The sequence below is a fragment of the Halorubrum sp. Atlit-26R genome (assembly GCF_003666015.1).
Taxonomy (GTDB): Archaea; Halobacteriota; Halobacteria; order Halobacteriales; family Haloferacaceae; genus Halorubrum.
In genome coordinates this window covers 394903-448448 of record NZ_QPLT01000001.1, presented here as the reverse complement: position 1 = coordinate 448448, position 53546 = coordinate 394903, and the positions used below count along the sequence as shown (strand labels likewise).

The following is a 53546-nucleotide window of genomic DNA, read 5'->3' as shown; positions in this document are numbered from 1 at the left end:
ATCTTCTCCGACCCGGGCGCGGGCGTCGTCGAGGAGTACGGCCTCGCACACGATATCGACGGCATGACGGGGATCACGGAGAGCCGCCCCGCCGTCTTCCTCCTCGATTCCGACCGCACCGTGGAGTACGCGTGGGTCGCGAGCGAGCACCCCGAGTTCCCCGACGCCGAGGCGATCGGCGACGCGGTCGCCGACCTCGTCGACTGACCGGAGTCGAGCCCGCCGACCGACGCGACCGCGGGTTCGCCGACCGACGCGCGGACCGCACACACTCGTCACGCTTTTTCAACTCGCCGCCGAACGGACGCGCGTGACCGCCGACACGAGCGACGACCGACCGGACCGATCCGAGGCGCTGCGCGCGGCGGCCGCCGCCGTCGACCGCGGCGACCTCGTCGTCTACCCGACCGAGACGGTGTACGGGCTGGGCGCCGACGCGCTCGACCCCGACGCCGTCGAGCGCGTCTTCGAGCTGAAGGGCCGCGACCGGTCGAACCCGCTCTCGCTCGGCGTCGCGAGCGTCGACGACGCGCTCCGCTACACCCGGCCGACGGAGTTAGCCGTCGCCTTCGCGCGGGCGTTCCTCCCGGGCCCGGTGACCGTCGTCGTCGAGCGCGACGACCGGGTGCCCGACGCGCTCACCGCCGGGCGCGACCGCGTCGGGATCCGCGTGCCGGACCACGACCTCGCGCGGGCGCTGCTGGACGAGACCGGACCGCTCACCGCGACGAGCGCTAACGTCTCCGGAGCGGGCAGCGTCACGGACCCCGCCGACCTCGACGACCGGATCCGCGAGGGAGTCGCCGCCGTGATCGACGGCGGGGAGACCCCCGGCACGGAGAGCACGGTCGTCGACCCCGAGGCGGGGACGATCCACCGGCGCGGGGCGATGGCCGGCGCCATCGAGGCGTGGCTGGCGGACCCGCCGGTAGAGGAGTGAGGAGAGCCGGCGAAAAGCGTTCGTTCGCGCGGGTCAGACGGAGAGTTCGCCCTTCGCTTTGACCACGGTCAGGTCCTCGGCGTCGACCGTCTCGACGTCGAGCCAGTGGGGGACGTACTCGCGTTTGTCGTACGCCTCGCGCTCGTCTTCGGTGCCGACGGTACACCAGAGCTGCGGCTCGTCCGGGCCGTGCCAGCCGCCCTGAACGTTGATGCCGAAACAGACCAGCTCCTCGCCGTCGTGCTCGATCACCGCGTCCTTCCGGATGTCAGGGTCGCCGCGGATGATGAGGTGGTACATGTGCCGGGGTTCGCGTGTTCCGGGCTTAATCGCTTCGATACCGCGGATCGGATCGCGGCGACGGCCGCGTAGAACGCGGGGCCGTCGCCCTCACCACCCCCGATCGAGGTCCTCGACGAGCGCGCCGAGGATCTCGCGGGTCGTCGCGGCGACGATCGGTTCGAGCGCGTCCGGGTCGCTGTTCGTCGGGTCGCCGAGCCCGCCCAGTTCGGTCACCTCGTCGAAGTACTCGTAGCTCCGCGTTCGGGGCATCTCGTCGGCCTCCTGCGGCTCCTTCTTCTCCGTCCGGACGAGGTCCGGGCGGTACAGCTCCACGAAGCTCGTCTCGTGGTCGCCGGCGTGGCCCCACCCCTCGCCGTACGCCTCCGCTAAGTCCTCCTCCGCGAAGTCGGTCCAGTGAACGAAATGGACCGTGAGGTCGGTGTCGCGGCCGAGCCGGTCAGCGGCGATCGACAGCGGCTCGCGGTTCCCGCCGTGGCAGTTCAGGAGCAGCAGGCGGTCGACGCCGTGTTCGGCGACCGACTCGCCGATCTCACGGACCACGTCGACGTACGTCTCCGTCGAGAGGGTGATCGTGCCGGGGAACCGCATGTGGTGTTCCGACTGGCCGTACGGGAGGAGCGGGAGCCGCAGCATATCGAGGTCGAACTCGTCGGCCGCGTCGACGAGCTCGGCGGTGAGGTGGTCCGCGCGGAGCGTGTCGGTTGACACCGGGAGGTGCGGGCCGTGCTGCTCGATGCTGCCGGCCGGGAGGACCGCGAAGTCGGCCTCGTCGATCGCGTCCCCCGCCTCTTCCCACGTCATGCCGAACAGGTCGGCGTCCGTCTCTGGCATACCGTCGGATGCGGCGTCGGGCGAGGAAAAGTTCGGGGTCGCGGCGACCGCCTCAGCCGGAGTAGTAGTACTCGCCGTCGCGCTTCTGCTGGCTGTCGAGCTGCGACCCCGGCTTGTTGATCCGGGGGCGCCCGGTGCGCTCGTCGCGCCGGAAGGTGATCTCGAGGTCCGCGAGGAACTCGTTCATCCCGTCGCGCATGTCCTGTGGCGGCGCCGCGCGCCCCCGCTCGGCCGGCTCCCCGTCGAACACCATCAGGCGGTCCGCGAGGAGGTCGATCATGTAGATGTCGTGGTCGATCACCATCACGGTCGCGTCGTGGTTCTCGGCGTACCGGCGGATCGCGGTCGTCGCCCGCACGCGCTGCTCGACGTCGAGGTGCGCGGAGGGCTCGTCGAGCAGGTAGAGGTCGGCGTCGTCGGAGAGGCAGGCCGCGATGGCGACGCGCTGGCGCTCCCCGCCGGAGAGGTCCGAGAGGTTCTGCTCCATGATCCGCTCTAACTGGAGGGGCTGCGCGATCTCGGTGTTCCAGTACGAGGAGCCGAACTCGTCGGTGATCGAGGAGAGGAACGCGTCGACCCGCATGTGCTGGTCGATGTCGATGTACTGCGGCTTGTAGGAGATGTCGAGCGCGAAGTCGAGCTCGCCCTCGTCGGGCTCGAGATCGCCCGTGAACAGCTGCGCGAGCGTGGACTTCCCGATCCCGTTCGGGCCGACGACGCCGAGCACCTCGGAGCGGTTGATCTCGCCGCCCTCGACGCGGAGCTCGAACTCCCCGTCGCCGTACGACTTCCGCAGGTCGGGGTACTCGATCAGCGTCTCGCTCCGGGAGGCGACCCGCGGCGCGTGCTCCTCGAAGGTGATCGCCGACGGGCGGATCCGCATGTTCTCGTTGTCGAGGTACCCCTTCAGGTACTCGTTGATCCCCTTCCGGACCGATTTCGGGTCGGTGATGACCCCGTACGCGCCCGGCTCCCCGTACGCGACGTGGAGGGTGTCGGCGAGCAGGTCGAGGATCGCGAGGTCGTGCTCGACGACGAGCATCGAGCGGTCAGCGGCGTCGTCGTCCGCCAGCTCGCGGATGAGCCGCGCGACGATCATCCGCTGGCCGATGTCGAGGTACGGCGTGATCTCGTCGAGGAAGTAGAAGTCGGCGTCGCGGGCGAGACACGCCGCGATGGCGACGCGCTGGAGCTCGCCGCCGGAGATGGAGTCGATGTCCTGGTCCATCACCGGCCGGATGTTGAGCCGGTCGACGAGGTCGTCGAGCGCGCCGCGCTCGTCGGTCCGCTCCAACAGCTCGCGGGTGTTGCCGTCGAACTGGTTGGGGATCTGGTCGACGTACTGCGGCTTGCGCGCGACGGTCACGTCGCCCGCCTTCAGCGACTCGAGGTAGTTCTGGAGCCCGGTGCCGCGGAAGCGGTCGAGGACGCGCTCCCAGTCGCCGTCGGCGGCGTGGTCGCCGAGGTTCGGGACCATCTCGCCGGCGAGCGCGTGGACGGCGGTCGACTTCCCGATCCCGTTCGGTCCGAGGATGCCCGTGACGCTGCCCGGCTCCGGCGTCGGGAGGCCGTACAGCGAGAAGGCGTTGTCGCCGTAGCGGTGGACCGGGTCGTCGTCGAGCTCGGAGGGGAGGTTGATGATCTCGATGGCGTCGAACGGGCACGACTGGACGCAGATACCGCAGCTCTCGCCCAGGCAGATCTCCTCGGAGATGTGGATCTGGTCGGGGTCGCCCTCCTCGGCGTCGGGCCCGCGCTCCGTGATGCACTCCTTGCCCGTCCGGTTGGGCGGGCAGTCCTTCATACACTCGTAGTTGCAGCGGTCGGGCTGACACCGATCGAGGTCCACGACCGCGATGCTGTCGTCGGCCATCTCAGACCCCCAGGTCGACGGCCGAGGTCAGCAGGACGGTGTAGCTGATGAACCAGAGGGTGAACGTGAGAAACGCCACGTAGAGGTTGTCCTTGATCCCGAGGTCGCCGACGCCGACTGCCTTGAATATCGGGTACTGGGCGATGACGAACGCGCCGAGCACGAAGACCGCGGTGGTGCTCGCGGCGGACGCCGGGTCGGTGCCGACGTAGACCGCCGAGACGACGCCGGCGGCGATGCCGGCGAGACAGCAGATGGTCGTGACGACCACGCCGCGCGCGTGGTCGGACAGGCCCGAGTCGTCGCTCATGCCTTCGGATCCGCGAGCGCCCGTGAAAAGCCGTTCGTTCCGGCCGTCCCCCGCGACCGCGACGGGGCGACCGCGGGTTCGCTCCGCTCGTCGGCCCGCCGCGCGACGGCACGGCCGAGGCGCGCGCGAGCTAAATCGCTGACTGACTGGTCAGTCCAGCGGCCGGTTACCGGTGTTTTTTGCTGGGTTATGGCGCGAAATGCGGCCGTTTTTACTGGTAAACGGCGCTCAGACGGCCATGCTCCATCAACATTTATGAGCGTGTGCGGTTTCGAATCGTAACGATGGAAGGAACTCAAACGGAGGGGCTCGACGACCTCCCACCGAGCGCCAAACTCGTCTTCAAGGTGCTCGAGTACAACGGACCGCTGACCCAGAAGGGGATCGTCCAAGAGTCGATGCTGTCGGCCCGCACCGTCCGATACGCGCTCGAACGGCTCGAGGGGATCGGCGTCGTCGACGAGGACGTCTACTTCGCGGACGCCAGACAGAACCTCTACAAGCTCACGGAACCGGCTCAGGAGTTCACCGCCGACGAGAGCGAGGCCTCCTGCACCGCCGACTGACGCTCCGTTTCCCGTCGCCCGCACGGCCTCCGTTTTTACGCATCCGCGCCGACGACCCCGAGCGGCGCGTCTCCGTCACGCCTGCCGCTCCGCGGAGCCCGACTACTCCGAGCGCTCCGACCCGCCCTCTCGCGCGCCGCGGACCGCCGCCGCTATCGTGAGGACGACCGCCACCGACAGCGCCGACGTCGCCGCCAGCACGAACGCGAGCAGGAGGAACCAGACGTCCGGGCCGAACAGCGGGTAGTCGCGCGTGTCGATCACCGGCCCGAGCAGCTCGAAGGTCCTGACGAGGTACAAAAGCGCCGCGAGCAGCGCGCCGGCCGCCGCGCCGACGCGGACGTTGCGGTAGAACGACAGCGACTCCAACAGGACCAACATCGGCGGCTTCGAACTGTCGTCGCTCACGGGTGTTCGTACGGCCGGCGACCGCAAAGAGCCATCGGAACGCGCCGCGCGGTGCGGGCAGTCCGGCGCGATCGACGGCGGACCCTCACGATCGAAACGGACGTACGAGGGCCTGACAGCGTCAGTGACAGCCGTCAAGTGGGTCGGGGGCGAACCGCGGCGCATGCCCAGAGTCGTGCTGTCGGCGTTCCCGATGATAGACCCCGAGACGTACCGCGAGGTCCTCGCCGACGCCGTCGACGAGCCGGTCGAGGTCGAGGTCGCGGAGATGGGGTCGACGGAGCGGCTGATCGAGGCGGCGGCCGGCGCCGACGCGGTCGTCACCGACATCGACACCCCCGTCACCGAGGCGGCGCTCGACGCCGTAGACCCCCGAGTCGTCGTTCGCTCGGCCGTCGGCGTGGACAACATCGACGTCGCGGCGGCCGCGGAGCGCGGCGTCACCGTCACCCGGGTGCCCGAATACTGCACCGAGGAGGTGGCGACCCACTCCGTCTCGCTGCTCCTCGGCTGTCTGCGCTCGCTGAAGCCGTACGACGACGCGGTCGAGGACGGCGGGTGGAGCTGGGAGGTCGGCGCCCCGACCCGGCGAGTGAGCGCGTCGACGATCGGCCTGCTCTCGTTCGGGCCGATCGCGCAGCGGGCGGCCGAACAGCTCTCCGGGTTCGACGCCGACCTCGTCGCGTACGACCCGTTCGTCGAGGCGGAGGAGATGGCCGACTACGGCGTCGAGAAGGTTGATTTCGAGGCGCTGTTCGACCGCGCCGACCACGTCGGCGTCTACGCGCCGCTGACGGACGCGACGCGGGGGATCGTCGACGCCGACGCGCTGGCGCGGCTGAGCGAGGACTCGGTCGTCGTCAACGTGAGCCGCGGCCCGGTCGTCGACGCCGACGCGCTGCTGGACGCGCTGGCGGCGGACGAGATCAAGGCCGCCGCCCTCGACGTCCTCGCCGAGGAGCCGCCCGAGGACGACCCGCTCGTCGGCCGCGACGACACGGTCGTCACGCCGCACGCCGCGTGGTACAGCGAGGAGGCGAAAGACGACCTGAACCGGAGCGGCGCCGCCGACGTGGCCGCCGTGCTCAACGGCGAGACGCCCGACGGTCGGGTCGACCCCGCCGCGGACTGGCTGTAGTGGGTCGGTAGTTGCGGAGGGGGCAACGAGACGGGCTACAGACGGTCGAGCGCGTCGAAGTCGTCGCCGTCGTCGAGGTCGTCGTCCCCCGAGTCGTTCGAGGTGTCGGAAACCACGGAGTCGCCGCCGTCGCCGCTCGGGTAGTCGGCGTCGAGCCCCGCGGCGAGGCCGGCCCCGAGGTCGTAGGTGTCCCGCACCGTCTGCGCGAGGACGCCGTCGCGGTCGAAGACGACGTAGACGGCGACGAACTCGTGGGCCGCGGGGCGCAACACGAACACCTCCCGCGGGTCGTCGTCGTCCCGCGACTCGTTCACGCGGGCGACGAGCGGCTCTATCGGGAGCCGCCCCGTCCGCACCTCCTCGAAGGTGTCGCTGCCGGGCGCGTCGGCGAAGAGGTATAACGCGCCGTTGGGGTCGCCGTCGTTCGACCGCGTCGTGATCGAGCCGACCGGCTCGCCCTCGGCGCGGATCTGTCGCCACGTCTCGACGGCCGCCTCGAACATCCCCTCGACGCCGTCGGCGAAGCGGAACCGCGTCTCGCGGACGACGTCGACCTCGCGGAAGCGCGCGGCGCCGTCGGTCCACGCCAGCGTCGCGTCGACGACGAAACCGGGGCGGAGCGCGTCGACGGCGTCGGCGAGGTCGCCCTCGTACCCCTCGGCGGTGGCGTAGAGGGGGTCGAAGCGGTCCTCGGCGTCCGGGTCCGTCGGGTCCACCGGCTCGTCGGCCAGCTCGACGAGGACGAACTCCTCGGTGTCGTCGGGGGCGGCGGCCGACGAGTCGGCCGGAGGGGAGTCGGCTGCCGCGTCGGCGTCGGGCGCGTCGTCGATGTCCGGCCGCTGGCGGCGGTCGTGGACGCGGAACCGGCCGCTCGTCGTCGGGTCCATACCCGTCGCTGGGGCGGCGGGCGGAAAAGCCGGTCGGAAGCGGACGCAGAAACGGTCCGGAACCGACCGCGGATCCGTGTCGTTATGGGGCGGGCGGCCCAAAGAACCGGTAAATGGGGATCCTCGAGGACAAGTCGAACGCCCGGCTCTTCTACAAGTACCTCTCGAAGGTGTACGACCGGATTAACAGCTTCAACTGGAACGAGGAGATGCGCGCGGAGGCGCTCTCGTGGCTGGAGTTCGGCGACGACCCGAAGGTGCTCGACGTGGGCTGCGGCACCGGGTTCGGCACCGAGGGACTGCTCGAACACGCCGACGACGTCCACGGGCTCGACCAGAGCGTCCACCAGATGGAGAAGGCGTTCGAGAAGTTCGGGAAACACGACAGGGTGAACTTCTACCGCGGCGACGCCGAGCGGCTCCCGTTCCGCGACGACGCGTTCGACGTCGTCTGGTCGTCCGGCTCCATCGAGTACTGGCCGAACCCCGTCGAGGGGTTACGCGAACTCCGACGCGTCGCGAAGCCCGGCGGACAGGTGCTCGTCGTCGGTCCCGACTACCCCCACAACCCGATCCTCCAGCGGGTGGCCGACGCGATAATGCTGTTCTACGACGCCGACGAGGCCGACCGGATGTTCGAGGCGGCCGGGTACGAGGAGTTCGAACACCACATTCAGCAGGCGACGCCGCAGAGCCCCCGCGCCATCACGACCGTCGCCCGCGTTCCGGGCGGCGACGAGGCGGGCGGCAGTTCCGCGTCGGGTACCGAGGAGTCCGGATCGGGCGCCGAGGAGTCCCCGTCGACGGCGCCCGACGCCGAGTAGCGGCGTCGGCACCGATCCGTCCGAGACGCGCGTTCTCACCCCGACTCGACGAACGCCTCCAGCGTCGCGACCGGCTGCCCGTCGGCCGTGATCTCGACCGTGACCCGCCGGCCCGGTTCGAGCGTCGGGTCGTTGCTGTCCGCGACGCGGAACGTCGCCGTCTCCCCGACGCGCAGCGTGTCGCCGCCGGCGGAGTTGAACGCCCCCGTCGGTCCGGGGTGGAAGCCGGCGGCCGAGAAGAACGGGACCGGCGGCTGTTCGTCGAGCGGTTCGCCGTCGACGCTAACGCGGACCGTCACCGCGGAGACGTCGATCGGGTCGCCGCCGCGGTGGTCGATCGCGATCCGGTCGTCGGTCGCCGACAGCGACAGGGCCGCCGACGGCGGCACCGTCGCGCTCGGGGCGTCGAGCGCGGCGGCCGCGACGCCGCCGGCCAGCACGACCGTGATCGCGATGAGCAGCACGCCCGCGACGGGCGCCATCCCTCGGGCGCGACGGACGACTGGTGGCACGGCGGCCCTGCGGCGGTTTCGGGTAAAAGGGTCGGCCCGGGAGGCGACGCCCCCGGGTCGGGCCGTCACTCGTCGTCGACCGGCCGCGGCGTCGGGAGGGGCTCGATGTCGCCGAGGACGACGACGCGGGGCTCGTCGACGACCGTGATGCGGTACGTCTCGGCCGGCGAGAGCGTCCGGACGACCCCCTCCTCGTCGGTCGTCCCGATCGTCCGGCTGTCGCCGTTGCCCACCGACTTGGTGACGGTGACGTCGGGGACCGGTTCGCCCGTCTCGTCGTCGAGGACGGTCACGGTCACCGGGCCCCCGGGGTACGTCCGTTCGACGGTGACGTTGAACCCGTCGCCCGCCGCCGTGACGGGCTCGCTGTCGGGGAACGCGGACAGGTCGATGCGCTGGTGTTCGACGAACACCTGCTCGGTGCCGCCGCTGACGAACGTCCGGAGGGTCCCGACCTCGTGCGGGATGGTGATCCGCTGGACGGAGCCGGCGCCGAACGCGTCCGGTTCGCGGAGCGCGGCCGTCTCGGGGTAGGCCGCCTCGGTCATCTCGATCGCCGCGTCGTTCGAGATGTCGCTGCCGCCGCGGTCCCAGCGGTCAGTTCGGAACACCTCGCGGACGTACTCGCCGTCGACGACCGTGGCGAGCACGACGGCGCCCTGACTCGACGCGACGTACAGCTCGCTCGGCGAGGACTGGCCGCGAGCGGTCGCGAGCGCGCGGTCGCGGACCGGCCCCTCGTACACCTGGAGCGCCACCTGAAGCTCGTCGAGCCGGCCGGGCGAGCTGAACCCGTCCGTCGACTCGGCGAGCGCGTCGATCTCGTCGAGCCGCTCGTCGTACTCGCGGGCGGTCGCGGCCACGCGGACGAGCTCGTCGACCAATTCGCGGTCGCTGATCTCGCCGGCCGCGTGCGCGCTGAAGGCGGCGGTCTGGCGGCTGTTCAGCGCCACCTCCGCGCGCTCGACCCGGTTGAGCTCCGCGAGGATCTGCTGTTGGCGCTCGACGCCCGCCTCGGCGCGTTCGATCCGGTCGACGACGGCCGCCGTCTCGAAGGCGGCGTCGGCGTCGGCGGTCGCGAAGCCGAGCGACGACCCGAGGTCCGGGCCGCGGGTGTACGCGCTGACGCGCGTCTCCGCCCCGGGCGGCGTCGAGAGCGTCCGAAACGTGAGGTTGGCCGTGTCGATCTGCGGCGTCGTCTGTCCGGTGACGGTCGCTGCCGAATCGGCGGACAGCGGGGAGTCGGCGGGACCGACCGAATCGGCGGACGGTGCCGAATCGGCGGACGGAGAGACGGCGCCGGGCGCGGTGACGCCGGCGACCGGGGCCACGAGCAGCAGGACCGCGACCGCGGCGATCGGGAGGGCTCTCATCGTCTCCGGGTTCGACCCGCGACACAAAAAGTCCACCCACTGCGGTCGGCCGGCGGGTCGTGCGGCCGGGGGTCGCGGGCGAACGCGGCCGGTGGAGCCGCGCGGGTCGGCGTCGCGGGCGAACCGCAGGCGATGGAGCCGCGCGGGTCGGCGTCGCGGGCAGACGGCGGCCCGGGAGCGCAAGCTCGGTCCGGCATCCTGTCAAAAAACAGTGTATGGAAAGCGTTTTGCCCGGCGCGCGAGTGACCCGAGACGTATGCGGAACCCCGCCTTTCGCGCGCTCTTGGTCGCCGTCGTCGCGCTCGCGCTGGTCGCGAGCGCCGGCGGCGCGGCCGACGGTGCGACCACGACCCCCTCCTCCCTCGGCGCGGACGACCCCCCGGCCCACGTGCCGGCAGTCGGTGACGAACCGCGCGTCCGCGAGTCGGTCGACGACCGCTCGCCGGCGGTCCGCCAGCAGACCGGCGACGGCATCACGTCGCCGTCGACGACGCGGATCCGACTCGCGTTGAACTCCGACCGCAGCGCAGACTGGACCGTCGCGGTCCGGTACTCGCTGGCGGACGAGAACGAGACGAGGGTGTTCAGGGCCGCCGGCGACCGCTTCCTCGACGGCGAGGTCGGCCCGAGCGCCGAGCTGTTCGAGGGGTTCCGCCGCGAGGCGAACCGGAACGTCGACCGGTCGATGGCGATCGAGGACGTCGAACGCGAGGTCGTCGTCCACGAGGACCCGGGCGAGTTCGACGTCGCCACGGAGGACGCGGTCGCCGTCGGCGAGCTCCGGCTGCGCTTCACCTGGACGTCGTTCCTCGCGCAGGACGGCGAGAGCCTCGTCCTCGGGGACGCGCTGACGACGCCCGGCAACGAGACGTGGCTCCGCAGCCTCGAAGCGGGCCAGACCCTGGAGGTGGCGACGCCGGAGGGGTACACGGTCACCGGAACGCCGAGCAGCGCCGTGACGCAGCTCTCGGACGGCGACGTGATCATCGAGGGTCCCCAGACGTTCGAGGGGGGCGAGCCCGTGGTGATCGTGTACGGGCCCGCGGGGGCGGGCGCCCCGTGGACGATGCTGATGGCCGCGATCGTGCTCGCCGCGGCCCTCGTGGCCGGGAGCGTCGTCGGGTACCGCCGGATCAACGACGGGGAGAGGGACCCGAACGAGTCGGCCGCGAACGGGGGCGAGCGCGCGGCGAGCGGCGGCGGCCCGGGTCCGGTCGGCGTCGGCGACGCCGGTCCGGGGACCGGAGGCGACGCCGGCGCCGACGCGACCGACGAGGCGGACGACGGCGACGGGGAGGACCTCTCGCTGCTCTCGGACGAGGAGCGCGTCGAGCGCCTCCTCGACGCGAACGGCGGCCGGATGCGACAGGCCGACATCGTCGCCGAGACCGGGTGGTCGGACGCGAAGGTGTCGCAGCTGCTCTCGGCGATGGCCGACGAGGGGCGCGTCGAGAAGCTCCGGCTCGGCCGCGAGAACCTCATCTCGCTGCCCGACGGCGAGGACGCCGACGGAGGAGGCACCGACGGCGACGGAAGGGCCGACGACGGCGACGACGACCGCTGACGACCCGGCACGCGACCGGACCGGGCGGAAACCGCTGGTCCGCCGTCGGCCGTTCCGAAAACCATTACAGGGCGAGCGACCGAGTATCGATCATGAAGGTTCTGGTGACCGTCAAGGAGGTCGCGGAGGCGGACGACGACTTCGCGATCGAGGGGACCGACATCGCCGAGTCCGACCTCGAGTACGACCTGAACGAGTGGGACGACTACGCCGTCGAGGCCGCCGTCCAGCTCGCGGAGGCCGGGATCGCGGACGAGGTCGTGACCGTCACCGTCGGCCCGGAGCGCGCCGAGGAGACGATCCGGATGGCGCTCGCGAAGGGCGCGGACCGCGCGGTCCGCGTCTGGGACGACGCGCTGGACGGCGGGTTCGCCGACGTCGCCTCGAAGGTCGCCCTGTTCGAGGCGGTCGTCGACGAGGAGGAGCCGGACCTGGTCCTCGGCGGCGTCCAGGCCGCGGACACCGGCTTCGGCGCGACGGGCGTCGCGCTCGCGGAGCGGATCGGCTTCGAGCACGCGGCGGTCGTCAACCACCTCGACGTGGACGCGGACGCGGGCGTCGCGCACGTCCACCGCGAGCTGGAGGGCGGCGTCGAGGAGCTGACCGACGTCGACCTCCCGGCCGTGTTGACGGTCCAGACCGGGCTCAACGAGCCCCGATACGCGAGCCTCCGCGGGATCCGGCAGGCCCAGCGAAAGGAGATCGCGGCGAAGGACCTGTCCGACCTCGGGCTGACCGCGGACGACGTCGAGAGCGCGCTGACGATCACCGAGATGTACGAGCCGGAGAGCGAGTCCGACGCGGAGATCATCGAGGGCGACGCCGGCGAGTCCGCGGGGCGCCTTGCCGAGGTCCTCCGCGAGAAGGGGGTGAGCGCGTGATGAGCGTGCTCGTCGCCGCCGAACACCGCCGCGGCGCGCTCCGGGACGTCACCTACGAGGCGATCACGGCCGGACGGGAGCTCGCCGACGCGCGCGGCGGCGACCTCCACGTGGCCGTCATCGGCGGCGACGTCGACGGCTTCGCGGAGGAGCTCAACCGCGAGGGCGTCGACGCGGTCCACGCGGTCGAGGACGGCGAGGAGTTCGACCACAACGCCTACCAGGCGGCGGTCTCGACGCTCGCCGACCGGGTCGACGCCGGCGCGGTAGTCCTGCCGAACTCCGTCAACGGGCTCGACTACGCGCCCGCACTCGCCGAGGACCTCGGCGCCCCGATCGTCACCGACGCGGTCGGAATCGCCTACGACGACGGGCTCACCGTCACCCGCGAGATGTACGGCTCGAAGGTCGAGACGACCGTCGACGTCGCGGGCGACCGGTTCGTCCTCACGGTCCGCGGCGGCGAGTGGCCGCCCGCGGAGGGGGTCGGCGACGCGACCGTCGAGGCGGCCGAGGTCGACATCCCCGAGTCGGGCGCCCGCGTCACGGGCTTCGAGGAGGTCGGCGGCGGCGACGTCGACATCGCGGACGCCGACGTGCTCGTCTCGGTCGGCCGCGGCATCGAGGAGGAGGAGAACCTCGAGCTCGTCGAGGAGCTCGCGGACGCGCTCGGCGCGACGCTGTCCGCCTCGCGGCCGATCGTCGACAACGGCTGGCTGCCGAAGAACCGGCAGGTCGGCCAGTCGGGGAAGGTCGTCACGCCGGACGTGTACATCGCGGTCGGCATCTCCGGCGCGGTCCAGCACGTCGCCGGCATGAAGGGGTCGGACACGATCATCGCGATCAACACCGACCCGAACGCGCCCATCTTCGACATCGCCGACTACGGGATCGTCGGCGACCTCTTCGACGTGGTGCCCGAACTCATCGACGAGTTCGCGTAGGCCGGCGGCGCCGTTCCGGCAGTAACGTTCTTTGACTCCGGTCGAGAACCGGACGGGCAGACGGCTCGGCCGTCCGTTCGCCATGATCCCGATCCGCGCCGCCGTCCCGACGCTCGCGGAGGCGAGAGCGCTGCTCGCCGGCCGCCGCCGGGCGGTCGACGGCGAGCGGGACGCGGTCGCCGCGGAGCATGCGGGCGAGGAGCCGGACGCGGCGCTGCTCGATCTGGTGTCGGAGCCGTTCGCGTCGGTCGCCGACGTCGACGAGCGGCTGGCGCGGACCGAGTCGTACCTCCGCGAGCGGGGCGACCGGCGCGCGGTGTTCCTCACGGTGTACAGTCGGATGACCGCGACCGTGCGGACCGCCATCGACGACGGCGCGTTCGTCGACTCCGAGTGGGCAGCCGCGTACCTCGTCGCCTTCGCGGAGCGCTACCGGCGGGCGCTGGTCGCGTTCGAGCGCCGGGCGTTCGACTCGCTTCCCCGGCCGTGGCTGCTCGCCTTCGGCGCCGCGGCCCGCGGCGAGACGCTCGTCGCGCAGGACGCCCTGCTGGGCATCAACGCGCACATCACGTACGACCTCACGTACACGCTCGGCGACGTGGGGATCGACCCCGACCGCGGCGCCAAACTCGAGGACCACGACCGGATAAACGCGGTCCTCGCGCGGCTCGTCCAGACCGCGCAGGACGCGCTCGTCGAGGCGTACGACGCGGTCGGCGTCGCCGGGATCGATCGGCTGTTCGATCCCCTCGACGACCGGTTAGCGCTGCTGGGGCTGCGCGGCGTTCGGGAGTTCGCCTGGCGGAACGCCGTGTTACGGGCGGACCTCCCGAGGTGGGTCGGCGGGCCGTACGTCGACTGGCGGACGGAGACAGTCGCGACCGGCGCCGCCGCGGTCCTGCTTGCGCCCGAGTTCGACGCCGAGGCGGGCGAGCGACTGCGGGATGCGGAGGCCGAGGGCGACGCCGCGGGCGCGTTCCGCAAGGCGTTCGGACGCCTGACGTAGGGAGCGGACGAGCGAGCGTCGGACGGGGGCAGGGAAGCGAGCGTCGGACCGGTCGCGTCGCGTTCTCGGTTCGTTTATGACCCCGCCCACCCTCCGATCCGGCATGAGCGAGGCCGACGAGCAGACGGTCGCGACCGCGACCGGCCGGGAGATCTGGATCGAGAAGTACCGGCCACAGACGCTCGACGACATCCACGGCCAAGAGGAGATCGTCGAGCGCCTCCAGAGCTACATCGCGCAGGACGACGTGCCCCACCTTCTCTTTTCAGGCCCTGCGGGCGTGGGGAAAACAACCGCGGCCACCGCGATCGCCCGCGAGATATACGGCGAGGACAACTGGCGCGGGAACTTCCTGGAGCTGAACGCCTCCGACCAGCGCGGGATCGACGTCGTTCGCGACCGGATCAAGGGGTTCGCGCGCTCCTCGTTCGGCGGCGACTTCCGGATCGTGTTCCTCGACGAGTCCGACAGCCTCACGGATGATGCGCAGTCGGCGCTCCGCCGCACGATGGAGCAGTTCTCCGACAACACCCGCTTCATCCTCTCGTGCAACTACTCGTCGAAGATCATCGACCCGATCCAGTCGCGGTGCGCCGTCTTCCGCTTCTCGCCGCTGTCTGACGAGGCGGTCGGCGGGATGGTCCGCGAGATCGCGGCGGCCGAGGGGATCGAGGTGACCGACGCGGGCGTCGACGCCCTCGTGTACGCGGCCGACGGCGACATGCGCCGCGCGATCAACTCGCTTCAGGCGGCGGCGACGACCGGCGACGTCGTCGACGAGGAGGCGGTGTACGCGATCACGGCGACCGCGCGGCCGGAGGAGATCGAGTCGATGGTGACGGACGCGCTGGACGGCGACTTCGCGCGGGCGCGCTCGACGCTCGACACGCTGCTCACGGAGACGGGGATGGCCGGCGGCGACGTGATCGACCAGCTCCACCGCTCAGTCTGGGAGTTCGACCTGAGCGAGCGCGAGGCGGTGCGGCTCATGGAGCGCATCGGCGAGGCCGACTACCGGATCGCCGAGGGGGCCAACGAGCAGGTCCAGCTGGAGTCGCTGCTTGCGGCGCTTTCGTTAGACGAATAAGCTGGCGCCGGATCTCCGCTCGTTCTTTTATAAACAGTCGGCCGCGGACGGATGACGAACACCGCCAAAGCCCCGGCCGCTCGCTTATAAATGGCTGAGAACAGATCGGCGGCGAACACCGCCAAAGCCCCAGCCGCTCGCTTATAAATGGCTGAGAGCAAATCGACGACGGACGCCTCCAAAGACCCAGACGCTCACTTATAAATGGCTGAGAACAGATCGGCGGCAAACACCTCCAAAGCCCCAGCCGCGAGGACTCGATGGGCTCGCTGCGGTCCTCGTCGCTCACTCCGTTCGCTCCTGCGGTCCTTGCTTCGCCCGTCTTCGTCCTCGCGGCTGCCCCTTTGAGTCCCGCCCCGCACCGCTCCGCACAGCACCTCACGCCTCCCCAGCCTCGTCGGCCGGCCTCCGCTTCGCTCCGGCCGGCCGACTCCCTCGCGCGTGCGATTCGCGCCCTTCGGGCGCTCATCGGCACGCGCCATTCCGGCAGGCGCGCTTTTTAAATCACGGCGGCGCCGACGGTCGGTATGCTCGTCGTCGTCTCCGACACGCACGCACGCGAGGAGTCGAAGCTTCAGGGGCGGACCGCGGAGGCGGTCCGCGAGGCGGAGTTGGTGATCCACGCGGGCGACTTCTACCGCGAGCCGGTTCTGGACGCGTTTGGGTCGGCCGCCGCGAGCCTCCGGGCCGTCTACGGCAACAACGACGACGCGGCGATCCGCGACCGGGTTCCCGAGGTGCGGACCGTCGAGTACGCCGGAGTCCGGTTCGCGGTCACGCACCGCCACCGGAGCGGCGACACGGGGCTCGTCATGCTCGGTCGGGGCCGCGACGCGGACGCCGTGATTTGCGGCCACAGCCACCGGCCGCGGTTCGACGACTCGGGCGGACTCCCGATACTGAACCCGGGCAGCCACGCGCAGCCGCGCGGGAACCGGCCGGCCCACGCGGAGCTGACGGCGGCCAAGGACGGGAGCGAGCCCGCGCTGGACGGGAAGCTGGTGACGCCCGGCGGCGAGGTCTTCGAGACGTTCCGGATCGAGGGCGGGAGCGGCGCGGAGTAACGGAGCGGGGAGCGGAGCGGAAGGGGGAGAAGCGAGCGGAGCGCGTCGCCGCTGCGTCGGCGGGGACGGATCGCGACGCCCCGCGTACGGCCGGACCGGTCGACGGTCGTGTGCACGGTGGCGGACCCGGAGCGGCGCGGGCGCGGGCGCCGGCGGTCGGACGGGGCGGCCGGGGAGGGGTTCCGGGCAGGGGAGGGAGCGGCCGCGAGTCCGACCGGCCGGCGGGTCGACCGGCGTGTTGGGGCGTGTGAGGGCCGAAGCGGGGGTCGCGGTTACACGTAGTGCGGGTACCGACATATACGTGGCTGAGAGACAAAAGCGCGTTTTAGTCACTGCTCCGATCGCCGGCGGGCGGCGGGACGGCGTGGTCGCGCGACCGGTCGGCTCGAAACTTATAACCGCGTGCCGACGGATTCGAGCGTATGCTCCCGGTCCAACCGCTGTTCGTGCTCTTATTGGTGGGTCTCCTCGGGCTGTTCTTCTTCGGGTTCCTCCTCGTCCGGCGCACGGTGGCCGGGCTGAACGAGGGGTACAACGACGGTCGGAACTGATGGTCGTCGTCACCGCCGCGACGCTGCTCGTCGCGGCCGCCGCTAGCCTCTTCATGGCGTGGTCGATCGGCGCCGGCTCCTCCGGGTCGACCCCGTTCGCGCCCGCGGTCGGCGCGAACGCCATCTCCGTGATGCGCGCCGGCCTGATCGTCGGCGTCCTCGGGCTGCTCGGCGCGATCCTCCAGGGCGCGAACGTGACGGAGGCGGTCGGTACCGAGCTGATCGGCGGCGTGACGCTCACGGCCGCGGCGGCCATCGTCGCGCTCGTCACGGCTGCCGCGCTGGTCGCGGTCGGCGTCTTCGCCGGGTACCCGATCGCGACGGCGTTCACCGTCACCGGCGCGGTCGTCGGCGTCGGCCTCGCGCTGGGCGGCGACCCGGCGTGGCCGAAGTACGCCGAGATCGCGACGCTGTGGGTGCTCACCCCGTTCGTCGGCGGCGGCGTCGCCTACGGCGTCGCCCGAATGCTCATCGGCGAGTCGCTGCCCGAGCGGCCGCTCACGGCCGCGCTCGCCGGCGTCGTCGGCGGGATCCTCGCGAACGTCGGCTTCGCGCTGCTCGGACCGGCCGGCGAGCAGGCCTCGGTCGCCAGCGTCCTCGGATCGGGGCTCGGGATCGGCGGCGCGGGGCCGCCCGCGGTGAGCCTCGCGATCGCCGCCGTGGTCGCGGTCGCCGTGTACGCCGACCTCGGGCGCGACCGCGCGGGCGCCCAGCGCCGGTTCCTGCTCGCGATGGGCGGGCTCGTCGCCTTCTCGGCGGGCGGCTCACAGGTGGGGCTCGCGATCGGCCCGCTCGTCCCGATCTTCAGCGAGGTCGGCGTCCCGCTGTGGGCGCTGCTCGTCGGCGGCGGCGTCGGGCTACTGGCCGGGTCGTGGACGGGCGCGCCGCGGATGATCAAGGCGATCTCGCAGGACTACGCCTCGATGGGGCCGCGGCGGTCGATCTCCGCGCTCATCCCGTCGTTCGCGATCGCGCAGACCGCCGTCGCCTTCGGGATCCCCGTCTCCTTCAACGAGATCATCGTCTCCGCGATCGTCGGCGCGGGCTACGCCGCGGGCGACGCGGGCGTCAGCCGGAGGAAGATGGGGTACACGGTGCTCGCGTGGATCGGGTCGCTCGTCGGCGCGTTCACGCTCGGGTTCGTTCTCTACTCCGCGGTCGACTTCGTCGTGTGAGTGGCTTCGGGAGCTCGCCCGGCCTTCCTCGACCGTCTCAGGCGCGCAGCTCGGGGTACGTCGGCAGCCGCGCGGACGCCGCGCTCCCGTCGACGAACGGGAGGTCGACGGCTGTCGCCGGCACCTCCTCGCCGTCGACCCGGACCGTGACCGCGCCGCGGTCGGCGTCGAACCCGACGAGCGCCAGGGCGATCGGGACGTCGGTCGCGGGGCCGACCGCCGCCCGGGTGACCTCGCCGATCGCCTCGTCGCCGTCGAAGACGGCCGCACCGGGCTCGGGGAGGCCGGCGTCGATCCCGTCGGGGTCGGCGTTCGCGTCGAGGGCGGCGACCGCCTCGGCGACGCCGTCGAGTTCGAGGCCGACGAGTCGGCGGCTCGGTCGCCCCTGGTTCTCCACGCGCGAGACGACCTCCTGGCCGACGTAACACCCCTTCTCGAAGTCGAGCGCGTTCCGGAGGCCGAGGACGTTGGGGACGGTCCCCGCTAACTCGTACTCGAAGAGGGGCGTCCCGGCCTCGGTCGCGAGCGCGTCCCACGTCCGGTAGCCGAACGGCGCGGCGTTGAGCCCGCGGTTGATCAGGGTGTCGAACACGTCGCCCGCGTCGGCGGCGGCGCAGACGATCTCGTACCCCTCCTCGCCCAGCGGCGCGTCCGTCGCGATCACGGTGACGCCGGCGTCGACCATCGACCCGCGGACGAAGGAGAGCGGCCCCTCGGGCGCGCCCGGGCCGCCGAGGACGGACGCCACCTTCTCGGTCGACTTCGGCCCGTGGACGCCGAACACCCCGAACTCGTCGGAGACGTCGTCGATCTCGACGTCTTGGATGAACACGTTCTCCGCCCAGTCGGCGGCGACCGACTCGGCGCGCTCCGGGGGGAGGAAGACGAGCAGCCGCTCGTCGGCGTTGTACACGTACATGTCCGTCTCGATCCCGCCCTGCGGGTCGAGCAGGAGTGCGTACGTCCCCTCGCCGTCCTCGGTTGGGACGCGGTTCGAGACGGCGTTGTCCACGAACTCGACGCGGTCGGCGCCCCTGACGGCGAGGACGCCGTACCCCATCTCGATCACGCCGGCGACGTTGCGGACCGCCTTGCCGACGCGGACGGGCTTCCCGTAGTGGTCGACCACCTCGCGGCCGCCGCGGTCGCGGTACACGGCGCCGTGCGCGTCGTGGGTACCGGAGACGAGCGTCATGGTCGGAGGGACGCGATCGAGGGGCAAAAGGCCGCCGTCTCCGGCGGCTACAGTCCGAGGCGGTCGCGGATCGCGTCGACGAGGCTCTGCGAGGGGTCGTCGTCCGGCGCCTCGGGGTCCGGAACGACCCGGTCGTGGGCGTACACCCGGACGCGCTCCTCGGACTCCACGGTGATGAGCGAGTCTTCCTTCAGCGCCGAGAGGGCCTTCTCGACGGCGTCGATGTCTGCGTCGACGGCCGCGCGCAGTTCGAGGACGGTCATCCCCTCGTCGCCGCGGTCGACGAGCGCGTCGAGCAGCGCGACCTCGACGTCCGGCCGGTCGCGGTATTCCGGCTTTGCGGCCATACGTGTCCCTTGTGCGGGGCGGACTTTACGTCTACCGGCGGGAGGAGAGAACCTGACCCGAGAGAGGGCGGCCCGTCAGCGAACGATCCGCGAACAGGTGCCACAGAGGTTCTCCTCTTTCACGTCGACCTCGCGGACGGTCGGGGAAAACGACATGACGCACTTGCTGTTGTCGCAGTGTTCCAAGCCGAGCGTGTGGCCGATCTCGTGGACGACCTCCTTGCGGACGCGGTCGCCGAACACGTCGACCGCGGGCTTTGTCGAGACGCCGCCGTCGGAGGAGGTGCGGAGGCGGTGGGTCGAGATGACGGAGCCGCTGCCGTTGAGGTACGCGAGGCCGAACACGTAGTTCCGGCGGCGGTAGTAGAGGTCCTCGGGCGTAATTCCGATGTTCTTCTCGCCGCCGCCGACGCGGGTGACCGTCTCGATGAGGTCCTCGGCGCGGTACTGGCCGCGGTCGCCGTCGAACGCGGAGTCGGGGATCGGCTGATCGTCGTGGACCGTCACGTCGCAGTCGTACACGGAACGCAGCGCGCCGGAGGCCTCCCGTTTCACTTGGGGGGTGACCTCCCCGACCGGGACGATGTCCACGAGCATGGAACCGCTTTTGACCGCCGCGGTCATAAAGGCCGCGCCGTGGGCCAACCACCGCCGTCGGAACGCGCGCTCGTCGCCGCGCTCGACCGATACGAGCGACTGATCGAGGTCGGCGTCGGGCGGCGTCCGGAGGTCGCTCGCACGCTCGCCGACCGCGGTCGCGAGGTCGTCGCGATCGACGTCGAGGTGAGCGAGGCGGCGCGGGACGCGTCGACGGAGCCTCGGCCGTCGAGGGCGGGGTCGCTCCGCGTCGTCACGGCGGACGTGACGGCGCTGGCGACCGCCGACACGGAGCGATCGGTACGGGACGCGCTCGGACTCGACGCGTCGGAGGGCGGATTCGACGCCGTGTACGCGCGGAACCTCCCCGCCGAACTCCAGCGACCGACCGTGGCGCTGGCGGAGCGACTCGACGCCGACTGCCTGTTCACCACGCTCGGCTTCGAGGAGCCGGTCGTCGACGTCCGGCGGCGGTCGATGGAGGCGGGGACGGTCGTGTACGTCGCGCGGTGACGAGTCGCCTCGGTAGTTCCGCCGCCGCGTCCCTCGAACCGGCGACGCCGGCCGCGAACCCGAACGTTCATTCCGCCGCCAGCCGGGGTAGCGGTATGCAGGTCGACGCAGTGGTCCTCGATATCGACGGGGTGTTGGTCGACGTGGCGGACTCCTATCGTCGGGCGATCCTCGAATCGGTCGACCGGGTCTGCGGCAAGCCGATCGACCGCGACGCGGTCCAGGCGTTCAAGGACGCCGGCGGGTTCAACAACGACTGGGAGCTGACGGACGCCGCCGCGCTGTTCGTGTTGGCCCGCCGCGAGGGGCTCCGAATGGACGTCGACGAGTTCACCGACCGCGTCCGCGAACTCGGCGGCGGCCTCGACGCGGCCAAGGAGGTCGTCGGCGACCTCCCGCGGGTCGCGCAGGCTCGCGTCCGCGACCAGTGGGACAGAGACGCGCTCCGGGAGACGTTCCAGGCGCTGTACCTCGGCGCGGCGCTGTACCGCGAGTTAGAGGGCGGCGAGCCGCCGATCGAGGCGGACGGGTACATCCACGACGAGCCGACGCTCGTCGACCCCGAGACCATCGCCGACCTCACCGCGCGGTTCGACGTCGGCGTCCTCACCGGGCGGCCGGCCGCGGAGGCCGAAATCGCCTTAGAGCGCGTCGGCCTCGACGTGCCCGAGGACCGTCGGTTCACGATGGACGACTGGGAGGAGGGGAAGCCGCACCCGCGGGCGCTCGTCGAGCTCGCCGAGCGGTTCGACGCCGAGCGCGTCGCGTTCGCGGGCGACACCCTCGACGACGTGCGCACCGCGCGCAACGCAGACGAGGCGGACGAGACGCGCGTCTACTACGGTATCGGCGTCCTCACCGGCGGGCTCACGGGCGATGCGGGCCGCGAGAAGTTCGCAAACGCCGGGGCCGACGCGGTGGTCGACGACGTGAACGAACTGGTGGAACTGTTGGAGTAGCCGCCGGTGCGTGGCGGTCGCGACTGCGAATCGCGAAGTCCGATAGAAAGTGGGCCCTGCCGGATTCGAACCGGCGATCGACTCGTTATGAGCGAGTCGCTTTAACCGGACTAAGCTAAGGGCCCGCTCGTATCAGTTCGTCTCTCTCGATTCCTCTTTATATTGTCGGGTCGGAGCAGAGCGAGGACAGTACCCCGTCGATAAGGAAGTCTTCGTGCCAATTGGTGTTTTCGACGTTGCCGTTTTTCGAGGGTTCGTGACGAATTGTCATCTGCGTTTTACCAGTCTCTTCGATTGGAACGAGATACGTTTCGTCGCACGCGGGGGCGTAAACGGCGAAGAAGTCGACTGCGTCCTCGTACCCCTCTCGTTCGTAGCCCGAACTCTTCGTCCGAGTGCTCCGCGTTCGGAACCGCACTGCGCCGCTAGTCGTCGCTTCGAACGCCGTCTTGACTTGGATTCGATGGAACGAGTCATCCACCTCAACGACGATGTCGTACGGTTCGTTGTCGTATGTGGGAGTCAGGACGGGGATTCCACGGCTCACGAACTCCGATTTTACGATCGCCTCCGCTGCCTGACCGCGCTTGTGTGGCTCCTCGAGTGATGCGAATCGATCGCTCCGCTCCGGCATATCGGAGAGGAAGGAGTTACGACAAAAATACGTTCGCTGCTAACCGGGAGAGACCTCGAAACGAAATGGAGGCGCCGAAGCCAGGACTCGAACCTGGGACCGCCTCGTTAACAGCGAGGCGCTCTACCAACTGAGCTACTTCGGCTCACTTCCGGGTACTCGCGTTGTTTTGATAGGGCTTTCGTTTCCGCCCGACGGGACGGGATCCGGGGAACGCGAACGGAGAGAAGCAGCACCGGAGCGGCCGCGGACCGCTGCGCCGATCCGACCGACACGTTTTCGGCCGGACCGCGAGACCGTCCGGTATGGACGAGTTGGAGGCGGTGCTGTCGCGGGTGCGCGAGCGGGTCCTCCCGGAGCCCGAGGAGCGCGAGCGACTGCGCGAGACGGCCGCGACGCTGACCGAGCGGGCCCGCGAGGCGATCGCCGACCTCCCGGTCGAGGCCGACGTGGTCCAGGTCGGGTCGACCGCGCGCGGGACGTGGGTCGCGGGCGACCGCGACATCGACCTGTTCGTCCGGTTCGACGCGGACCTCGACCGCGCCGAGTTAGAGGAGTACGGGCTCGACGTCGGTCACGCGGTCCTCCCGGACGGTCACGAGGAGTTCGCCGAACACCCGTACGTGAAGGGGCGCTACGAGGGGTTCGACGTCGACTTGGTCCCCTGCCACGACGTGGAGCGGGCGGCCGAGCTGGTCTCCGCCGTCGACCGCACGCCGTTCCACGACGCGTACCTCTCGGCGCGGCTCGACGACGACCTCGCCGCGGACGTGGTGCTGGCGAAGGCGTTCCTGAAGGGGATCGGCGCGTACGGGAGCGACCTCCGCACCGAGGGTTTCTCGGGATACCTGACTGAGCTGCTCGTGTTGGAGCTCGGCGGGTTCGTCCCGCTGGTCGAGTCGGCACGGAGCTGGCATCCGCCGGTGGAGTTCGACCCCGAGGGGCACGCCGAGCGCACGTTCGAGGACCCCCTCGTCGTCGTCGACCCCACGGACCCGACGCGGAACGTCGCGGCGGTGCTGTCGGCGGCGAACCTCGCGCGGTTCCAACACTACGCGCGGGAGCTGCTCGCGGCCCCGAGCGAGGCGCTCTTCGAGCCCGACGACCCCGAGCCGCTCGACTCCGGGGAGGTGCGCGCCCACCTCGACCGGCGGGGGACGACGCCGATCGCGGTCGTGTTCGACGCGCCCGACGTGGTCGACGACCAGCTGTGGCCGCAGCTCCGGCGCTCGCTGGACGGGATCGTCGGCGGGCTGAACGAGCGCGGCTTCGACGTTCTCCGGGCGCGAGCGATGACGGACGCGGCGGGAACGACGGACGCGGCGGGAACGACGGACGCAGCGGGAACGACGGACGCCGCCGGGACGAGCGACGCCGAGGAGACGGACGAGCGCGACGGAACCGGCGAGCCGACGCGGGCCGCGCTGTACGCCGAATTAGAGGTGACCGAGCGCCCGACCGTCGAGCGCCACGAGGGGCCGCCGGTCGCGGTCCGAAAACACGCCGCGAGCTTCTACGAGTCGTACGTCGACGACGTCGACCCGGACACGTACGGACCCTTCATCGACGGAGACCGGTACGTCGTCGAGCGGGAGCGGGAGTTCGCAACCGTCCGGGAGTACTTGGAGAGCGACGCGGCGAGCGACGTCGCGCTCGGGGCGCAGGTGGAGCCGGCGTTCGACGACCGCGACGTGCTGGTCGGCGAGTCGGTCGCGACGCTCGCGCCCGCGTTCGGCCGACCGCTCCGGGAGTTCTACGAGCCGCGGCCGTGAGCGCCGTCGGCGGGAACGTCGATCGTCACCCGGAGACGCGGTCGAGGAGCCAGTAGACGAGCGCGGCGACGGCGACGACGATCAGTGCCACTCCCGAGAGGAGGCCGGCGGCGCGGGGAAACGACAGCCAGAACGCGGCGTAGAAGGCGAGCGCGAACGCGAACAGGCCGACGACCAGTAGTCCGCGAGAGGGGTTCTGCGCGGCGGCGACGAAGGCGCGCTGGGGGATCGAGAGGTCGCCGAACTCGGGGACGTCTTCGGGGTCGACGGCGTCCGGGTCGGCGTCGTCGGAGAGCGATCCCGAGTCGGCCGGATCCCCCGACTCGCCGTCGACGGAGCGGTCGGTGTCGGTCACGGACGCGGGTACGGGCCGGGGGATGCTGTACCTATCGCTTGCCGAGGTTGCGCCTGTCAGGCGGAGAGGAATCGTCGGTCAGCCGAAGACCGCAGCGACGAGGAACGAACCGAGGAGGAACGCCGCCAGCGCGGCCGCGAGGTTCGACGCCGCGACGACCGCGGCCGCGCGGGCGCCCGTCTCGCTCGCCGCCCGAACGGTCCCGACGGCGAACGAGGAGAACGTCGTGAACGCGCCGCAGAAGCCGACGCCGAGGAGCAGCGCCGCCGTCGAGCCGATCGGCGCGGCGGAAACGGCCCCGAGCGCGAAGCTCCCGACCGCGTTGACGAGGAGGACCGACCGGCGTCCCTCGACGCGGAGCCCGACCGCGTGCCGGGAGACGGCGCCGAACGCGCCGCCGACGCCGACGAGGGCGGTCGCGAGGAGCGGGGCGACGGTCATCGGCGGTCCCGCCCTCCGAGCGCGAGTCCGAGCGCGGCCGCGGCGAATCCGGTCAGATAGCTGACGGCGACGTACCAGGCGCCGGCGGGCGTCCCGAGCGCGACCGCGTCGGCGACGAACGTGCTGTACGTCGTGAACGACGAGAGCGCGCCGGTTCCGACGAACAGGCGGATCCGGTCGCTCGACGCGCGGGTCAACAGGAGCCCGAGCGCGAACGATCCGGCGACGTTCGCGACGAGCGTCCCCACGCCGGTCGGGGCGCCGCCGAAGACCGCGGAGGCGCCTCCGGACGAGGCCGCGGCGAGGGCCCGACCGACCCCGACGTCGACTGCGTGTCTGGCGACCGCGCCGAGGAACCCGCCGAGCGCGACGAGCAGGAACCCGTACGGCGTCCGTTCCATGCGCGTGAGTGAGGCCGGGACGGCTTGTACGTTCTGGACCGCGTTACCGGCGCTCCGCGTCCGACAGCCGACTCGCACGCGGACTCTCCCCCTCGTGCGGCGTCCGTCGCTCTCTGATCCGAACCGTGTGGGCCGTCTCGGTGGCGTCGTCGACGACGAGCGCCTCGCCGACCCCTTCCGGGAGCCGCGAGGCGAGGTCGCCCGCGAGGTACGTCGCCTCCGCCTCGGCCAGTCGGTCGACGTCGCGCCCGGCCGTCAGGCGGTGGGAGACGAGGAGGTCGGACTGGGAGACGGCGACGCTCGGCAGCGCGGCCGGTCGCTGCGTCGCGCACACCAGCGAGACGCCCGGCGCGCGGCCCCGCGTCAGGAGCGTCCGGAGCGCCGGCTCGGCGATCCCGTCGAAGAAGGCGTGCGCCTCGTCGACGAGCAGCCACGGGAGCCGCGGGAGATCGCCGTCGATCCGCGCGTCGTAGAGCCCGCGAGCGACCGCGCGGACGACGGCCGACGCGGCGGCGTCGGGCACGCCGGCGAGGTCGAGTACGGCGGGGTCGCCGTCGGCCGCGAGGGACGCGACCGGCGGCGCGTCGGCGTCGAAGACGCCCCACGAGGCCGCGAGCCGGAGGTGGTTCGCCGCGGCGCGCCGCGTCTCCGCCGGCGCGTCGGCCGCAGTGACCGCCTCGCGGAGCGCCGCGAGCGAGGGCGAGGAGCCGCCGTCGACCGCGTCGGCGACGACGCGCCAGACGAGGCTCCCGGGACCGCTCGCCGGGTCGAGCCCGAGCAGGTCCGGCCACGTCGAGGGCGGTATCGAGGCGGGGCGGACCGCGGGGTCGACGACGCGGCCGCCGGCCGCCTCGAGGCCACCGAAGACGCCCATCGGGTCGACGACGACCGGAACGACGCCGTCGGCGTCGGCTATTTCCTCCGCGAGAACGCCGAGCGTGTACGACTTCCCGGTCCCGCGCTTCCCGAACACGACCCCCGCGTGCGGACGGTCGAGGTCGACGCCGACCGGCGCGCCGGCGCTCCCGTCGCGAGCGAGGAAGGATCCGATTCGGGCGGTGTGAGGCGGGGGGTCGTCGTCGCGGTCGCCGACCTCCTCGGAGCCAGTCCCGTCGTCGCAGTCGGAGTCCGTTTCGTCGCGGGGAAGATCCGTTCCGTCGCGGCCGAGTACGTACACGCGGCCGGGTGGCCTCGGTATCGGATAAAAACGGTCGGGGGCAGTCCGAATTCCTCGGCGTCGAGTGCGTCTCGCAGACCTCGGTCGCCGTGCCGTCCGACTCTTTATAAGCCATGCCGCGGCCAGCGGGCCGTATGTCCGATCGAACACACGACTCGCGCACCGCGAACCGCCGGACGTTCAGCACCGACACCCGCGCGATCGAGGGGCTCCCCGTGCGCCTCGTCATCGCGCTCGTCGTCGGCGTCGCCAGCCTCAGCGTGATGATGGGGATGATCGGCGACATCGACGGCTTGGCCGCGACGGAACTCGACGCGCAGCCGCAGCCGGAGGTGACCACGCCCGGCGACCAGTCGATCGACATCGCGGTCGTCGACCCGGACGGCTCCCGCGTCGCGGACGCGACGGTCATCGTTCGCGGCGGCTCCGCGCAGATCGACGGCGTCGTCACCGCGAAGACGAACGGCGAGGGGGTCGCGACCGTCGACGTCGACCCCGAACTCGGACCCAATCAGGCCGACGGGACGCTCACGGTCGACATCAAGCCGCCGGCGGAGGGCGACTACGTCGACGAGCGGGGGAACACCGAGGTGCTCGTCGTCGAGGAGTGACGCGGCGAGCGACGCGGGCGAGAGCCTGTCAGAGGCGGTCGTCCCAGTCGATCCAGTCCTGCTCCCAGCCGTGTCGACGCTCCCGGCCGCGCTCGGCGCGTTCCGCGTCCTCCCGCCGCGTCCGGTTCCGTTCCGTCCCGGGCTGTTCGCCGTCGACGAGCATCGGCTGGAGCCGCGCCGGCCCGTGGGTCTCGACGGTCTCGAACCCCGCCGGCGCCGGGTCCTCGTCCGGAGCGGAGTCGGCGGCGGGCGACGGCTCGATCGCCGCGACCGTCTGGACGCCCGCCCCGCGCGGGTAGACGATCCGACCGCCGGGCGCCAGCTGTTCGCGGAGGGGGCGCGGCGGCTCGACGACGGCGGTTTCGAGGAGGATCCGGTCGTAGGGTGCGTACGCGGGGAGCCCGTCGGCGCCGTCCGCGCGGTCGACGAGGACCGCGCCGTAGCCGGCCGCGTCGAGGTTCGACCGCGCGGCGTGGACGGCGGCGCGGTCGATGTCGACCGCGTGGACGCGCCGCGCGCCGGCAATCTCGGCGAGCATCGCGACCGAGTAGCCGACCCCCGCGCCCACGACGAGGACCGAGTCGCCCTCCGCGGCGTCGAGCGCGGTGACTAACCGGACCAGCGTCGAGAGCGAGAGCGAGTGCGGATCGTCGCCGTCGACGCCGCCGCGGGGCGAGTCGTCGACGAAGGGGTCGCGCGGGACGCGCTGGAGGGCGGTCAGCACGGGCGGCTCGATGGGCTCGCCGATCTGGTGTTCGAGCCCCTCGATCATGTCCGCCCTGAGCGACGCGTCGTCCATGACCGCTCTCGGGGCTCGGTCCTCTAAAACCGTGCGTTCGGCGGGCCGGCCGCCCGCGACGCGATCGGCGCATCGACGCGGTCAGCGCATCGGGACGAACCGCACGCCGCCGCGGTCCTCGCGGTCGATCCCGTCCTCGCGGACCGTGAGCCGGACGAGCCGTTGGCGACCGCCCTCGCGGACGGGAGCGACGACGCGGCCGCCCGTCCGGACGCGGCCGACGATCGCGTCCGGGACGGACTCGGGCGCCGCGCAGGTGAGGTAGGCGGCGTCAAACGGCGCCTCGTCGGCGAACGCCTCGCGGCCGTCCCCGGCCGCGACTGTCACGTCGTAGCCGAGGCGATCGAGTCGTTCGCGGGCGTCGGCGGCCAGTTCCGGGACGCGCTCGGCCGAGAACACGTTCCCCGGGCCGACGACCTCGGCGACGACGGCGGCGTGGTAGCCGCAGCCGGTCCCCACCTCGAAGACGCGGTCGCCGCGCTCGACGTCGATCAGGTCGGTCATCATCGCGACCATGTGCGGCGCGCTGACCGTCTGATCGTGGCCGATCGAGAGCGGGCGGTCGGCGTACGCCGACGCGCGCTGCGACTCCGGGACGAACTCGTGGCGCGGGACGGCGCCGATCGCCGACAGCGTCCGCTCGCTCGCGTCGAGGCGGTCGCGGAGCGCGTTCACCAGCTCGCGCCTGGCGGCCGCGTGGTCGGCGTCGCTCATGCGGGTAGTTAGCACAGGGGGCGTGGAGAAAGCACCGGCCGGAGAGAAAGAGGCAGTCAGTTCACGTCGATCCGGTGCCCCTCGTCGGCGTCGACGGCGTCGAGCGGGACCGTCACGGTGAGGACGCCGTTCCGGTACGTCGCGGACGCGTCTTCGGTGCGGGCGGTCGCGGGGAGGTCGATAGTGCGGGTGACGGACTCGTGGCGCCGCTCGCGTCGGAGGTACCGCCGGTCGGCGTCCTCGCGCTCCGCGTCGCGCTCGGCCGCGATCGTGAGCCGGTCGTCGTCGACGCGGACGTCGATCCCGTCGCGGTCGAAGCCCGGCAGGTCGGCGGTGACGACGAACTCGTCGTCGTACTCGGCGACGTCGACGTCGGCGGTCCGGAGGTCGCGGCCCCAGGCCCGCTCGCCCGCGAAGGGCGTGCGGCCGAGGAACTGCTCGATCTCGTCGAAGGGATTCGTCGTGTTCATGGAAACAGAAAGGCGCCGTGAGGTATTAAACAGCGACTGAGACGTGCTATCTCGCGGTCGCGGCCGAGTCCGACACCGAGCGCGGCGCGGCCGGAGTTCAGCTGACGTCGATCGTGTGCCCGCGGTCGTCGTCCGGCGAGCGCTTGGGGAGCGTGACGGTGAGCACGCCGGCGTCGAAGGAGGCCGTCGCCGCGTCCGCCTCGACGGGCTCCGGGATCGGGATCCGGCGGGAAACGGACCTGAGGCGGCGTTCGCGTCGGTGGTAGCGGACCTCGTCGTCGGCCTCGTGTGCGCCGTCGGCCGCGTCGCCCGCGGCTTCCGCGTCGGTCTCACCGGGCTTACCGGCCTCGCCGCCGTCGTCCGCGCCGGCGACGTCGAACTCGGTCGCCTCCTCGCGGGATCCGGTGATTACGAGCGCGTCGTCGCGGAACTCGACGTCGACGTCGTCGGCGTCGAACCCGGGGAGGTCGGCGACGACGACGATCGACTCGTCGTCCTCGATCACGTCGACGTCGACGTCGCGGGCGCCGGGGAACCGCGGGACCTCGGGTCCGGTCCCCTCCAGCGTGCCGCCGAGCTCCTCGAACTCGCGGCCCATCCGTTCGAGCAGGTCCTCGATCTCGTCGAAGGGATCGCGTCGTGTCATGCGGGTCAGGATTCGAGACGGAGCGTCTTGAACGTACTGGCGACCCCGACGCCGTGAGGCAGGCGTGGGCGGGCGACAGACACTATCCGCTGGCGCCCCAGACGATCGTATGCGCCTGTTCTGGCACCGAGGCGACGCGCGGACCCGGGACAACGCCGGGCTCGCCGCCGCGGCCCGAGACGGGGAAGTCGTGCCGGCGTTCGTGTACGATTCCGACCTGCTCGCGACGGTCGGCGCGCGTCAGCGCGCCCTGTTCCTCCGCAACGTGAAGGACTTGGAGGCGCGGTACCGTGAACTCGGAAGCGACCTGTTCGTCCGCGCGGGCGACCCGGAGGATGTCCTCGTCGACCTCGCCGCGGAGTACGACGCGGAGACGGTGTACTACAACGACCACTACCGGCCCGCCCGCCGGAACCGGCAGCGCGCGGTCGAGGACGCGCTCGCCGGCGCGGGCGTCGAGACGGAGTCGCGGACCGACCTCGTGTTAGTGGACCCCGGCCGATTGGAGGAGCGCTACCCGAACCACAGCCGGTTTCACGACGACTGGGAGGCGGTGCCGAAGCGCGGACCGTACGCGGAGCCGGAGCCCGACGACCTCGCCGACGTGCGCGACGGGAAGACGGTCCCCGAGCCCGACGCCGACATCGACCTCCCGGACGCGGGGTACGAGGCCGCGCGCGAGCGCTTCGACGAGTTCCTCGACAACGGGATCGCCTCGTACAACGACACCCGCGACGACCTCGCCCGGGCCGTCGAGGCCCCGACGCACGCGGTCTCCCGGATGTCGCCGTACCTCGCGACCGGCGCGGTCGGGATCCGGGAGGTGTGGGCGGACGCGAACGACGCCTACGACGCCGCGACCGGCGGCGAGCGCCGCAACGTCGACAAGTACCGGTACGAGCTGTCGTGGCGCGAGCAGATGTACCACCTGCTGTACTACAACCCCGACCTCGCCGTCTCGAACTACGTGTCGTTTCCGAACGAGATCGCGTGGCGAGAGTCGGACGCGGACTTCGAGGCGTGGTGCCGAGGCGAGACCGGCTACCCGCTCGTCGACGCCGGGATGCGGCAGCTGAACGAGGAGGGGTACGTCCACAACCGCCCGCGGCAGGTCGTCGCGAGCTTCCTGACGAAACACCTCCTGATCGACTGGCGGCGCGGCGCGCGCTACTTCACCAAGCAGCTGATCGACCACGACTACGCCTCGAACCACGGCGCCTGGCAGTGGACCGCCTCGACGGGCACCGACTCCGTCGACGTGCGGATCTTCGATCCGGTGAGCCAGATGAGCAAATACGACGCGGACGCGCGCTTCGTGAAGGCGTACGTCCCCGAACTGGCGGACGTGCCGGCCGGGAAGGTCGTCGACTGGCCGACGCTCTCGCGGACGGAACGCGAGGAGCTGGCGCCCGACTACCCGCACCCGATCGTCGACCGGAACGAGGGGTACGAACGGGCGCAGCGCGTCTTCGAAGAGGCGCTCGGGAAGCGCTGAGCGGGGCGCGGATCGAGGCGGGAACGGGGTTCCGTATCCGAGTTCTTATCACGCGACCGGGCGAACACCGCCGGCATGTCCCCAGTCACGATCGACGACGTCGAGGCCGCCGCCGAGCGGCTCGCCGGCACCGATATCGTCCAGCGCACGCCCGTCGAGCGGAGCCGGTCGCTGAGCGAGCGGTGCGGGGCCGACGTGCGCCTCAAGATGGAGCACCTCCAGCGCACCGGCTCGTTCAAGACGCGCGGCGCGTACAACGCGATCTCGCGGGCGGTCGCCGGCTCGGGCGAGGGGAGCGACGAGCCCGTGATCGAGCGCGTCGTGGCCGCGAGCGCGGGTAACCACGCCCAGGGGGTGGCGCTGGCGGCCGCCGACGCCGGGATCGACGCGACGATCGTGATGCCGGAGTCGGCGCCGGCGGCGAAGATCGAGGCCACCCGCGCGTACGGCGCCGAGGTGGTCCTCCGCGGGAGCGCGTTCCCCGAGGCGATGGAGCACGCGCGGACGCTGACCGACGACCCCGGGACGCGGTTCGTCCACGCGTTCGACGACCCGGACGTAGTCGCCGGCCAGGGGACGCTCGGCCTGGAGGTGCTCGATCAGGTCCCCGACGCCGACACCGTCCTCGTCCCCGTGGGCGGCGGCGGGCTCGCCGGCGGCGTCGCGACCGCGGTGAAGGCGCGCTCGCCCGAGACGCGCGTGGTAGGGGTCCAGACGGAGGGCGCCTCCACGCTCTCGGAGAACCTCGCGGCCGGCGAGCTCGTGACGCGCGACGAGCCCGATACGATCGCGGACGGGATCGCGACCGGCGGGCTGAGCGAGCTCACCTTCGGCCTGCTCGACGAACACCTCGATAGCGTGGTCGTCGTGAGCGACGACGACGTGGCGAGCGCGATCCTGCTGATCTTGGAGCGCGCGAAGCAGATGGTCGAGGGCGCGGGCGCGACCGCCGCTGCCGCCCTGCTGAACGACGACGCGGTCGCCGACCTCGACCTCGCGGGCGACACCGTCGTCTCCCTGCTCTGTGGCGGCAACATCGACGTGACGACGCTGAAGGAAGTGGTGACCCACGCGCTCGTCGACCGCGGCCAGCTGATCGAGCTCTCCGTCCGCATCGACGACACGCCCGGGACGATGGGCGAGATAGCCACCCTGATCGGCGGGGAGCGCGCGAACATCCGGACGGTGCGCCACGAGCGCAGCCGCCCGGACCTGCCGGTGGGCGACGCCGACCTCGTGTTCAAGGTGGAGACGAACGGCCCCGCGCACGTCGATCGCGTCCTGAACGCGGTGCGCGAAGCGGGGTACGAGGTGGCGTGGACGACGCGGGAGGGGTGAGAGGCGGGATCGGTGATTTATAAATAGAACTGCGGTGGCGCGTGCCTGCGAGGCCGCCTCGCGGCCGAGCAGCACGCGCGAGGGAGTCAGTCGCCGGAGCGAAGCGACGGCGACTGACGAGGTTGGGGAGGTGTGAGGCTGCGGTGCGGTCGCGGGCGGGACTCAAAGGGGCAGCCGCGAGGCGGGCGCAGGCGACACAAGCACCGCAGGGAGCGAACGAAGTGAGCGACCGAGGAGCGCAGCGAGCGTGCGCCCGCCTCGCGGCTGGGGCTTTGGCGGTGTTCGCCGCCGATCTGCGGTTAACCATTTATAAGCGAGCGGCTGGGGCTTTGGAGGTGTTCGCCGCCGATCCGCGGTCGGTCTTTTATAAGCGAGCGGCTGGGGCTTTGGCAGTGTTCGCCGCCGATCCGCGGTTAACCATTTATAAGCGAGCGACTGGGGCTTTGGTGGTGTTCGCCGCCGATCCGCGGTTAACCATTTATAAGTGATCGACTGGAGATTCGGCGGAGTCCGTCACCGGTCCGGCGTCAACACCGACGATTCACTCGCGAACGGTCGAACCGTCGGAAGATTAGTCGTCCTCGTCGTCTCGCTCGATCCGACGATTTAAAACGCGCACCCCGGCAACCACGTCGTAATGAGTCTCGTCGTCACCGACACCTTGGAAGACGAGCGCGTCGAGTTCACGGCCGACGGCGACGTCACGCTGTACGTCTGCGGCCTGACGGTGTCGGACGACCCCCACCTCGGCCACGCCCGGCTGTGGTTCCACGCCGACGTCCTCCACCGGTGGCTCGAACACGAGGGGTACGACGTTCGCCACGTCGAGAACGTCACCGACGTCAACGAGAAGATCACGGCCCGCGTCGGCGAGCGCGACGAGTGGGCCGCCGAGCGCGACGTGGCCGAGACGTTCACGGCGAGCGTCTTCGACGCGATGCGCGGGCTGAACCTCAAGCGCGCCGAGGTGTACCCCCGCGTCACCGAGCACGTCCCGGAGATCGTCGACCTGACGGAGACGCTGATCGAGAAGGGGTACGCCTACGAGGCGAACGGCTCCGTCTACTTCGACGTGACGAGCTTCGACGGGTACGGGAAGCTTTCGAATCAGGACCTCGACGCGCTCGAAGCGCAGGGCGAGCCGGACGAGCGCTCGGAGAAGCGCAACCCCGCTGACTTCGCCCTCTGGAAGGCGGACGGCGTGAGCGAGGCCGCGGCGCGCGAGCACGCCAAACACGACCACGGCGCCGAGACGCCGAGCGGCGAGACGTGGGAATCGCCGTGGAGCGAGGGGCGCCCGGGCTGGCACGTCGAGTGCTCGGCGATGTCGACGGCGCACCTCGGGGAGACGCTCGACATCCACATGGGCGGCCGCGACCTCGTCTTCCCGCACCACGAGAACGAGATCGCGCAGTCGGAGGCCGCGACCGGCGAGGCGTTCGCGCGCCACTGGCTCCACGTCGGGCTCTTAGAGATGGACGGCGAGAAGATGTCCTCCTCGATCGGCAACTTCTGGACCGTGCCGGACGCCCTCGACGAACTCGGCGTCAACGTCGTCCGGACCTTCTACGCCGGCGCCGCCTACCGCTCCGAGCAGGCGCTCACCGAGGAGACGATCGCCGAGGCCGAGGAGCGCTGGGAGCGCCTCTCGCGCACCTACGACCGAGCGGTCGACGCGCTCGACTCGACCGACGCCCGCGCGAAGGCGGCGGACGACGACCTCCGCGAGGCGGTCGCGACCGCGCGCGACGAGTTCGCGACCGCGATGAACGACGACCTCAACCTCCGGGAGGCGACCGCCGCGCTCTTGGACCTCACCGACGCGGTGAACCGCCACGTCGACGCGGTCAACGCCGACGCCAACAGCGACGCCGCCTACGACTACCGCGGCCTCCGCGAGGCGGTCGAGGCGTTCGAGGAACTGGGCGGCGACGTGCTCGGGCTCCAGTTCGAGTCGGCCAGCGACGGCGACGTGGACCTCGCCGGCGAGCTGGTCGAGCTCGTCTTGGACGTGCGTGAGGCCGAGCGCGAGGCCGGCAACTACGAGCGCGCCGACGAGCTGCGGGACGCGCTCCGCGAGGTCGGCGTCGAGATCGAGGACGGCCCGGACGGCGCGACGTACCGATTCGAGTAATACGGAACTTCGTGCTTCGCCGGCGAGGTCGTCGGTGCGGTGACAGTAGCGAAAATCGCGGCCGTTCGCTTATAAACTGCTGCTGACGGATCCACCGCGAACGCCTCCAAAGCCCCAGCCGCGAGGGCGACGTACGCTCGCTGCGCGCTTCACTCGGTCGCTCACTCCGTTCGCTCCCTCGTTCCAGTGCTTGCGTCGCCTACGTCGCCCTCGCGGCTGCCTCTTTGAGTCCCGCCCCGCACCGCACCGCACCGCAACCGCGCCTCACGCCTCCCCAGCCTCGTCAGCCGGCCTCCGCTTCGCTCCGGCCGGCTGACTCCCTCGCACGCGCTCCTCACGGCCGCCGAAGGCGGCCGCTCGGAGGCGCGCGCCACCGCACCGCCGCGTCCATTTATAAATGGACGCCATCGTCGGAGCTGTCCATTTAAATATCGGATCGGCGGTGTCGAGTCGCCGCCTTCCGTGGCTCAGGCTTCAGTCGAGTACGTGTTCGGTGTCGTATGACCCGAGCACCTTGACCCAGCCGTTGTCCGCGATGGCCTCGACGTCCTCGACCGCCTTCGCCATGTGGTCCTCGTAGAGGCCGGCGTCCACGTCGAAGTGGAACAGGTAGTCGCCGAGGCGCTCGCCGCTCGGGCGCGACTCGATCCGCGAGAGGTTGAGGTTGCGGTCGGCGAACGCCTCCAGCAGTTCGAGCAGGAGGCCGGGGTAGTTCGCGTTCGGGTAGACGATCAGGGTCGTCTTGCCGCCGGCGTCGGAGCGCGCGGATTCGGGCGCGACGACGAGGAAACGCGTCGCGTTGGAGGTGCGGTCCTGGATGTCCGCCGCGAGGATGTCGAGGTCGTCGCCGGCGTTGTCGGGGTGGCCGATCCCGGCGACGCGGGCGTCCTCGCGGGCGCGCTCGACCCCGCGGGCGGTGGAGGCGACCGCTTCGAGGCCGGCGTCCGGGTAGTTGGCCTCGAGCCAGTTGCGACACTGCGCGAGCGCCTGCGAGTGGCTCGCGACGACCTCGAAGGAGTCGTCCTGCGCGAGGAGAGCGTGCCGGATCGGCGTGACGACCTCGCGGGTCACCGCCACGTCGTAGTCGGCGAGCGCGTCGAGGCTCTCCGTGACGGAGCCCTCGATGCTGTTCTCGATGGGGACGACCCCCCGCTCGAACTCGCCGCTCGCGACGGCGTCGACGATGTCCGTGACCGATTCCCGGAACGACACCTCGGCGGCGACGGCGCGCGCGGCGCGGTGCGAGTACGTGCCGGCGGGGCCCAGCGTGACGGCGTTCATTACCCCACCGTACCGGGGGCGGTGAGAAAAGCCTGCGGGGCGCGGCGATGTTTCCGGAGCGCGTCGGCGGAACCTCCGCGGCGGTCACTCCTCGTCCGGCTCGGTCGGGACGCCGCCGAGGTTCCCCTCGTCGTCGAACAGCTTCGCCCGGAGGAAGCGCGTCCGGTAGCGGTTCGCGCCCTCCTTCGTGTCGGCCTCGCGGATCTCGTCGATCCGACCGTCCGCGACCGCGTCGATGATCGCCTCGACCTGTTCCTTCTCGCTCGGGGTCAGGTCGAACTCGTAGGTGCGGGGCTGTTCACTCTCCAGCCGCGTCCACTTGCGCGCGGCCGACACGACCACGGAGCAGGGCTCGCGGCAGGGGAAGGCGCCGTCGCCGCCGTCGACGTCGAGGTCCGTCTCGTCGTCGTACTCCCACTCGCGGCGCTTCAGGCACTGGGAGTCGTCGCAGCACGCCTCCGCGACCCAGTTGACGTGTTCGTGGCCCTCGCCGCGGTCCCACGTCTTCACGACGCCGTAGATGCCCGACTGGCGCTCCATCGTCTCGCGCCAGTGGGTCACGTCGAGCCCGCCCTCGCGCTCGCGGTGCCAGTTGGCGACCGTCGCCGGGTAGATCGTCTCCACCGTCTCGTAGAGGTCGCGCGGGCCCAGATCGGGGAACACCCAGCCGCCGGCCAGCGACGGCGCCGTCTTGAGCGGCCGGTACCGACCCTTCTCGTCGTACGTGACCAGCTTGCGCGCGTCGAGCGGGTCCTCGTGAGCCTCCAACTCGTCGACCGGAACGCCGGCGTCGTCGGCGTGGCGCACGTCGTAGCGGCGCTCGCCGCGGTCGGTGACCGTCGCCGTAATCTTCAGTTCACCCCACGCGCGCTCGATTCCCTCGGCGAGGGCCGCGTACCGGGTCGCCACGGTCTCGCCGTCGGCGTCCTCGATCCAGCGGAGGAAGGCGCGGCGCGGCCCGAACTCCCCGACGACGCGCTCGAAGGCGTACCAGTCCGTGACCGCCGGGGCGCGCTCCGACAGTTCCTCGTGGAGGTCGCGCTCGTCGAGGGGGGTCGAACTGTCACCGTCGGCGAGGACGTACTCCCCCTCGTCGTCGCGCTCCACGCTGAACCCCTCGAACCGGAGGGGCTCGCCCGGGTCACGGTCGTCGAGCGCGTCGAGGACCGCGTCGAAGGCGTCGGCCGGGAGGTCGATCTCGGGGGCTTCCGGGTCGGTCTCGGGGGCGTCGCCGCTCGCCTCGCCCTCGTCGGTCGCGTCGGAGGTGGGTTCCGCCACGCTCAGTCCCCCGTGGCGACGCGGGTCGTCTCGCGCACGTCGTCGAGCGCGGTCCCGAGGTCGGCGCCGGCGTCGGCCGCGCGCTCCAAGACCACGTCGGCCATGAGCGGCTCCGTCCCCACGGCGCCCGCGTACCAGATCCGGGTGCCGTCGACCGTCTCGGGCACGTCGTACCCCTCGGTGTGGTCCTCGCAGAGCCCCACGTCCTCCGGGATGTCCTCCTGGGTGTGGTAGCCGTCGGCGATGAAGAGGGGAACGAGGACGACGTCGTCGCTTTCGAAGTGCTCGGGGAGGTCGTCGACCTCGGGGTCCTCGTCCATGTACAGCGCCTTCACCTCGTCGAAGCGGTCGCGCTCGGCGATCCGGTCGGCGTGGTACTCGATCGCCTTCGCGGAGTTCTCGTTGCGCTCGGTGCCGTGGCCGACGACCGCGAGCCCGAACCCCTCGCCCACGTCGGGGTCGTCCGTGACCGACTCGGCGCGCCGGACGATCACGTCGGTCATCGCGCGGTGGGTCCCGACCGGGCCGCAGTAGTGGACCTCGCGGTCGATGTCCTCGGCGACGAGGGTGGCCTGATCGGCGGAGAGGCCGTCGGAGTCCCACTCCGAGACGTCCCACCCGGCGAGCCGGAGCTCGCGGGGGATCACCTGCTCGGTGAAGTACCCCTCCGAGACGAACAGCGGGACGACGTATATCTCGTCGCCCTCGACGGTGCGGAGCACCTCTCGGAAGTGCGGTTCCTCCTTCCAGAACCCGGTGCGGACCTCGTCGAAGGCACCGGTGGCGCGGATCGTGTCGGCGTGGTCGTACGTCGGCGCGCTCGACTCGGGGTTGAGGTGGGAGCCGTGCGCGACGATGACGAGCGACTGCATACCCGATCTGGGGCCGCGCCGCTCTTAGGGACTTCGGAGGCTGCGAGGCGGCGGGAACTCGGTCCGTCGCCGGCGAGCGATCCGCGCGTTCCGGCGAACGCCCGACCGAAACGATCTTGCCCGCCCGACGCGCAGCCCCGCGCATGTCGCTGGCAGCCGAGACGCGGGAGGCGGTCAGAGCGCGCCCGTTCGTCCGCGACGCGCTCCGCGCCGGACTGGTGAACCACAGCGCCGCGGCGACGTGGCTCGCCGAGCGGGCCGACCTCGACGGCGACCCGGACGCGGTCGCGGCCGCGCTCCGCCGCTTCCGGGAGGACCTCCCGCCGTACGAGACCGAGTCCCGGACCGCGAGCGTCACCATGCGGAGCGGGGTAGACGTGGTCGACGACGGGACCACGACGAACGACGGAGCGGGGCGCGACGAGACCGACGCCGGCCCCCTCCTCCGCGTCGGCGACGCGGCGGTCGTCGAGGGCGGCGACCGCACGGCGATCCTCGCGACCGGCGACGTCGACGGCGCGGCGCTGGCGGACGCGCTCGGCCGGCTCGCCGCCGCGGACGTGGAGGTCGCGGCCGCGGGGGTGGCGGGCGACGCGCTCGTCTGCGTCGTCTCCCGGCGCGACGGAGCGAACGCGGTGCGGGTGGTTGAGGCGGCGCTGGAGGCGGTGCCGGTCGAGGAGAACTGACCGCCCGCCGCGACCGGACCGATCCTGTCCGGGACGGCCTTTTTGCCCCTCTCGCTCCCAGCCGATCGCGTGTTGCTCACGACCGCCTTCGTCCTCCACGTGCTCTCCGGGGCGCTGTGGACCGGCGCGACGCTGTACGTCGTCTACGCGACCCTACCGCGGGCGACCGACGGGACGCTCGGCCGCGCCGCGTTCGTCGACGCCGCGCACCGGCTCCTCATGGTCACGCGCTGGACCGGCGTGATCCTCCCGGTCACCGGCGCGTACATGGTCTGGCGGCTGTACACGCCGCTGGAGGCCCTCGCGACGACCGGCCGAGGGTGGGCCGTCCTCGCGATGCTGTCGCTGTGGGGCGTCATGAATGGACTCGTCGAACTCGGGGTCCTCCGGATGCGCCGCGAGATCGACCCCGACCTCGGCTGGGGACGCTACATGGCCGAGGGGTTCCCGGTCGACGCGCTCGCCGGGGTCGGCGGCGTCCCCGGGTCCGCCCGACTGGCGTCCGTCGCCCGACCCTACCTGCTGGCGAGCGGCGGCCTCGCCGTTCTGCTGCTCGTCGACGCCGCGCTCCTCGCCGGCGGGATCCCGGGGTGACGAGCCGCTGCCGAAGAAGTATATAAATGAGGGCGAAACGGCGTTCGCGAACCGAGAGAGATCAATGCTAACTCCCCGCATGAATTGGAACCGATAGCCGCGGAGTCGCGTGGTTTTCGTCGAGAGCTGCCGGCGACGGCCGAGCGCGTCCGGCCGCCCCTCACCGAGAGGTTTATATAGAATCACAATCAATCAAACGCTGTATGAGTCAGCGAATGCAGCAGGGCCAGCCGATGATCATCATGGGCGAGGACGCCCAGCGCGTCCAGGACAAGGACGCACAGGAGTACAACATCTCCGCGGCGCGCGGCGTCGCCGAGTCCGTCCGCTCGACGCTCGGACCGAAGGGGATGGACAAGATGCTCGTCAACTCGATGGGCGACGTCACCATCACCAACGACGGCGTCACCATCCTCCAGGAGATGGACATCGACAACCCGACCGCCGAGATGGTCGTCGAGGTCGCCGAGACCCAGGAGGACGAGGCCGGCGACGGGACGACCAGCGCGGTCGCCATCGCGGGCGAGCTGCTGAAGAACGCCGAGGACCTCCTCGAACAGGATATCCACCCGACCGCGGTGATCAAGGGGTTCAACCTCGCGAGCGAGTACGCCCGCGAGCAGGTCGACGAGGTCGCGACCGCCGTCGACCCCGACGACACGGAGACGCTGCGTAACGTCGCCGAGACGTCGATGACGGGCAAGGGCGCCGAGCTCGACAAGGACGTGCTCGCCGACCTCGTCGTCCGCGCGGTACAGGGCGTCACCGTCGAGGCCGACGACGGCTCCCACGTGGTCGACCTCGCGAACCTCAACATCGAGACGCGCACCGGCCGCGCGGCGGGCGAGTCCCGCCTGCTCACCGGTGCGGCGATCGACAAGGACCCGGTCCACGAGGACATGCCGACCGACTTCGAGGACGCGAACGTCCTCCTCCTCAACGACCCCATCGAGGTCGAGGAGGCGGACGTCGACACCTCGGTCAACGTCGACTCCCCGGACCAGCTCCAGAAGTTCCTCGACCAGGAGGAAGAGCAGCTCCGCGAGAAGGTCGATCAGATCGTCGACTCGGGCGCCGACGTCGTCTTCTGTCAGAAGGGCATCGACGACCTCGCGCAGCACTACCTCGCGAAGGAGGGCATTCTGGCGGTCCGCCGCACGAAGAAGTCCGACCTGACGTTCCTGAAGAACGTCCTCGGCGCGCCGATCGTCACCGACCTCGACTCGCTTTCCGCCGACGACCTCGCGGTCGGCTCGATCGAGCGCGACGACGACGAGGAGCTGTTCTACGTCGAGGGCGAGGACGCCCACGGCGTCACGCTCCTCCTGTACGGCACCACCGACCACGTCGTCGACGAGCTCGAACGCGGCATTCAGGACGCGCTCGACGTCGTCTCGACGACCGTCTCCGACGGGCGCACCCTGCCCGGCGGCGGCGCGGTCGAGGTCGAGATCGCGCGCCGCCTGCGCGACTACGCCGACTCCGTCGAGGGGCGCGAGCAGCTCGCCGTCGAGGCGTTCGCCGACTCCCTCGAACTGATCCCGCGCGTGCTCGCCGAGAACGCGGGCCTCGACGCGATCGACCTGCTGGTCGACCTGCGCGCGGCCCACGAGGCGGGCGACCAGAACGCCGGGCTCGACGTGTTCGCCGGCGAGGTCGTCAACACGGCCGACGCGGGCGTCGTCGAGACGGCGCACGCGAAGGAGCAGGCGATCTCGTCCGCGGCCGAGGCGGCGAACCTCGTGCTGAAAATCGACGACATCATCTCGGCGGGCGACCTCTCGACGTCGGGCGGCGACGACGAGGGCGGCGCCCCCGGCGGCGGTATGGGCGGCATGGGCGGCATGGGCGGTGCGATGTAAGCGAGGTTCCGTAGGAACCACCCCACCCACGCCGACCGCGACCGCTTCGACGACCGCCCCGTTCGAACGCTCCGATTTTCCCCCGTTTTCGCGCACCGTCCGATAGCGTCCGCCAGACCCGAGTACGCGACCCGGGCGCTCCCGGCCGCCCGTGCGTGCCGGACGCATCTGCGGCCGCACCTCTTTACGGGTCCATCCCCTATACGGCGGTGATGGCGAACCTAACGCTCTACGAGCTCGAAGGCTGTCCGTACTGCGCGAAGGTCAAGACGAAGCTCGCAGACCTCGATCTGGAGTACGACTCCGTGATGGTGCCGCGCTCGCACGGCGAGCGCACGGAGGTCGAGGAGGTCTCCGGACAGACCGGCGTCCCCGTCCTCGTCGACGAGGAGCACGGGGTCGAGGGGATGCCCGAGAGCGACGACATCGTCGAGTACCTCGAGGAGACGTACGGGAGCGCGAGCTAAGCGCCGACGCGATCGGCGGCGCGAGCTGAGCCGACGCCGACCGAACGAGAGGCTATTTATCCGCCCGCGGCGAGATGGCGGCTGTGCGACTCGTCCACAGTCCGGAGTCGGGACGCAACGGAGGCGAGACCGTCCTCGCGAGCGACGTCGAGGTCGCGCGCTCGACGCTCGAACAGGCTCGAGGCCTGATGTTCCGGCGTTCGATCCCCGACGACTACGGTCTGGTATTCCCGTTCGACGAGGCCGACACGCAGTGGCTCCACATGCTGTTCGTCCCGTTCGCGATCGACGCGGTGTGGCTCGCCGACGGCGAGGTGACGGCGAAAAAGCGGCTCGCGCCGTTCGTCGGACTGGGTCGCGGCCGCGCCGACACCGTCGTCGAGCTGCCGGCGGGCGTGGCGGAGTCGGTGGCGGTCGGCGACGAACTGCGGCTGGTGGAGTGACCGGGCGCCGCGCGACCCATCCTACGTGCTGCCTTCGACGTCGTCAAGGGTAAACAGCTCCGCGTCCTCCGGCGGGTCCCCCTCGGCGGCGCGCAGCGACAGCTCGATCCGGCTGCCGCCGGCCTTGCTCTCGGCGATGTCGAGGCTTCCGCCGCCCGCGGTGACGATCCAGTTCACGTACCAGAGGCCGAGTCCGCTCGCGTGTTCGAGCGGCGTCTCCTCGCCGGTGAGGACGGCCCGCTCGGCGGGCGGGATCCCCGGCCCGTCGTCGGCGACGACGAGCGAGGTCCACGACTCGCTGGGCAGCTCCGCGGCCGAGATCCTGACTCGGGGGGCGTCGGCGTCGTTGTGGCGGACCGCGTTGTCGACGAGCTCGGTGATCGCCTCGGGGAGGAACGCGACCGCCGAGACCGCGAGGTCCTCGGGGACGTCGACCTCGACGGCGGCCCGAGCGCGGACCGCCGGGTCGAGCGATTCGAGCGCCGCGTCGACAGCGGGCGCGAGCGCGACCGGCCGCGGCGAGGGGCGCTGGGAGAGCAGTCGCTCCACCTTCCGCGAGGTCTCGCCGAGGCGCAGCAGCCGCTCGGCGGTGTCGACGACCCGTTCGAGTTCAGTGACGAGGTCGGGGTCGTCGACAGCCTCGATCGCCCGCCCGGTGAACCCCGTGACCACGTTGAGGTCGTTCCGGAAGTTGTGCCGTAACACGCGGGTCAACACCGCGAGCCGCTCCTCCCGGAGCGACGCCTCGGTGAGGTCCTCGCCGACGCCGACCGCGCCCACGACCCGGTCGCCGTCGGTGACGGGCCCGAGCGAGAGTCGGTACGGGACGCGCTCGCCGGAGCGGGTGAGCAGCTGCGCCTCGCAGGAGGCGGGTTCCCCCTCGCGGTACACCCTGGAGAGGGAGTCGCTCACGAGGCCGCTCGTCTCCTCGCCGAACAGCGAGGTGAGCGCTCGCCCCGAGAGCGATTCCGGCTCGTACCCGGTGTCCGACGACAGGCGACCGTTCCACCGCGAGAGCGTCCCCTCCTCGGTACAGCGGAACAGCGCGAGCGGGACGGTCTCGGCGAGCGCGTCGACGAGGCGGCGCTCGCCGTCGCGCTCACTCTCGGCGGCGACGCGGCCCGTGACGTCCGAGAGCCCGACGACGAGCCACTCTTCGCCCGCGATCGTCGCCGCGCGGAGCGCCGCGTCGACCCGGAGGCCGGGATCGCCCAGCCGGACGTCCCACTCGAACCGACGGACGCCACCGTCGCCCCCCTCAGCGTCCGTCCCAGCGGCCGAGGCAGCGACGTCCGCGACGGACTCGTCGGCGGCCGTGACGTCGGTCTCGCCGAGGTCCGGGAGGCCCATCAGCGTCAGCGTGCCGCGGTCGTGTCCGAGGAGGTCGGCCGCCGGCGCGTTCGCGGCGCGGATCGCCAGCGTGTCCGGGTCGCAGACGAGCGTCGGCGTCGGAACCGCCTCGACGAACGCCCGGAGGATCCCGCTCGCGGCGCTCCCGCTCGACGACGGTCGATCGTCGCTCGGCGGACCGGCGTCGCGGTCTCCCATCTACCGACCCACGACGCGCCCCGCGTTTAATTGTCTGTGGGTTTAGGTATTGGTCAGTCGGCCTTCGCCTGCCAGTCGCGGACGGTGTCGGGCCCGACGCCGTCGACGTCGCTCGCGAGGTCGTCCGGATCGGCGGACTTGAGCTCGTCGACGCCGTCGACGCCCGCGTCCTGTAGCTTCGCCGCGGTCTTCTCGCCGATCCCCTCGACGGCCTGAAGCTCCGACCCCTCCTCCCGGGCCGTGAACTCGCGGTAGTTACAGATCGGGCAGCCGAGCTCCCACGGCTCGTCGCCGGAGTGGACGCGGAGGTGGGGGAGGTCGTGCTCCTCGCAGGTCTCGTCGGTGACCTCGATCTCGCCGCGGCGGGGGAGCGGCAGCGAGTAGTCGCAGTCGGGGTAGCGCGTACAGCCGACGAGCCGGGAGCCGGAGCGGAGGCGCTTGATCGCGAGGTCGCCCCCGTGTTCCTCGCCACAGTCGGGACAGACGCCGATCACCTCGTCCTCCTGCTCGTCGGCCTCGTCGGCCTTACACTGCGGGCAGCCGTGGACGAACGTCTTCCGGCCGGCGAGCATCTTCACGTGGCGGAGGTCGTGGTCCTCGCAGGTCTCGTCGAGGATGAGCGGCTTCCCGGTCGAGGGGAGCGGCAGGGTGTACTCGCAGTCGGGGTAGCCGTCGCAGCCGACGAAGTACGACCCCTGTCGCGACTTCCGGACGAGGAGGTCCGCGCCGCACTCCGGGCACGGGCCGAGCGTCTTGTCCGCCTTCAGCGAGTTCTGGAGGTGGTCGCCGACCGCCTCGCGCGACTCCGTGAGGTCGTCGAACACCCGCGAGAGGAGGTCTCGGGACGCGGCCGTCACCTCGTCGTACTCCTTCTCGCCGGCCGCGATAGCCGCCATGTCTTCTTCGAGCTGGGCGGTCATCTCCTCGCTCACGATCCGGTCGGCGAACTCCTCGGCGGCCTCGACGACCGCCTCCGCGAGCCGGGTCGGCCGGGGCGGGTCGCTCTCGACGTAGTTGCGGTCGTACAGCTTCTCGATCGTCCGGTGGCGGGTCGCCTTCGTCCCCAGCTGGCGCTTCTCCATCTCTTCGATGAGCCGCGACTGGCCGTAGCGGCGGGGGGGTTGCGTCTCCTTGCCCTCCGTGGCGCGGTCCGACAGCGACAGCGTCTCGCCGACCTCGACGTCCGGCACGATCCGCTCGTCGCTGGAGCGGTACGGGTAGACGTCGTGGTAGCCGGCCTCCAGCAGCCGCTTCCCGTTGGCCTTCAGGCGCAGGCCGCCGTCCGCGACGAGGTCGGCCGGCTTCGCCGCGTCCTCCGGATTTCGGAGCGCAGCGAGGCCGTCCGCGCCCTCGGCGATCGGCGTCGCCTCGCCGTTCGCCAAGGTGACCACGCGCAGGCGCTCCCACGTCGCGGGGTCGGCGCAGGTGGCGAGGAACCGGCGGACGATCAGCTCGTACACCTCCCACTCGTCGTCGGAGAGGTCCGAGGCCGCGGGGAGCTCGCCGGTCGGGTGGATCGGCGGGTGGTCGGTCGTCTCCTCGTCGCCCTCGGTCGGCTCGATCTCGCGGTCCTCGTCGAGCAGGCTCGCGGCGTCGGTCCCGAACGTCGAGGCCGCCGAGAGCTCCTCGATCAGCTCCTCGGGCTCTAAGTCGTCCGGGTACACCGTGTTGTCGGTCCGGGGGTAGGTGACGTAGCCGGCGGTGTACAGGTCCTCCGCGAGCGACATGGCGCGCTGCGCGGAGTAGCCGAGCGACCCCGCCGCGCGGATGAACGCGGTGGTGTTGAACGGCGTCGGCGGGTCGTCGGTCTGCGTCCGGCGCGTGACGTCGTCGACGGTCGCCCCGTCGGCGGCGGCGAGCGCCTCGGTGAGCACCTCCGCGACCGCCTCGTTCCAGACGCGCTCGCGCTCGTTGCCCTCGTCGTTCAGGTAGAAGTAGCGCGCCTCGAACGGGTCGCCGCCCGACTTCGCTAACTCGCCCGTCAGCTCCCAGTAGGACTCGGGGTCGAACGCCTGAATCTCGCGCTCCCGGTCGACGATGAGCTTAAGCGTGGGGCCTTGGACCCGGCCCACGGAGATGAAGTCGTCGCCCATCTGTCGGGCGGACAAAGAGAGGAACCGGGTGAGCGCCGCGCCCCACGTGAGGTCGATCGTCTGTCGGGCCTCGCCCGCGGCCGCCAGCTCGAAGTCGAGGTCGTCGGGGTTCGCGAACGCCTCCTGCACCTCGTTTTCCGTGATCGAGGAGAAGCGCACGCGGTCGACGGGCACGTCCTCGTTCACCTCGCGGACGAGCTCGTACGCCTCCTTGCCGATCAGCTCGCCCTCGCGGTCGTAGTCGGTCGCGATGACGACGCGGGAGGCGTTGCGCGCGAGCCGGCGCAGCGCGGCGACGATCCCCTCCTGCGTCGGCGTCTTCGTGACGGGCGCGTCGATGAGCTCGACCGGCTCCACGTCGCGCCAGTCGTTGTACTCGGCGGGGAAATCGACGCCGACGACGTGGCCGGAGAGCCCGATACACCGCTTGCCGCCCCACTCGTAGACGTTGACGTCGTTCATCCGCTCCGCGGTCGCGGACTCGCCGCTCAGGATGTCGGCGATGCGCCGCGCCGCGTTGTCCTTCTCCGTGATTATCAGCTCGGGGCCGCGACTCATTGCGCCGAGATACGCCGCTCCCGGGTCTAAAGCTTTCGCGACGCGAGATTGCGGGCAGGCTCGGGGGCGGGCGGCCTCAGAAAACGAATCGGAGCGCGACCGTCACCGGGCCGCGTCGTCGGACTCGGCGAGGAACTCCGCGTCGGTTACCTCCGCGTCCGCGACCTCACCGTACGGTTCCGGCGGTTCGTCGTCCGCGTCGAGTTCGCGCCGTGCGAGGTGGTTCTCGAGTTGGCGGCGCTTGTTCCTCCCTTTCCGCTCGCGGCCCGATTTCGTGTCTGGCATCGTCACCCGTGTCAATTACACCCACACTTATGAGTCTTGTGTCGGTGTGCGGACGTATCCGCGAGCGGCGGGAGCGGACGCCGTCGAAGCAGCGCAGCCCGACGACGACGACAGCTGAATATTTAAATATCGACAGCCGGCAGCGACGATTACTTATAAATAAACGAGGCGGTGGCGCGTGCCGGTGAGCGGCCGATAGGCCGCGAACCGCCCGCGCGAGGGAGTCAGTCGCCGGAGCGAAGCGGAGGCGACTGACGAGGCTGGGGAGGCGTGAGGTGCGGTCGCTGTGCGGGGCGGGACTCAAAGGGGCAACCGTGAGGAGTTCGGAGGCGACGCAAGCACCGCAGCGAAGGAGCGGAGCGACTGAGCGAGGAGCACAGCGAGCGTCCGAACTCCTCACGGTTGGGGCTTTGGCGGTGTTCGCCGCCGACCCGTAGTCAACTGCTTATAAATAATCACCAGCGACGTCGCTCGGTCTCTTATAAATAGGCAGTTAGACAGGAGCGTCGACGCCGAACTCGCTCGTCGCCGTCGCTCCTCGCTCGTAGTCGGCGTCGACAGAACGCCAGGAGAGGGATTTGAACCTCAGTCGTTCCGCTCACTTCGTTCGCTTCACTCCCTGGTTCAAATCCCTCAGTCTCGGTTTTCGACGAACGGCTCGCTACGCTCGCCGTGTCGTTCGTCGAAAACGCCAGGAGAGGGATTTGAACCCCCGATCCCGGATGGGAACACGCTTTCCAGGCGTGCGCCTTACCACTCGGCCATCCTGGCTCACGCGGAGATAATCCGGTGCGACTGTTAAGTCCTTCTTTTCGCACGCACCCGGGCCTCGGCGAGGTACGTGATACCGGCCGACGCGACCGCCACCGCGACCGCGACGAGGGCCAACCCGCCGAGACCGACCGGCAGCGACCCGGGACCGAGGAGCCGATACCCCTGCGCGAGCACCAAGAAGGCGAACCCGCCGACGATCCCCCACAGCGCCGCCGAGCGCGCTCTGGCGCGCGGGGTGGCCGCCGCGCCGGGCCCGGGGACGGACCCGTCGGTCGCGACGTCCGACTGGCTCCCCGGCCCGGATCCGCCCTCGCCGTCGGCCATCTACTCGACGACGGCGACCGCCTCGATCTCGACGCCGGCGCCCTTCGGGAGCGCGCCGGCCTGAACCGCGGAGCGGGCTGGCGGCGACTCGTCGAAGTAGTCGGCGTACGTCTCGTTCATCTCGTCGAAGTCGTCGATGTCGGCCATGAACACCGTCGTCTTCAGCACGTCCTCGGGGCCGGCGCCCGCCTCCTCTAACACCGCGAGGAGGTTGTCGAGCGCCTGCTCCGTCTGGTCCGCGATCGACGCGTCGTCGAGCAGGTCGCCCTCGGGCGTCAGCGGGATCTGCCCGGCCGTGAACACGAGGTCGCCGTCGGTCGTCGCCTGGCTGTACGCGCCCACCGCCGCCGGGGCATCGTCCGTGTGGATGGTCTCCTTCATGCGGGTGCGCCTTCGACCGGCGGCCTCAAGAGTACTCTGGAGCCGCCCGACTCGGTCGAGCGACCGCACCGCGCCGATCGACCCCACCGCGCCGATCGACCCCTCCGCACCGATCGACCCCTCCGCGCCGATCGACCTGTCCCACCGTCAGACACAAAGCGCTGGGATGGTAACAGTACACACATGACGGGAGACCAGCTCCTTCCGCTCGCCGCGGTGTTCGTCGGCGTGGCGGCGCTCAACCTCGCGGTGACGTGGTTCCTCGTCCGGCGGAGCCGCGACCCCGCGGAGCTGCTCGGTTCGGCCGCGACCCGGTCGTCGGACGGCGAGGGCGCCGAGGTCGGGCCGACGCTCGTGCTCGACGGCGACTCGGACGCCGACCCGGCGGGCGAAACCGGGCAGCCCGACGACGAGGACGATCCCCCGCCACTCAGCGCCGACGGCGAGACGGTCGTCTGCCGGCACTGCGGCGCGGAGAACCGGGCGGGATATCAGTACTGCCGCTGGTGCGTCCGGTCGGGGTTCGTCGACGAGGAGGCGGGCGTCACGGCGGGGACCGCGATGGCCGACCGGTCGCTGTAGGGCGGTCCCGCTGCCGAATCAAGCCGCGTCGATCCGGCAGCCGGCCGCGTAGTCGATCCCCTCGATGGTGTCGATGCCGTCGTCGCCGCACACCGGGCAGTCGGGGTTACGCGCGTACGGCACCGTCTCGAACGAGAGGTCCATCGCGTCGTAGAACAGCATCCGGCCGACGAGCGGCTCGCCCACGTCCATGATCAGCTTCACGGTCTCCGTCGCCTGGAGGCATCCCACCGTCCCGGGGAGGACGCCGAGGACGCCCGTGCTGGCGCAGTCGGGCACCGTCCCCGGCTCCGGCGGCTCGGGGAACAGGCAGCGGTAGCAGGGCCCGTCCGGCGAGAGCGTCGTCACCTGCCCCTCGAACTTGTAGATGGCGCCGTGCGACACCGGTACCCCCTCGATCCGAGCGGCGTCGTTCACCACGTAGCGGGTGGCGAAGTTGTCCGAGCAGTCGACGACGACGTCGTGGTCCGCGATCAGCTCGCGGGCGTTGCCCGCGTCGAGCCGCAGCTCGTGGCGCTCGACGTCGACGTCAGGGTTGAGGTCGGCCACGAAGTCGGCCGCCGAGTCGACCTTCTTGCGGCCCACGTCGCCGTCGCCGTGGATCACCTGTCGCTGGAGGTTCGAACGCTCGACGACGTCGTCGTCGACGATCCCGATCGTCCCGACGCCCGCGGCCGCGAGGTACTGGATCGCCGGCGCGCCGAGCCCGCCCGCGCCGACGACGAGGACGCGGGCGTCGAGCAGCCGCTTTTGCCCCTCCGGGCCGACGTCGTCGAGGATGACGTGCCGGGAGTAGCGGTCGAGTTGGGTCGCGTCGAGCGAGAGGCTCATGCCCGAGCCCAGTGCCGGCGCGGATATAATCGTGTTCCCGAGGCGCCGCCCCGCGCCCCGCCCCGCCTCACTCCGTCGACGCCGCCACGGCGTCGGTCATCCAGCAGTCGTCCACGTCGCCGAGAGAGGTGTCCGTCTCCCCGCTCCCGCCGCCGACGCGGACGAGCCGGAACTCGTACCGCCCGGTGACGCTGCCGTTCTCCCGTGTGACGACCTCGACGTAAGCGGCGTCGTCGGCTACCTCCGGCACCGAGTACTGGGCGGTGTCGTACGTGAGCATCGGCGCGTACCGCGGCGTCTCGAACAGTTCGACGTACTGCCCGATGGAGCCGACCAGGTCCCTGTTGTCCGGCGACGCGAACGCCCGCAGGGTCCGGATGCCGTCGTTCGTCGCGTTGTCGTTGTAGCGGAGCGCGTTCATCTGGATCTGGACGACCTGAAGCGCGGACCGCTCGCAGGTGGGCGCGAGGGCGGTGTTCCGCTCGGCCTCGCCGGTCGGATCGCCGTCCGCGACCGAGACGGTGTTCCCGGCGTCGTCGTCCGCGGCCGACGCCTCGCTCCCGTCGTCGCTGCCGTTCGTCGGCCCGGTCCCGTCCGAATCCGTCGCCGCCGGGTCGGTCGGTCCGCCGTCCCCGACGCCAGCGATCCCCGGCAAGCCCCCGACCCCCGCGGTGCCGGCGGCGAACCCGGCTCCCGCCGCCGCGACGAGGAGCGCGACGACGGCGACGGCCGCGAGGACGGTCCGCGGGGAGCGCCGATCGCTCCGCGCGTCTCCGGTGGCGGACTCGGTTTCCGTCGCCTCGCCGCTCGGAGCGGACGGGGCGGGGGCGTCGCTCGGTCGGTCGAGAGTCCGCGAATCGCCGGCCGAGTCGCCTGCGGTCCGGTCGATGGGCGGAGGAGCGGTATCGCCTCCCGACACGCCCGACGCGACGGCGCCCGTCGCCGCGCCGTCGTCGTCGGCCGCCGTTCCGTCGCCGTCCGACCCGTCGCCGTCGGCATCGGTCACTCCGTCGCCGTCCGCCGCGTCGGTGTCGGACGCGACCGCGCCGTCGTACGCTTCGGACCGGACCGGGACGCCGAGGAGTCGGTCGGCGATCGCGTTCGCCTCCGCGGGCGGGACGGCGTAGAGGAGGCGTTCTCGGAGGTCCGCCGGGGCGACGACCTCGGCGTCGAGTTCGGAACCGAGGTCGTCGAGCGAGTCGATCGCGACGACGACGGCGTCGACGGCGTCGTCGGGCACGTCTCGCTCTCCGGCCGCGACGGCGAGCAGTTCGGTCCGGCGGTCCCCCTCCGACACCCTGACGCGCGGCGCGTCGACCTCGACGCCGTCGGCGGTGGCCGCGTACGTCTCGCCGACGAGCGCCGCGAAGGCGTCGCTGTCGAGCGACTGGAGTTCGGTCGCAAACGCGTCGAGGGGGATGGGGCTGCTCGCGGTCACTTGGCGATCGCCACGTACTATTGGTAGTATGTGACGCGGTCTCTTTGCTCTTGCGTCGAGGAGAGACAGAGCGACCGCTCACCGGGAAGCGGACCGCGAGTAAAACGTCGGAGCGGTCGAGGGCGCTACTTGCCCTGTCGGTCGTTCGAGGTGACGCTCGGGCGCGTCTTCTCGGTGCCCTTGCCGCGCTTGCGCTGGCCGCGGCCCTTGGTGCCGGCGGAGGTGAGGCCGCGGTACGCGCGGCCCTTGTGGTCGTCCGAGCAGATCCAGTTCAGCTCGTCGTCGTTCTCGATCGCGGGGTGGGCGGGGTCCACGAGGATGACCTCGTGCCACTTCTGGGAGCCGTCCTCACCGACCCAGTAGGAGTTGAGCACGCGGAGGTTGCGGTACTTCCGCGAGGCGCGCTCCTCGGCGATGCGCTGGATCGACTTGCGCCGCGAGACGCGGTTGACGCCCTGGCGCTTCGAGCGGCGGCCCGCCTTGAAGCGCTGCTTGCGCGAGCCGCCCTTCCGGACGCTCACGCGGGCGACGACCACGCCCTGCTTGGCCTTGTAGCCCAGTTCGCGGGCCTTGTCCAGCCGGGTGGGGCGCTCGATGCGCTCGATGGCGCCCTGGTCGCGCCACTCCTGTTTGCGCTGCCACTGCAGCTCAGCCAGTTTCCCCTCCTTGGGGGACCGCCACGCCTCCTTGATGTGCGAGTAGAAGCTTCGTGCCATTGTGTGTCCGCGGACGGTTGCGATTCAGCCGCGAGGGGCCACATGTCGTCTCGTCCCGGGCGCGCGTCGGCCGAACCGACGTTCCCGGCGGCGAGTGCCCGCTGTGTCCGCACCAGCGAGTTGGCGTAAATACCCGCGGTCCGCCCTTAACCGCTTCGCTCCGCGGATCGCGTGGGAGATGATGACAATGGACCGGCCCGCCGACTCCGGACCGCCGCGCGTCGATCGATTAAAGTTCACTTGTATCGATGAACCGCCAGTGGTACACATCGACGCCGCGCCGGGACGCCGCGGGCCCGACAGAGGGAGCTCCGGATGGGCGACGTGAGGCTCGTCGTCGTCGCCGGAATGACCGAGACGGCCGCCATCGACGGGATAAGCGCCGCTGGCGCCGACCCGGAGCTTCGCGTCCACACGCCGAGCGCCGACCTCGAGATCGTCGAGGCGGGGCGCCCCGCGCCGGGTTCGCCCGTGCCGGTGAGCCCGGGCGGCTGTCCGACGCCCGCGGTCGTCACCCGGGCGGTCCGCGAACTGCTCGGCCCCGAGTCGCTCCCCGTCGAGTTCCTCGACGCCGGACTCGACGCGCCGACCGCGGCGACGGTCCGCGACGTGGGCGCCGCCCCGGGCGGCGACGTCCGCGACCCGGAACCGGTCCCGGAGGCCGCGGTGGTCTTCGAGCGCGCCCGCTCGCTGGCGCCGGAACTCGCCGCGTCCGGTGACGGGTCCGGTCCCGAACGCGGCGGCGACGAGCCGGCCGAACTGCTCGTCGCCGAGACGATCCCCGGCGGGACGACGACCGCGCTCGGCGCGTTGACCGCGCTCGGCGAGCGCGCCGCGGTCTCCTCGTCGCTGCCGGCGAACCCGATCGAGCGCAAGCGGCGCGTCGTCGCCGAGGGGTTAGACGCGAGCGGAATCGACCCGGGAGACGCGGCCGGCGACCCGATCGAGGCGGTCCGGCTGGCGGGCGACCCAGTCCTCGCCGCCGTCGCCGGCCTGATCGTCGGCTGCGCGGGGGCCGGGATCGACGTCACCCTCGCCGGCGGCACGCAGCTCGCGGCCGCGGCGGCGCTCGCCCGACACGCGGGCGTCGAGCGCCCGCTCCCGCTGGCGACCACGTCGCTGGTCGCCGACGACCCGACCGCCGACCTCCCCTCCCTCGCCGACGACCTCGGCCTGACGCTCGCCGCCGCCGACCCCGGGTTCGCCGAGAGCGACCACCCGGCGCTGACGGCGTACGCCCGCGGCGAAGCGAAGGAGGGCGTCGGCATGGGCGGAACGCTCGCGCTCGCGGACCGCGCCGGGGTCGCCGACGCCGCCGTCCGCGAGCGGATCGCCGCCGTGACCGACCGACTGCTCGCCGAGCGGGCGGGAATCAACGAGGGGGAGGGAGCCTCCGCCGCGAACGGAGGCGACCCGCGGTGAGGGGACTCGTCCTCGCCGGCACGGCCTCGGGCGTCGGCAAGACGGTCGCGGCGCTCGCGACGCTACGCGCGTTCGAGAACGCGGAGCGAACCGTCCAGCCCGCGAAGGCGGGTCCGGACTTCATCGACCCGAGCCACCACGCCCGGGTCGCCGGGCGCCCGTCGCGGACGCTCGACCCGTGGCTTCAGGGGGAAGACGGGCTCCGGCGCAACTACGCCCGCGGCGACGGCGACGTCTGCGTCGTCGAGGGGATGATGGGCCTGTACGACGGCAGTG

The 53546-nt window shown here is 71.4% G+C and carries 59 protein-coding genes and 3 tRNA genes (2 of these 62 only partly in view); 28 read left to right on the top strand and 34 right to left on the bottom strand.

The annotated features are described in order from the left end of the window. Together DVK07_RS02140 and DVK07_RS02135 are read left to right on the top strand one after the other, a co-directional pair. A protein-coding gene (locus DVK07_RS02140) for a redoxin domain-containing protein (RefSeq protein ID WP_121595500.1) crosses the window boundary here: on the top strand, positions 1-207 show its final stretch. 303 nt of this gene lie to the left of the window's left edge; only the last 207 of its 510 coding nucleotides appear in the window; its start codon lies off the left edge, out of view; the stop codon is at positions 205-207. A 103-nt stretch (positions 208-310) separates the two neighbouring features. Further along, positions 311-940: an L-threonylcarbamoyladenylate synthase gene (locus tag DVK07_RS02135; RefSeq protein ID WP_121595499.1), complete on the top strand. Its 630-nt coding sequence runs from the start codon at positions 311-313 to the stop codon at positions 938-940. A gap of 33 nt (positions 941-973) precedes the next feature. Here DVK07_RS02135 and DVK07_RS02130 read toward each other — a convergent pair whose 3' ends face one another. The 4 genes from DVK07_RS02130 to DVK07_RS02115 all read right to left on the bottom strand — a co-directional run bounded on the left by DVK07_RS02130 (position 974) and on the right by DVK07_RS02115 (position 4257). After that, entirely contained in the window at positions 974-1240 is a 267-nt protein-coding gene (locus tag DVK07_RS02130; RefSeq protein WP_121595498.1) for an HAH_0734 family protein, read from the bottom strand. Between the two features lie 90 nt (positions 1241-1330). Continuing rightward, entirely contained in the window at positions 1331-2074 is a 744-nt protein-coding gene (locus DVK07_RS02125) for a creatininase family protein (protein ID WP_121595497.1), read from the bottom strand. A gap of 52 nt (positions 2075-2126) precedes the next feature. Beyond that, positions 2127-3947 carry a ribosome biogenesis/translation initiation ATPase RLI gene (locus DVK07_RS02120; protein WP_121595496.1) on the bottom strand — a complete coding sequence of 607 codons (1821 nt, stop codon included), beginning with the start codon at positions 3945-3947 and terminating at the stop codon, positions 2127-2129. Between the two features lies 1 nt (position 3948). Then, positions 3949-4257: a hypothetical protein gene (locus DVK07_RS02115; protein ID WP_008443028.1), complete on the bottom strand. Its 309-nt coding sequence runs from the start codon at positions 4255-4257 to the stop codon at positions 3949-3951. 284 nt (positions 4258-4541) lie between these two features. Here DVK07_RS02115 and DVK07_RS02110 point away from each other — a divergent pair, with 284 nt between their 5' ends. After that, positions 4542-4823 carry a helix-turn-helix domain-containing protein gene (locus tag DVK07_RS02110; protein ID WP_004598013.1) on the top strand — a complete coding sequence of 94 codons (282 nt, stop codon included), beginning with the start codon at positions 4542-4544 and terminating at the stop codon, positions 4821-4823. Between the two features lie 102 nt (positions 4824-4925). Here the strand turns inward: DVK07_RS02110 and DVK07_RS02105 are convergent, their stop codons facing one another. Beyond that, complete coding sequence (locus DVK07_RS02105) at positions 4926-5204, bottom strand: hypothetical protein (protein ID WP_121595580.1); 279 nt, start codon at positions 5202-5204, stop codon at positions 4926-4928. Positions 5205-5394: 190 nt separating this feature from the next. Between DVK07_RS02105 and DVK07_RS02100 the strand changes: the two genes are divergently transcribed. Further along, complete coding sequence (locus DVK07_RS02100; protein WP_121595495.1) at positions 5395-6369, top strand: C-terminal binding protein; 975 nt, start codon at positions 5395-5397, stop codon at positions 6367-6369. A gap of 35 nt (positions 6370-6404) precedes the next feature. Here DVK07_RS02100 and DVK07_RS02095 read toward each other — a convergent pair whose 3' ends face one another. Then, positions 6405-7256, bottom strand: coding sequence for a DUF6663 family protein (locus tag DVK07_RS02095; RefSeq protein ID WP_121595494.1), 852 nt, complete (start codon positions 7254-7256; stop codon positions 6405-6407). A gap of 113 nt (positions 7257-7369) precedes the next feature. On the opposite strand from DVK07_RS02095, the gene DVK07_RS02090 reads away from it, so the two are divergent. Continuing rightward, positions 7370-8080, top strand: a complete 711-nt coding sequence (locus DVK07_RS02090) for a methyltransferase domain-containing protein (protein WP_121595493.1) — start codon at positions 7370-7372, stop codon at positions 8078-8080. A gap of 35 nt (positions 8081-8115) precedes the next feature. On the opposite strand, the gene DVK07_RS02085 is transcribed toward DVK07_RS02090, so the two are convergent. Both DVK07_RS02085 and DVK07_RS02080 read right to left on the bottom strand, forming a co-directional pair. Beyond that, entirely contained in the window at positions 8116-8562 is a 447-nt protein-coding gene (locus tag DVK07_RS02085) for a type IV pilin (protein WP_121595492.1), read from the bottom strand. 95 nt (positions 8563-8657) lie between these two features. Beyond that, positions 8658-9965, bottom strand: coding sequence for a hypothetical protein (locus DVK07_RS02080; protein ID WP_121595491.1), 1308 nt, complete (start codon positions 9963-9965; stop codon positions 8658-8660). A gap of 256 nt (positions 9966-10221) precedes the next feature. On the opposite strand from DVK07_RS02080, the gene DVK07_RS02075 reads away from it, so the two are divergent. The 8 genes from DVK07_RS02075 to DVK07_RS02045 all read left to right on the top strand — a co-directional run bounded on the left by DVK07_RS02075 (position 10222) and on the right by DVK07_RS02045 (position 18237). After that, the gene (locus DVK07_RS02075) at positions 10222-11529 is read left to right on the top strand and encodes a hypothetical protein (protein WP_121595490.1); all 1308 of its coding nucleotides are present in this window, start codon (positions 10222-10224) and stop codon (positions 11527-11529) included. 92 nt (positions 11530-11621) lie between these two features. Further along, positions 11622-12410, top strand: coding sequence for an electron transfer flavoprotein subunit beta/FixA family protein (locus tag DVK07_RS02070; protein ID WP_121595489.1), 789 nt, complete (start codon positions 11622-11624; stop codon positions 12408-12410). Continuing rightward, on the top strand, positions 12410-13354 hold the full coding sequence (locus tag DVK07_RS02065; RefSeq protein ID WP_199719396.1) for an electron transfer flavoprotein subunit alpha/FixB family protein: 945 nt from the start codon (positions 12410-12412) through the stop codon (positions 13352-13354). Before DVK07_RS02070 ends, DVK07_RS02065 begins: the two co-directional genes overlap by 1 nt. 82 nt (positions 13355-13436) lie before the next feature. Next, the gene (locus DVK07_RS02060; protein WP_121595487.1) at positions 13437-14360 is read left to right on the top strand and encodes a DUF5995 family protein; all 924 of its coding nucleotides are present in this window, start codon (positions 13437-13439) and stop codon (positions 14358-14360) included. A gap of 103 nt (positions 14361-14463) precedes the next feature. Then, positions 14464-15447, top strand: a complete 984-nt coding sequence (locus DVK07_RS02055) for a replication factor C small subunit (RefSeq protein WP_121595486.1) — start codon at positions 14464-14466, stop codon at positions 15445-15447. 527 nt (positions 15448-15974) lie between these two features. Then, positions 15975-16511, top strand: a complete 537-nt coding sequence (locus DVK07_RS02050) for a metallophosphoesterase (protein WP_121595485.1) — start codon at positions 15975-15977, stop codon at positions 16509-16511. A 422-nt stretch (positions 16512-16933) separates the two neighbouring features. Beyond that, a complete protein-coding gene (locus DVK07_RS24180; protein WP_017342347.1) occupies positions 16934-17062 on the top strand; it encodes a hypothetical protein in 129 nt (42 codons plus the stop codon). Then, on the top strand, positions 17062-18237 hold the full coding sequence (locus tag DVK07_RS02045) for an inorganic phosphate transporter (protein ID WP_121595484.1): 1176 nt from the start codon (positions 17062-17064) through the stop codon (positions 18235-18237). Before DVK07_RS24180 ends, DVK07_RS02045 begins: the two co-directional genes overlap by 1 nt. Before the next feature lie 37 nt (positions 18238-18274). Here DVK07_RS02045 and DVK07_RS02040 read toward each other — a convergent pair whose 3' ends face one another. From DVK07_RS02040 to DVK07_RS02030, 3 genes are all read right to left on the bottom strand, one after another. Next, the gene (locus DVK07_RS02040) at positions 18275-19432 is read right to left on the bottom strand and encodes an aminomethyltransferase family protein (protein WP_121595483.1); all 1158 of its coding nucleotides are present in this window, start codon (positions 19430-19432) and stop codon (positions 18275-18277) included. Between the two features lie 47 nt (positions 19433-19479). Beyond that, complete coding sequence (locus tag DVK07_RS02035; RefSeq protein ID WP_121595482.1) at positions 19480-19779, bottom strand: DUF6432 family protein; 300 nt, start codon at positions 19777-19779, stop codon at positions 19480-19482. A 75-nt stretch (positions 19780-19854) separates the two neighbouring features. Further along, the gene (locus DVK07_RS02030) at positions 19855-20376 is read right to left on the bottom strand and encodes an archaemetzincin family Zn-dependent metalloprotease (RefSeq protein WP_121595481.1); all 522 of its coding nucleotides are present in this window, start codon (positions 20374-20376) and stop codon (positions 19855-19857) included. 39 nt (positions 20377-20415) lie between these two features. On the opposite strand from DVK07_RS02030, the gene DVK07_RS02025 reads away from it, so the two are divergent. Both DVK07_RS02025 and DVK07_RS02020 read left to right on the top strand, forming a co-directional pair. Then, on the top strand, positions 20416-20889 hold the full coding sequence (locus tag DVK07_RS02025; protein WP_121595480.1) for a UPF0146 family protein: 474 nt from the start codon (positions 20416-20418) through the stop codon (positions 20887-20889). A gap of 95 nt (positions 20890-20984) precedes the next feature. Then, positions 20985-21848, top strand: a complete 864-nt coding sequence (locus DVK07_RS02020; RefSeq protein WP_121595479.1) for a TIGR01548 family HAD-type hydrolase — start codon at positions 20985-20987, stop codon at positions 21846-21848. A 50-nt stretch (positions 21849-21898) separates the two neighbouring features. On the opposite strand, the gene DVK07_RS02015 is transcribed toward DVK07_RS02020, so the two are convergent. The 3 genes from DVK07_RS02015 to DVK07_RS02005 all read right to left on the bottom strand — a co-directional run bounded on the left by DVK07_RS02015 (position 21899) and on the right by DVK07_RS02005 (position 22627). Further along, a tRNA-Ile gene (locus DVK07_RS02015) sits at positions 21899-21973 on the bottom strand. 32 nt (positions 21974-22005) lie between these two features. After that, positions 22006-22482 carry a group I intron-associated PD-(D/E)XK endonuclease gene (locus DVK07_RS02010; RefSeq protein WP_121595478.1) on the bottom strand — a complete coding sequence of 159 codons (477 nt, stop codon included), beginning with the start codon at positions 22480-22482 and terminating at the stop codon, positions 22006-22008. A 72-nt stretch (positions 22483-22554) separates the two neighbouring features. Continuing rightward, positions 22555-22627: transfer RNA gene (locus DVK07_RS02005), tRNA-Asn, on the bottom strand. A 160-nt stretch (positions 22628-22787) separates the two neighbouring features. On the opposite strand from DVK07_RS02005, the gene cca reads away from it, so the two are divergent. Beyond that, complete coding sequence (gene cca / locus DVK07_RS02000) at positions 22788-24254, top strand: CCA tRNA nucleotidyltransferase (protein WP_121595477.1); 1467 nt, start codon at positions 22788-22790, stop codon at positions 24252-24254. 25 nt (positions 24255-24279) lie between these two features. On the opposite strand, the gene DVK07_RS01995 is transcribed toward cca, so the two are convergent. From DVK07_RS01995 to DVK07_RS01980, 4 genes are all read right to left on the bottom strand, one after another. Continuing rightward, a complete protein-coding gene (locus DVK07_RS01995; protein ID WP_121595476.1) occupies positions 24280-24609 on the bottom strand; it encodes a hypothetical protein in 330 nt (109 codons plus the stop codon). Positions 24610-24687: 78 nt separating this feature from the next. Beyond that, a complete protein-coding gene (locus tag DVK07_RS01990) occupies positions 24688-25050 on the bottom strand; it encodes a CrcB family protein (protein ID WP_121595475.1) in 363 nt (120 codons plus the stop codon). Continuing rightward, positions 25047-25451, bottom strand: coding sequence for a CrcB family protein (locus DVK07_RS01985; protein WP_121595474.1), 405 nt, complete (start codon positions 25449-25451; stop codon positions 25047-25049). The genes DVK07_RS01990 and DVK07_RS01985 overlap by 4 nt, the downstream gene beginning before the upstream one ends. A gap of 43 nt (positions 25452-25494) precedes the next feature. Then, positions 25495-26649 carry an ATP-binding protein gene (locus DVK07_RS01980; RefSeq protein ID WP_121595579.1) on the bottom strand — a complete coding sequence of 385 codons (1155 nt, stop codon included), beginning with the start codon at positions 26647-26649 and terminating at the stop codon, positions 25495-25497. A gap of 113 nt (positions 26650-26762) precedes the next feature. Here DVK07_RS01980 and DVK07_RS01975 point away from each other — a divergent pair, with 113 nt between their 5' ends. Continuing rightward, positions 26763-27239 (top strand): carboxypeptidase regulatory-like domain-containing protein, encoded by a 477-nt coding sequence (locus DVK07_RS01975; protein WP_121595578.1) that lies wholly within the window; start codon positions 26763-26765, stop codon positions 27237-27239. 28 nt (positions 27240-27267) lie between these two features. Here the strand turns inward: DVK07_RS01975 and DVK07_RS01970 are convergent, their stop codons facing one another. The 4 genes from DVK07_RS01970 to DVK07_RS01955 all read right to left on the bottom strand — a co-directional run bounded on the left by DVK07_RS01970 (position 27268) and on the right by DVK07_RS01955 (position 29868). Next, positions 27268-28038 carry a protein-L-isoaspartate O-methyltransferase gene (locus DVK07_RS01970; protein WP_121595473.1) on the bottom strand — a complete coding sequence of 257 codons (771 nt, stop codon included), beginning with the start codon at positions 28036-28038 and terminating at the stop codon, positions 27268-27270. 81 nt (positions 28039-28119) lie between these two features. Further along, positions 28120-28752 carry a protein-L-isoaspartate O-methyltransferase gene (pcm, locus tag DVK07_RS01965; RefSeq protein ID WP_121595472.1) on the bottom strand — a complete coding sequence of 211 codons (633 nt, stop codon included), beginning with the start codon at positions 28750-28752 and terminating at the stop codon, positions 28120-28122. A 56-nt stretch (positions 28753-28808) separates the two neighbouring features. Further along, the gene (gene hsp14 / locus DVK07_RS01960) at positions 28809-29222 is read right to left on the bottom strand and encodes an archaeal heat shock protein Hsp14 (RefSeq protein ID WP_121595471.1); all 414 of its coding nucleotides are present in this window, start codon (positions 29220-29222) and stop codon (positions 28809-28811) included. 97 nt (positions 29223-29319) lie between these two features. Next, positions 29320-29868: an Hsp20/alpha crystallin family protein gene (locus DVK07_RS01955; protein ID WP_121595470.1), complete on the bottom strand. Its 549-nt coding sequence runs from the start codon at positions 29866-29868 to the stop codon at positions 29320-29322. 109 nt (positions 29869-29977) lie between these two features. Between DVK07_RS01955 and DVK07_RS01950 the strand changes: the two genes are divergently transcribed. The 3 genes from DVK07_RS01950 to cysS all read left to right on the top strand — a co-directional run bounded on the left by DVK07_RS01950 (position 29978) and on the right by cysS (position 34835). Then, entirely contained in the window at positions 29978-31363 is a 1386-nt protein-coding gene (locus DVK07_RS01950) for a deoxyribodipyrimidine photo-lyase (protein WP_121595469.1), read from the top strand. Positions 31364-31438: 75 nt separating this feature from the next. After that, positions 31439-32701 carry a threonine ammonia-lyase gene (gene ilvA / locus DVK07_RS01945; protein WP_121595468.1) on the top strand — a complete coding sequence of 421 codons (1263 nt, stop codon included), beginning with the start codon at positions 31439-31441 and terminating at the stop codon, positions 32699-32701. 637 nt (positions 32702-33338) lie between these two features. After that, positions 33339-34835, top strand: a complete 1497-nt coding sequence (cysS, locus tag DVK07_RS01940) for a cysteine--tRNA ligase (protein ID WP_121595467.1) — start codon at positions 33339-33341, stop codon at positions 34833-34835. Positions 34836-35309: 474 nt separating this feature from the next. Here the strand turns inward: cysS and pheA are convergent, their stop codons facing one another. From pheA to DVK07_RS01925, 3 genes are all read right to left on the bottom strand, one after another. Next, positions 35310-36116 (bottom strand): prephenate dehydratase, encoded by an 807-nt coding sequence (pheA, locus tag DVK07_RS01935; protein WP_121595466.1) that lies wholly within the window; start codon positions 36114-36116, stop codon positions 35310-35312. Positions 36117-36200: 84 nt separating this feature from the next. Beyond that, positions 36201-37394, bottom strand: coding sequence for a DR2241 family protein (locus DVK07_RS01930; RefSeq protein ID WP_121595465.1), 1194 nt, complete (start codon positions 37392-37394; stop codon positions 36201-36203). Between the two features lie 2 nt (positions 37395-37396). Further along, the gene (locus DVK07_RS01925) at positions 37397-38266 is read right to left on the bottom strand and encodes a CbiX/SirB N-terminal domain-containing protein (protein WP_121595464.1); all 870 of its coding nucleotides are present in this window, start codon (positions 38264-38266) and stop codon (positions 37397-37399) included. A gap of 143 nt (positions 38267-38409) precedes the next feature. Here DVK07_RS01925 and DVK07_RS01920 point away from each other — a divergent pair, with 143 nt between their 5' ends. The 5 genes from DVK07_RS01920 to DVK07_RS01900 all read left to right on the top strand — a co-directional run bounded on the left by DVK07_RS01920 (position 38410) and on the right by DVK07_RS01900 (position 42318). Beyond that, the gene (locus DVK07_RS01920; protein ID WP_121595463.1) at positions 38410-38952 is read left to right on the top strand and encodes a hypothetical protein; all 543 of its coding nucleotides are present in this window, start codon (positions 38410-38412) and stop codon (positions 38950-38952) included. Positions 38953-39021: 69 nt separating this feature from the next. Next, positions 39022-39546, top strand: a complete 525-nt coding sequence (locus DVK07_RS01915; RefSeq protein ID WP_121595462.1) for a copper resistance protein CopD — start codon at positions 39022-39024, stop codon at positions 39544-39546. 215 nt (positions 39547-39761) lie between these two features. Next, on the top strand, positions 39762-41408 hold the full coding sequence (thsB, locus tag DVK07_RS01910; RefSeq protein WP_121595577.1) for a thermosome subunit beta: 1647 nt from the start codon (positions 39762-39764) through the stop codon (positions 41406-41408). A 212-nt stretch (positions 41409-41620) separates the two neighbouring features. Next, positions 41621-41875: a glutathione S-transferase N-terminal domain-containing protein gene (locus tag DVK07_RS01905; RefSeq protein ID WP_121595461.1), complete on the top strand. Its 255-nt coding sequence runs from the start codon at positions 41621-41623 to the stop codon at positions 41873-41875. 74 nt (positions 41876-41949) lie between these two features. Next, positions 41950-42318, top strand: coding sequence for a DUF192 domain-containing protein (locus DVK07_RS01900; RefSeq protein ID WP_121595460.1), 369 nt, complete (start codon positions 41950-41952; stop codon positions 42316-42318). A gap of 21 nt (positions 42319-42339) precedes the next feature. On the opposite strand, the gene DVK07_RS01895 is transcribed toward DVK07_RS01900, so the two are convergent. From DVK07_RS01895 to DVK07_RS01870, 6 genes are all read right to left on the bottom strand, one after another. After that, positions 42340-43866 (bottom strand): ATP-binding protein, encoded by a 1527-nt coding sequence (locus tag DVK07_RS01895; protein WP_121595459.1) that lies wholly within the window; start codon positions 43864-43866, stop codon positions 42340-42342. A 53-nt stretch (positions 43867-43919) separates the two neighbouring features. Further along, positions 43920-46517, bottom strand: a complete 2598-nt coding sequence (locus tag DVK07_RS01890; RefSeq protein WP_121595458.1) for a DNA topoisomerase — start codon at positions 46515-46517, stop codon at positions 43920-43922. A gap of 102 nt (positions 46518-46619) precedes the next feature. Further along, the gene (locus DVK07_RS01885) at positions 46620-46802 is read right to left on the bottom strand and encodes a hypothetical protein (protein ID WP_121595457.1); all 183 of its coding nucleotides are present in this window, start codon (positions 46800-46802) and stop codon (positions 46620-46622) included. 689 nt (positions 46803-47491) lie between these two features. Beyond that, positions 47492-47573: transfer RNA gene (locus DVK07_RS01880), tRNA-Ser, on the bottom strand. Positions 47574-47600: 27 nt separating this feature from the next. After that, positions 47601-47900: a hypothetical protein gene (locus tag DVK07_RS01875; RefSeq protein WP_121595456.1), complete on the bottom strand. Its 300-nt coding sequence runs from the start codon at positions 47898-47900 to the stop codon at positions 47601-47603. Next, complete coding sequence (locus tag DVK07_RS01870) at positions 47901-48281, bottom strand: RidA family protein (protein WP_121595455.1); 381 nt, start codon at positions 48279-48281, stop codon at positions 47901-47903. A gap of 183 nt (positions 48282-48464) precedes the next feature. Here DVK07_RS01870 and DVK07_RS01865 point away from each other — a divergent pair, with 183 nt between their 5' ends. Next, positions 48465-48863, top strand: coding sequence for a zinc ribbon domain-containing protein (locus DVK07_RS01865; protein ID WP_121595454.1), 399 nt, complete (start codon positions 48465-48467; stop codon positions 48861-48863). A gap of 18 nt (positions 48864-48881) precedes the next feature. Here DVK07_RS01865 and DVK07_RS01860 read toward each other — a convergent pair whose 3' ends face one another. The 3 genes from DVK07_RS01860 to DVK07_RS01850 all read right to left on the bottom strand — a co-directional run bounded on the left by DVK07_RS01860 (position 48882) and on the right by DVK07_RS01850 (position 51848). Next, positions 48882-49694 carry a molybdopterin-synthase adenylyltransferase MoeB gene (locus DVK07_RS01860; RefSeq protein ID WP_121595453.1) on the bottom strand — a complete coding sequence of 271 codons (813 nt, stop codon included), beginning with the start codon at positions 49692-49694 and terminating at the stop codon, positions 48882-48884. 67 nt (positions 49695-49761) lie between these two features. Continuing rightward, a complete protein-coding gene (locus DVK07_RS01855; RefSeq protein WP_121595452.1) occupies positions 49762-51132 on the bottom strand; it encodes a hypothetical protein in 1371 nt (456 codons plus the stop codon). 125 nt (positions 51133-51257) lie between these two features. Further along, positions 51258-51848: a 50S ribosomal protein L15e gene (locus DVK07_RS01850; protein ID WP_121595451.1), complete on the bottom strand. Its 591-nt coding sequence runs from the start codon at positions 51846-51848 to the stop codon at positions 51258-51260. A gap of 315 nt (positions 51849-52163) precedes the next feature. Here DVK07_RS01850 and DVK07_RS01845 point away from each other — a divergent pair, with 315 nt between their 5' ends. Then, the gene (locus DVK07_RS01845; protein ID WP_121595450.1) at positions 52164-53270 is read left to right on the top strand and encodes a nicotinate-nucleotide--dimethylbenzimidazole phosphoribosyltransferase; all 1107 of its coding nucleotides are present in this window, start codon (positions 52164-52166) and stop codon (positions 53268-53270) included. Continuing rightward, positions 53267-53546, top strand: partial view of a cobyrinic acid a,c-diamide synthase gene (locus DVK07_RS01840; RefSeq protein ID WP_121595449.1) — the 5' end (the start) only. Its footprint extends 1049 nt past the window's final position; only the first 280 of its 1329 coding nucleotides appear in the window; the start codon lies at positions 53267-53269; the stop codon falls past the right edge of the window. The genes DVK07_RS01845 and DVK07_RS01840 overlap by 4 nt, the downstream gene beginning before the upstream one ends.

Bases quoted from the DNA above. Each gene is read 5' to 3' on its own strand.
- DVK07_RS02130 (WP_121595498.1), bottom strand. From the start codon at position 1,240: ATGTACCACCTCATCATCCGCGGCGACCCTGACATCCGGAAGGACGCG.
- DVK07_RS02125 (WP_121595497.1), bottom strand. From the start codon at position 2,074: ATGCCAGAGACGGACGCCGACCTGTTCGGCATGACGTGGGAAGAGGCG.
- DVK07_RS02120 (WP_121595496.1), bottom strand. From the start codon at position 3,947: ATGGCCGACGACAGCATCGCGGTCGTGGACCTCGATCGGTGTCAGCCC.
- DVK07_RS02115 (WP_008443028.1), bottom strand. From the start codon at position 4,257: ATGAGCGACGACTCGGGCCTGTCCGACCACGCGCGCGGCGTGGTCGTC.
- DVK07_RS02110 (WP_004598013.1), top strand. From the start codon at position 4,542: ATGGAAGGAACTCAAACGGAGGGGCTCGACGACCTCCCACCGAGCGCC.
- DVK07_RS02105 (WP_121595580.1), bottom strand. From the start codon at position 5,204: ATGTTGGTCCTGTTGGAGTCGCTGTCGTTCTACCGCAACGTCCGCGTC.
- DVK07_RS02100 (WP_121595495.1), top strand. From the start codon at position 5,395: ATGCCCAGAGTCGTGCTGTCGGCGTTCCCGATGATAGACCCCGAGACG.
- DVK07_RS02095 (WP_121595494.1), bottom strand. From the start codon at position 7,256: ATGGACCCGACGACGAGCGGCCGGTTCCGCGTCCACGACCGCCGCCAG.
- DVK07_RS02090 (WP_121595493.1), top strand. From the start codon at position 7,370: ATGGGGATCCTCGAGGACAAGTCGAACGCCCGGCTCTTCTACAAGTAC.
- DVK07_RS02085 (WP_121595492.1), bottom strand. From the start codon at position 8,562: ATGGCGCCCGTCGCGGGCGTGCTGCTCATCGCGATCACGGTCGTGCTG.
- DVK07_RS02080 (WP_121595491.1), bottom strand. From the start codon at position 9,965: ATGAGAGCCCTCCCGATCGCCGCGGTCGCGGTCCTGCTGCTCGTGGCC.
- DVK07_RS02075 (WP_121595490.1), top strand. From the start codon at position 10,222: ATGCGGAACCCCGCCTTTCGCGCGCTCTTGGTCGCCGTCGTCGCGCTC.
- DVK07_RS02070 (WP_121595489.1), top strand. From the start codon at position 11,622: ATGAAGGTTCTGGTGACCGTCAAGGAGGTCGCGGAGGCGGACGACGAC.
- DVK07_RS02065 (WP_199719396.1), top strand. From the start codon at position 12,410: ATGAGCGTGCTCGTCGCCGCCGAACACCGCCGCGGCGCGCTCCGGGAC.
- DVK07_RS02060 (WP_121595487.1), top strand. From the start codon at position 13,437: ATGATCCCGATCCGCGCCGCCGTCCCGACGCTCGCGGAGGCGAGAGCG.
- DVK07_RS02055 (WP_121595486.1), top strand. From the start codon at position 14,464: ATGAGCGAGGCCGACGAGCAGACGGTCGCGACCGCGACCGGCCGGGAG.
- DVK07_RS02050 (WP_121595485.1), top strand. From the start codon at position 15,975: ATGCTCGTCGTCGTCTCCGACACGCACGCACGCGAGGAGTCGAAGCTT.
- DVK07_RS24180 (WP_017342347.1), top strand. From the start codon at position 16,934: ATGCTCCCGGTCCAACCGCTGTTCGTGCTCTTATTGGTGGGTCTCCTC.
- DVK07_RS02045 (WP_121595484.1), top strand. From the start codon at position 17,062: ATGGTCGTCGTCACCGCCGCGACGCTGCTCGTCGCGGCCGCCGCTAGC.
- DVK07_RS02040 (WP_121595483.1), bottom strand. From the start codon at position 19,432: ATGACGCTCGTCTCCGGTACCCACGACGCGCACGGCGCCGTGTACCGC.
- DVK07_RS02035 (WP_121595482.1), bottom strand. From the start codon at position 19,779: ATGGCCGCAAAGCCGGAATACCGCGACCGGCCGGACGTCGAGGTCGCG.
- DVK07_RS02030 (WP_121595481.1), bottom strand. From the start codon at position 20,376: ATGCTCGTGGACATCGTCCCGGTCGGGGAGGTCACCCCCCAAGTGAAA.
- DVK07_RS02020 (WP_121595479.1), top strand. From the start codon at position 20,985: ATGCAGGTCGACGCAGTGGTCCTCGATATCGACGGGGTGTTGGTCGAC.
- DVK07_RS02010 (WP_121595478.1), bottom strand. From the start codon at position 22,482: ATGCCGGAGCGGAGCGATCGATTCGCATCACTCGAGGAGCCACACAAG.
- cca (WP_121595477.1), top strand. From the start codon at position 22,788: ATGGACGAGTTGGAGGCGGTGCTGTCGCGGGTGCGCGAGCGGGTCCTC.
- DVK07_RS01990 (WP_121595475.1), bottom strand. From the start codon at position 25,050: ATGACCGTCGCCCCGCTCCTCGCGACCGCCCTCGTCGGCGTCGGCGGC.
- DVK07_RS01985 (WP_121595474.1), bottom strand. From the start codon at position 25,451: ATGGAACGGACGCCGTACGGGTTCCTGCTCGTCGCGCTCGGCGGGTTC.
- DVK07_RS01975 (WP_121595578.1), top strand. From the start codon at position 26,763: ATGTCCGATCGAACACACGACTCGCGCACCGCGAACCGCCGGACGTTC.
- DVK07_RS01970 (WP_121595473.1), bottom strand. From the start codon at position 28,038: ATGGACGACGCGTCGCTCAGGGCGGACATGATCGAGGGGCTCGAACAC.
- pcm (WP_121595472.1), bottom strand. From the start codon at position 28,752: ATGAGCGACGCCGACCACGCGGCCGCCAGGCGCGAGCTGGTGAACGCG.
- hsp14 (WP_121595471.1), bottom strand. From the start codon at position 29,222: ATGAACACGACGAATCCCTTCGACGAGATCGAGCAGTTCCTCGGCCGC.
- DVK07_RS01955 (WP_121595470.1), bottom strand. From the start codon at position 29,868: ATGACACGACGCGATCCCTTCGACGAGATCGAGGACCTGCTCGAACGG.
- DVK07_RS01950 (WP_121595469.1), top strand. From the start codon at position 29,978: ATGCGCCTGTTCTGGCACCGAGGCGACGCGCGGACCCGGGACAACGCC.
- ilvA (WP_121595468.1), top strand. From the start codon at position 31,439: ATGTCCCCAGTCACGATCGACGACGTCGAGGCCGCCGCCGAGCGGCTC.
- cysS (WP_121595467.1), top strand. From the start codon at position 33,339: ATGAGTCTCGTCGTCACCGACACCTTGGAAGACGAGCGCGTCGAGTTC.
- pheA (WP_121595466.1), bottom strand. From the start codon at position 36,116: ATGAACGCCGTCACGCTGGGCCCCGCCGGCACGTACTCGCACCGCGCC.
- DVK07_RS01925 (WP_121595464.1), bottom strand. From the start codon at position 38,266: ATGCAGTCGCTCGTCATCGTCGCGCACGGCTCCCACCTCAACCCCGAG.
- DVK07_RS01920 (WP_121595463.1), top strand. From the start codon at position 38,410: ATGTCGCTGGCAGCCGAGACGCGGGAGGCGGTCAGAGCGCGCCCGTTC.
- thsB (WP_121595577.1), top strand. From the start codon at position 39,762: ATGCAGCAGGGCCAGCCGATGATCATCATGGGCGAGGACGCCCAGCGC.
- DVK07_RS01905 (WP_121595461.1), top strand. From the start codon at position 41,621: ATGGCGAACCTAACGCTCTACGAGCTCGAAGGCTGTCCGTACTGCGCG.
- DVK07_RS01900 (WP_121595460.1), top strand. From the start codon at position 41,950: ATGGCGGCTGTGCGACTCGTCCACAGTCCGGAGTCGGGACGCAACGGA.
- DVK07_RS01895 (WP_121595459.1), bottom strand. From the start codon at position 43,866: ATGGGAGACCGCGACGCCGGTCCGCCGAGCGACGATCGACCGTCGTCG.
- DVK07_RS01890 (WP_121595458.1), bottom strand. From the start codon at position 46,517: ATGAGTCGCGGCCCCGAGCTGATAATCACGGAGAAGGACAACGCGGCG.
- DVK07_RS01885 (WP_121595457.1), bottom strand. From the start codon at position 46,802: ATGCCAGACACGAAATCGGGCCGCGAGCGGAAAGGGAGGAACAAGCGC.
- DVK07_RS01875 (WP_121595456.1), bottom strand. From the start codon at position 47,900: ATGGCCGACGGCGAGGGCGGATCCGGGCCGGGGAGCCAGTCGGACGTC.
- DVK07_RS01870 (WP_121595455.1), bottom strand. From the start codon at position 48,281: ATGAAGGAGACCATCCACACGGACGATGCCCCGGCGGCGGTGGGCGCG.
- DVK07_RS01865 (WP_121595454.1), top strand. From the start codon at position 48,465: ATGACGGGAGACCAGCTCCTTCCGCTCGCCGCGGTGTTCGTCGGCGTG.
- DVK07_RS01860 (WP_121595453.1), bottom strand. From the start codon at position 49,694: ATGAGCCTCTCGCTCGACGCGACCCAACTCGACCGCTACTCCCGGCAC.
- DVK07_RS01850 (WP_121595451.1), bottom strand. From the start codon at position 51,848: ATGGCACGAAGCTTCTACTCGCACATCAAGGAGGCGTGGCGGTCCCCC.
- DVK07_RS01845 (WP_121595450.1), top strand. From the start codon at position 52,164: ATGGGCGACGTGAGGCTCGTCGTCGTCGCCGGAATGACCGAGACGGCC.